59 protein-coding genes and 1 rRNA gene (1 of these 60 running past the window's edge) are annotated in these 55,844 nt (G+C 56.0%); 30 read left to right on the forward strand and 30 right to left on the reverse strand.

All coding sequences use genetic code 11. The features are described from left to right. A 16S ribosomal RNA gene (locus Q0O07_RS00005) occupies positions 1-403 on the reverse strand; the annotation flags it as partial. A gap of 634 nt (positions 404-1,037) precedes the next feature. Further along, positions 1,038-1,967: a 2OG-Fe(II) oxygenase family protein gene (locus Q0O07_RS00010; protein WP_295488985.1), complete on the reverse strand. Its 930-nt coding sequence runs from the start codon at positions 1,965-1,967 to the stop codon at positions 1,038-1,040. Positions 1,968-2,020: 53 nt separating this feature from the next. On the opposite strand from Q0O07_RS00010, the gene Q0O07_RS00015 reads away from it, so the two are divergent. The 3 genes from Q0O07_RS00015 (at position 2,021) to Q0O07_RS00025 (ending at position 3,573) form a co-directional block, all read left to right on the forward strand. After that, on the forward strand, positions 2,021-2,434 hold the full coding sequence (locus Q0O07_RS00015; protein WP_295488987.1) for an EVE domain-containing protein: 414 nt from the start codon (positions 2,021-2,023) through the stop codon (positions 2,432-2,434). Continuing rightward, positions 2,431-3,291 carry a hypothetical protein gene (locus tag Q0O07_RS00020; protein WP_295488988.1) on the forward strand — a complete coding sequence of 287 codons (861 nt, stop codon included), beginning with the start codon at positions 2,431-2,433 and terminating at the stop codon, positions 3,289-3,291. The genes Q0O07_RS00015 and Q0O07_RS00020 overlap by 4 nt, the downstream gene beginning before the upstream one ends. Positions 3,292-3,390: 99 nt before the next feature. Further along, complete coding sequence (locus tag Q0O07_RS00025; RefSeq protein WP_295488990.1) at positions 3,391-3,573, forward strand: CsbD family protein; 183 nt, start codon at positions 3,391-3,393, stop codon at positions 3,571-3,573. A 62-nt stretch (positions 3,574-3,635) separates the two neighbouring features. On the opposite strand, the gene Q0O07_RS00030 is transcribed toward Q0O07_RS00025, so the two are convergent. Genes Q0O07_RS00030 through Q0O07_RS00065 form a run of 8 tightly spaced genes read right to left on the reverse strand, consistent with a single transcriptional unit; the run spans position 3,636 to position 9,915 of the window. Then, on the reverse strand, positions 3,636-4,322 hold the full coding sequence (locus Q0O07_RS00030; RefSeq protein ID WP_295488992.1) for a glutathione S-transferase family protein: 687 nt from the start codon (positions 4,320-4,322) through the stop codon (positions 3,636-3,638). A 41-nt stretch (positions 4,323-4,363) separates the two neighbouring features. Continuing rightward, a complete protein-coding gene (locus Q0O07_RS00035; RefSeq protein ID WP_295488993.1) occupies positions 4,364-5,593 on the reverse strand; it encodes a serine hydrolase in 1,230 nt (409 codons plus the stop codon). Between the two features lie 8 nt (positions 5,594-5,601). Beyond that, positions 5,602-6,243: a CoA transferase subunit B gene (locus tag Q0O07_RS00040; RefSeq protein ID WP_295488994.1), complete on the reverse strand. Its 642-nt coding sequence runs from the start codon at positions 6,241-6,243 to the stop codon at positions 5,602-5,604. Further along, positions 6,240-6,953 carry a CoA transferase subunit A gene (locus tag Q0O07_RS00045; protein WP_295488995.1) on the reverse strand — a complete coding sequence of 238 codons (714 nt, stop codon included), beginning with the start codon at positions 6,951-6,953 and terminating at the stop codon, positions 6,240-6,242. Before Q0O07_RS00045 ends, Q0O07_RS00040 begins: the two co-directional genes overlap by 4 nt. 39 nt (positions 6,954-6,992) lie before the next feature. Beyond that, complete coding sequence (locus Q0O07_RS00050) at positions 6,993-7,652, reverse strand: HAD-IA family hydrolase (protein WP_295488996.1); 660 nt, start codon at positions 7,650-7,652, stop codon at positions 6,993-6,995. A gap of 21 nt (positions 7,653-7,673) precedes the next feature. Next, complete coding sequence (locus tag Q0O07_RS00055) at positions 7,674-8,369, reverse strand: VIT family protein (RefSeq protein WP_295488997.1); 696 nt, start codon at positions 8,367-8,369, stop codon at positions 7,674-7,676. A 16-nt stretch (positions 8,370-8,385) separates the two neighbouring features. Then, positions 8,386-9,306: an SMP-30/gluconolactonase/LRE family protein gene (locus tag Q0O07_RS00060; RefSeq protein ID WP_295488998.1), complete on the reverse strand. Its 921-nt coding sequence runs from the start codon at positions 9,304-9,306 to the stop codon at positions 8,386-8,388. 51 nt (positions 9,307-9,357) lie between these two features. Then, positions 9,358-9,915 (reverse strand): GNAT family N-acetyltransferase, encoded by a 558-nt coding sequence (locus Q0O07_RS00065; RefSeq protein ID WP_295488999.1) that lies wholly within the window; start codon positions 9,913-9,915, stop codon positions 9,358-9,360. Positions 9,916-10,057: 142 nt separating this feature from the next. Between Q0O07_RS00065 and Q0O07_RS00070 the strand changes: the two genes are divergently transcribed. From Q0O07_RS00070 to Q0O07_RS00085, 4 genes are all read left to right on the forward strand, one after another. After that, positions 10,058-10,861 (forward strand): universal stress protein, encoded by an 804-nt coding sequence (locus tag Q0O07_RS00070; RefSeq protein WP_295489001.1) that lies wholly within the window; start codon positions 10,058-10,060, stop codon positions 10,859-10,861. 153 nt (positions 10,862-11,014) lie between these two features. Next, complete coding sequence (locus Q0O07_RS00075) at positions 11,015-12,337, forward strand: amino acid permease (protein WP_295489003.1); 1,323 nt, start codon at positions 11,015-11,017, stop codon at positions 12,335-12,337. Between the two features lie 39 nt (positions 12,338-12,376). Beyond that, a complete protein-coding gene (locus tag Q0O07_RS00080; RefSeq protein ID WP_295489004.1) occupies positions 12,377-13,804 on the forward strand; it encodes an NAD-dependent succinate-semialdehyde dehydrogenase in 1,428 nt (475 codons plus the stop codon). Beyond that, positions 13,804-14,157 (forward strand): YbaN family protein, encoded by a 354-nt coding sequence (locus Q0O07_RS00085; RefSeq protein ID WP_295489294.1) that lies wholly within the window; start codon positions 13,804-13,806, stop codon positions 14,155-14,157. The genes Q0O07_RS00080 and Q0O07_RS00085 overlap by 1 nt, the downstream gene beginning before the upstream one ends. 10 nt (positions 14,158-14,167) lie before the next feature. Here the strand turns inward: Q0O07_RS00085 and Q0O07_RS00090 are convergent, their stop codons facing one another. Continuing rightward, positions 14,168-14,683 (reverse strand): sterol desaturase family protein, encoded by a 516-nt coding sequence (locus Q0O07_RS00090; RefSeq protein WP_295489005.1) that lies wholly within the window; start codon positions 14,681-14,683, stop codon positions 14,168-14,170. Positions 14,684-14,777: 94 nt separating this feature from the next. Here Q0O07_RS00090 and leuC point away from each other — a divergent pair, with 94 nt between their 5' ends. The 7 genes from leuC (at position 14,778) to grxD (ending at position 19,104) form a co-directional block, all read left to right on the forward strand. Next, positions 14,778-16,208: a 3-isopropylmalate dehydratase large subunit gene (gene leuC / locus Q0O07_RS00095; protein WP_295489006.1), complete on the forward strand. Its 1,431-nt coding sequence runs from the start codon at positions 14,778-14,780 to the stop codon at positions 16,206-16,208. 112 nt (positions 16,209-16,320) lie between these two features. Next, positions 16,321-16,527, forward strand: coding sequence for an isopropylmalate isomerase (locus tag Q0O07_RS00100; RefSeq protein ID WP_295489007.1), 207 nt, complete (start codon positions 16,321-16,323; stop codon positions 16,525-16,527). A 4-nt stretch (positions 16,528-16,531) separates the two neighbouring features. Further along, positions 16,532-17,125: a 3-isopropylmalate dehydratase small subunit gene (leuD, locus tag Q0O07_RS00105; protein WP_295489009.1), complete on the forward strand. Its 594-nt coding sequence runs from the start codon at positions 16,532-16,534 to the stop codon at positions 17,123-17,125. A gap of 9 nt (positions 17,126-17,134) precedes the next feature. Next, complete coding sequence (locus Q0O07_RS00110; RefSeq protein ID WP_295489011.1) at positions 17,135-18,130, forward strand: NADPH:quinone oxidoreductase family protein; 996 nt, start codon at positions 17,135-17,137, stop codon at positions 18,128-18,130. 68 nt (positions 18,131-18,198) lie between these two features. After that, the gene (locus Q0O07_RS00115) at positions 18,199-18,522 is read left to right on the forward strand and encodes a DUF1476 domain-containing protein (RefSeq protein WP_295489013.1); all 324 of its coding nucleotides are present in this window, start codon (positions 18,199-18,201) and stop codon (positions 18,520-18,522) included. Next, a complete protein-coding gene (locus Q0O07_RS00120; RefSeq protein WP_295489015.1) occupies positions 18,522-18,758 on the forward strand; it encodes a BolA family transcriptional regulator in 237 nt (78 codons plus the stop codon). Before Q0O07_RS00115 ends, Q0O07_RS00120 begins: the two co-directional genes overlap by 1 nt. Before the next feature lie 19 nt (positions 18,759-18,777). Beyond that, complete coding sequence (gene grxD / locus Q0O07_RS00125; RefSeq protein WP_295489016.1) at positions 18,778-19,104, forward strand: Grx4 family monothiol glutaredoxin; 327 nt, start codon at positions 18,778-18,780, stop codon at positions 19,102-19,104. A gap of 67 nt (positions 19,105-19,171) precedes the next feature. On the opposite strand, the gene Q0O07_RS00130 is transcribed toward grxD, so the two are convergent. Beyond that, a complete protein-coding gene (locus Q0O07_RS00130; protein WP_295489018.1) occupies positions 19,172-20,419 on the reverse strand; it encodes an MFS transporter in 1,248 nt (415 codons plus the stop codon). A 95-nt stretch (positions 20,420-20,514) separates the two neighbouring features. Here Q0O07_RS00130 and Q0O07_RS00135 point away from each other — a divergent pair, with 95 nt between their 5' ends. The 10 genes from Q0O07_RS00135 (at position 20,515) to Q0O07_RS00180 (ending at position 28,912) form a co-directional block, all read left to right on the forward strand. Further along, positions 20,515-21,588: a putative sulfate exporter family transporter gene (locus tag Q0O07_RS00135; RefSeq protein WP_295489020.1), complete on the forward strand. Its 1,074-nt coding sequence runs from the start codon at positions 20,515-20,517 to the stop codon at positions 21,586-21,588. Beyond that, positions 21,585-23,087, forward strand: a complete 1,503-nt coding sequence (gene glpD, locus Q0O07_RS00140; protein ID WP_295489022.1) for a glycerol-3-phosphate dehydrogenase — start codon at positions 21,585-21,587, stop codon at positions 23,085-23,087. Before Q0O07_RS00135 ends, glpD begins: the two co-directional genes overlap by 4 nt. A 128-nt stretch (positions 23,088-23,215) precedes the next feature. Further along, on the forward strand, positions 23,216-23,629 hold the full coding sequence (locus Q0O07_RS00145; protein WP_295489023.1) for an SUF system Fe-S cluster assembly regulator: 414 nt from the start codon (positions 23,216-23,218) through the stop codon (positions 23,627-23,629). Continuing rightward, the gene (sufB, locus tag Q0O07_RS00150) at positions 23,626-25,107 is read left to right on the forward strand and encodes a Fe-S cluster assembly protein SufB (protein ID WP_295489025.1); all 1,482 of its coding nucleotides are present in this window, start codon (positions 23,626-23,628) and stop codon (positions 25,105-25,107) included. The genes Q0O07_RS00145 and sufB overlap by 4 nt, the downstream gene beginning before the upstream one ends. A 52-nt stretch (positions 25,108-25,159) precedes the next feature. Continuing rightward, positions 25,160-25,903: a Fe-S cluster assembly ATPase SufC gene (gene sufC / locus Q0O07_RS00155; protein ID WP_295489026.1), complete on the forward strand. Its 744-nt coding sequence runs from the start codon at positions 25,160-25,162 to the stop codon at positions 25,901-25,903. Further along, a complete protein-coding gene (locus Q0O07_RS00160; protein ID WP_295489028.1) occupies positions 25,900-26,034 on the forward strand; it encodes a hypothetical protein in 135 nt (44 codons plus the stop codon). Before sufC ends, Q0O07_RS00160 begins: the two co-directional genes overlap by 4 nt. After that, positions 26,031-26,759: a SufD family Fe-S cluster assembly protein gene (locus Q0O07_RS00165; RefSeq protein ID WP_295489029.1), complete on the forward strand. Its 729-nt coding sequence runs from the start codon at positions 26,031-26,033 to the stop codon at positions 26,757-26,759. Before Q0O07_RS00160 ends, Q0O07_RS00165 begins: the two co-directional genes overlap by 4 nt. Positions 26,760-26,904: 145 nt before the next feature. Next, on the forward strand, positions 26,905-28,107 hold the full coding sequence (locus Q0O07_RS00170; protein ID WP_295489030.1) for an aminotransferase class V-fold PLP-dependent enzyme: 1,203 nt from the start codon (positions 26,905-26,907) through the stop codon (positions 28,105-28,107). Further along, positions 28,104-28,559: an SUF system Fe-S cluster assembly protein gene (locus Q0O07_RS00175; RefSeq protein WP_295489032.1), complete on the forward strand. Its 456-nt coding sequence runs from the start codon at positions 28,104-28,106 to the stop codon at positions 28,557-28,559. The genes Q0O07_RS00170 and Q0O07_RS00175 overlap by 4 nt, the downstream gene beginning before the upstream one ends. After that, entirely contained in the window at positions 28,556-28,912 is a 357-nt protein-coding gene (locus Q0O07_RS00180; RefSeq protein WP_295489035.1) for an iron-sulfur cluster assembly accessory protein, read from the forward strand. The genes Q0O07_RS00175 and Q0O07_RS00180 overlap by 4 nt, the downstream gene beginning before the upstream one ends. Here Q0O07_RS00180 and Q0O07_RS00185 read toward each other — a convergent pair. Beyond that, positions 28,909-31,311 carry a S8 family peptidase gene (locus Q0O07_RS00185; RefSeq protein ID WP_295489037.1) on the reverse strand — a complete coding sequence of 801 codons (2,403 nt, stop codon included), beginning with the start codon at positions 31,309-31,311 and terminating at the stop codon, positions 28,909-28,911. The genes Q0O07_RS00180 and Q0O07_RS00185 overlap by 4 nt on opposite strands. Before the next feature lie 104 nt (positions 31,312-31,415). On the opposite strand from Q0O07_RS00185, the gene Q0O07_RS00190 reads away from it, so the two are divergent. The 4 genes from Q0O07_RS00190 to Q0O07_RS00205 all read left to right on the forward strand — a co-directional run bounded on the left by Q0O07_RS00190 (position 31,416) and on the right by Q0O07_RS00205 (position 34,419). Beyond that, positions 31,416-32,090, forward strand: coding sequence for a pyrimidine 5'-nucleotidase (locus Q0O07_RS00190; RefSeq protein ID WP_295489038.1), 675 nt, complete (start codon positions 31,416-31,418; stop codon positions 32,088-32,090). After that, positions 32,087-32,926, forward strand: coding sequence for a 2,3,4,5-tetrahydropyridine-2,6-dicarboxylate N-succinyltransferase (gene dapD / locus Q0O07_RS00195; protein ID WP_295489039.1), 840 nt, complete (start codon positions 32,087-32,089; stop codon positions 32,924-32,926). Before Q0O07_RS00190 ends, dapD begins: the two co-directional genes overlap by 4 nt. A 235-nt stretch (positions 32,927-33,161) precedes the next feature. Beyond that, a complete protein-coding gene (locus Q0O07_RS00200) occupies positions 33,162-33,356 on the forward strand; it encodes a YdcH family protein (protein ID WP_295489040.1) in 195 nt (64 codons plus the stop codon). A gap of 73 nt (positions 33,357-33,429) precedes the next feature. Continuing rightward, positions 33,430-34,419: a TerC family protein gene (locus Q0O07_RS00205; protein ID WP_295489041.1), complete on the forward strand. Its 990-nt coding sequence runs from the start codon at positions 33,430-33,432 to the stop codon at positions 34,417-34,419. Here the strand turns inward: Q0O07_RS00205 and Q0O07_RS00210 are convergent, their stop codons facing one another. The 4 genes from Q0O07_RS00210 to Q0O07_RS00225 are packed head-to-tail and all read right to left on the reverse strand — an operon-like array spanning position 34,420 to position 37,869. Then, positions 34,420-34,740 carry an HNH endonuclease gene (locus Q0O07_RS00210; RefSeq protein WP_295489043.1) on the reverse strand — a complete coding sequence of 107 codons (321 nt, stop codon included), beginning with the start codon at positions 34,738-34,740 and terminating at the stop codon, positions 34,420-34,422. It abuts the gene before it with no gap. 32 nt (positions 34,741-34,772) lie between these two features. Continuing rightward, positions 34,773-36,107, reverse strand: coding sequence for an amidohydrolase (locus Q0O07_RS00215; RefSeq protein WP_295489044.1), 1,335 nt, complete (start codon positions 36,105-36,107; stop codon positions 34,773-34,775). 50 nt (positions 36,108-36,157) lie between these two features. Beyond that, a complete protein-coding gene (locus Q0O07_RS00220) occupies positions 36,158-37,315 on the reverse strand; it encodes a serine hydrolase (RefSeq protein ID WP_295489045.1) in 1,158 nt (385 codons plus the stop codon). Further along, positions 37,312-37,869, reverse strand: coding sequence for a DUF3617 domain-containing protein (locus tag Q0O07_RS00225; RefSeq protein ID WP_295489046.1), 558 nt, complete (start codon positions 37,867-37,869; stop codon positions 37,312-37,314). Before Q0O07_RS00225 ends, Q0O07_RS00220 begins: the two co-directional genes overlap by 4 nt. 312 nt (positions 37,870-38,181) lie before the next feature. Here Q0O07_RS00225 and uvrB point away from each other — a divergent pair, with 312 nt between their 5' ends. Continuing rightward, complete coding sequence (gene uvrB, locus Q0O07_RS00230) at positions 38,182-40,368, forward strand: excinuclease ABC subunit UvrB (RefSeq protein WP_295489048.1); 2,187 nt, start codon at positions 38,182-38,184, stop codon at positions 40,366-40,368. A gap of 18 nt (positions 40,369-40,386) precedes the next feature. Here uvrB and Q0O07_RS00235 read toward each other — a convergent pair whose 3' ends face one another. From Q0O07_RS00235 to Q0O07_RS00255, 5 genes are all read right to left on the reverse strand, one after another. Continuing rightward, positions 40,387-41,103, reverse strand: coding sequence for a sulfite exporter TauE/SafE family protein (locus tag Q0O07_RS00235; RefSeq protein ID WP_295489050.1), 717 nt, complete (start codon positions 41,101-41,103; stop codon positions 40,387-40,389). Positions 41,104-41,138: 35 nt separating this feature from the next. After that, positions 41,139-41,555 (reverse strand): DUF305 domain-containing protein, encoded by a 417-nt coding sequence (locus tag Q0O07_RS00240; protein WP_295489051.1) that lies wholly within the window; start codon positions 41,553-41,555, stop codon positions 41,139-41,141. 22 nt (positions 41,556-41,577) lie between these two features. Then, on the reverse strand, positions 41,578-43,575 hold the full coding sequence (gene thrS / locus Q0O07_RS00245; protein ID WP_295489053.1) for a threonine--tRNA ligase: 1,998 nt from the start codon (positions 43,573-43,575) through the stop codon (positions 41,578-41,580). Positions 43,576-43,689: 114 nt separating this feature from the next. Then, entirely contained in the window at positions 43,690-44,115 is a 426-nt protein-coding gene (locus Q0O07_RS00250; protein ID WP_295489055.1) for a hypothetical protein, read from the reverse strand. 61 nt (positions 44,116-44,176) lie between these two features. Continuing rightward, positions 44,177-45,667, reverse strand: coding sequence for a hypothetical protein (locus Q0O07_RS00255; RefSeq protein ID WP_295489056.1), 1,491 nt, complete (start codon positions 45,665-45,667; stop codon positions 44,177-44,179). A gap of 76 nt (positions 45,668-45,743) precedes the next feature. On the opposite strand from Q0O07_RS00255, the gene Q0O07_RS00260 reads away from it, so the two are divergent. Next, positions 45,744-46,937 carry a CaiB/BaiF CoA-transferase family protein gene (locus Q0O07_RS00260; protein ID WP_295489057.1) on the forward strand — a complete coding sequence of 398 codons (1,194 nt, stop codon included), beginning with the start codon at positions 45,744-45,746 and terminating at the stop codon, positions 46,935-46,937. 28 nt (positions 46,938-46,965) lie between these two features. Here the strand turns inward: Q0O07_RS00260 and Q0O07_RS00265 are convergent, their stop codons facing one another. The 8 genes from Q0O07_RS00265 to Q0O07_RS00300 form a co-directional block, all read right to left on the reverse strand. Beyond that, entirely contained in the window at positions 46,966-47,604 is a 639-nt protein-coding gene (locus tag Q0O07_RS00265; RefSeq protein ID WP_295489059.1) for a TetR family transcriptional regulator, read from the reverse strand. 26 nt (positions 47,605-47,630) lie between these two features. After that, positions 47,631-48,503, reverse strand: coding sequence for a crotonase/enoyl-CoA hydratase family protein (locus Q0O07_RS00270; protein ID WP_295489061.1), 873 nt, complete (start codon positions 48,501-48,503; stop codon positions 47,631-47,633). A gap of 4 nt (positions 48,504-48,507) precedes the next feature. Next, the gene (locus Q0O07_RS00275; RefSeq protein ID WP_295489063.1) at positions 48,508-49,290 is read right to left on the reverse strand and encodes an SDR family NAD(P)-dependent oxidoreductase; all 783 of its coding nucleotides are present in this window, start codon (positions 49,288-49,290) and stop codon (positions 48,508-48,510) included. Positions 49,291-49,398: 108 nt separating this feature from the next. After that, positions 49,399-50,568, reverse strand: a complete 1,170-nt coding sequence (locus Q0O07_RS00280; RefSeq protein WP_295489064.1) for an acetyl-CoA C-acetyltransferase — start codon at positions 50,566-50,568, stop codon at positions 49,399-49,401. 211 nt (positions 50,569-50,779) lie between these two features. Then, the gene (locus Q0O07_RS00285) at positions 50,780-52,201 is read right to left on the reverse strand and encodes an aldehyde dehydrogenase family protein (RefSeq protein ID WP_295489066.1); all 1,422 of its coding nucleotides are present in this window, start codon (positions 52,199-52,201) and stop codon (positions 50,780-50,782) included. A gap of 35 nt (positions 52,202-52,236) precedes the next feature. Then, positions 52,237-53,772, reverse strand: a complete 1,536-nt coding sequence (locus Q0O07_RS00290) for an acyl-CoA synthetase (RefSeq protein WP_295489067.1) — start codon at positions 53,770-53,772, stop codon at positions 52,237-52,239. A gap of 1 nt (position 53,773) precedes the next feature. Then, entirely contained in the window at positions 53,774-54,532 is a 759-nt protein-coding gene (locus Q0O07_RS00295; protein ID WP_295489068.1) for a crotonase/enoyl-CoA hydratase family protein, read from the reverse strand. A gap of 156 nt (positions 54,533-54,688) precedes the next feature. Continuing rightward, positions 54,689-55,844, reverse strand: partial view of an acyl-CoA dehydrogenase family protein gene (locus tag Q0O07_RS00300; protein ID WP_295489069.1) — the 3' portion only. Its footprint extends 56 nt past the window's final position; the window shows 1,156 of its 1,212 coding nt (coding positions 57-1,212); its start codon lies beyond the right edge, outside the window; the stop codon is at positions 54,689-54,691.

Here is a 55,844-nt window from a genome sequence, read left to right on the forward strand (position 1 = left end):
AGCTTTACAACCCTAAGGCCTTCATCACTCACGCGGCATTGCTGGATCAGGCTTTCGCCCATTGTCCAATATTCCCCACTGCTGCCTCCCGTAGGAGTCTGGGCCGTGTCTCAGTCCCAGTGTGGCTGATCATCCTCTCAGACCAGCTAAAGATCGTCGCCTTGGTGAGCTTTTACCTCACCAACAAGCTAATCTTACGCGGGCTCATCCTTAGGCGATAAATCTTTGGTCTTTCGACATCATACGGTATTAGCACAAATTTCTCTGAGTTATTCCGTACCTAAGGGCAGATTCCCACGCGTTACGCACCCGTGCGCCACTAGACCCGAAGGTCTCGTTCGACTTGCATGTGTTAAGCATGCCGCCAGCGTTCGTTCTGAGCCAGGATCAAACTCTCAAGTTTGATTCAAAAACCAGACTGGCACGGATAAATCCGCAAACCAACCAGGCTCGAACTTTCAGGCGTTGTTCCTGCACAAATTACTATACATGGTGTATAGGACATATGTGCTGAACGACTAATTTATAACCAAGCACCCGGGGCCTAAAAACCCCCGGACCTGGCGCCGTCGCCCACATGTCCCTTCATCTAAATATCACAATGTCAAAGAGCCGAACCAGTTTTACCCGGTTACCACCGACAAAAAAGCGGACACCTATGGTTCCCTGATATTACTACCAGAGGAGTAGGTGACCTAATTGTTAGCGACCGAACCGCGGAAACGCTTGCTTCCCGTCCGGTGAGAGGGCCTCTAAAGCGACATCGAGATTCGGTCAACCGCCATTTGCAATTTTATTACAAAAAAAATGCACTTCTGTCGTAAATGCACGGTTTTCTGCGGTTTCAAGTCAATCTGGCACTCCTGTTTGGACGCTTTTAGCTAATGGCATAGACGGGAAAGAGTTCCACAGTCGGAGGAAATTGGCTGTTTTCGGCTGTTTCGGGACTTTGTTTCTGACTACGCGCGGCATTTGGGATGCGATTCTCGCTCCTGTCCCGAACTCTTGGACTGGGCAAACCCCGCTTGGTTTGAACATTACGCCTTTAACAGACCAATCTCGATCAGCCGTTCGCGTAGATAGTCATCGGCGAGAATCGGCTCGGGGTAGCGATTTGGGTTTTCCGCGCTCGCGCATTGCGGCAAAGTCGCAATGGGAAAGTCCGACCGTAAATGGAGGAAGAAGGGCATCGAGTAGCGACTGAACCGCGACCGCTCCCCGGTCGGGTTCACCACACGGTGCGTGGTCGATGGCAGCTTATGGTTCGTCAACCGCTGCAACATATCACCCACATTGACCGCCAAGCCCCCCGATGGTGGGGAGACGTCCATCCAGCTACCATCGGGGCGCAGTATCTGCAGACCTGCCTCCTCTGCCCCCAGCAACAGGGTGATAAGGTTGATATCCTCATGCGCACCTGCCCGGATGCAGCCTTCGGCATCGCCAGCTATGGGGGGATAATGCAAAAGCCGCAAAATGGAGTTCCCATCCTCAATCGCCGGGTCAAACCAATGCGCGGGCAAATCAAGATAGCGGGCAATCGACGACAATATACGCGCGCCGACCTTATCCATCTCGGCAAAGAGCAACTGGAACGTCTCTTTAAATTCAGGAATGTCGGGCCAGATGTTGGGCAGCATGGACCCCGCATGCGGGCTGTCCAATGCGACGTCACGACCGACATGCCAAAATTCCTTCAGGTCATGAAAGTCCGCGCCCTTGGCAATTTCGGTTTTAAACGGCGTGTAACCGCGCTGACCAGCGATGGCAGCGTCAAAGCCCATCCGCTTTTGTGGTTCAGATTGTTCGAACAGCGTCTTTGTCAGCGCCCAAGCCTGCGCAACCAAGGCGGGATCAAGGCCATGATTCACAACAGTTGCAAAACCATAAGTTTGAAACGAGCTACCAAGCTGTTGTCCAAGGGCATCGGCATCACCGATGAGTGAAATTACGGGCATAACTGTCATGGACAGCGCAATACTGCCTGCCGTAAAGGCTTGCCAGCGAAAAGGAGTGACAGGTGGCAAAACAATTTTGGCTCATGAAGTCGGAACCGGACGTTTACAGCTATGACGATCTGGTGGCGGAGGGCGAAGGCACATGGGACGGCGTGCGTAACTACAGCGCGGCGAATAACCTACGTACGATGAAGGTCGGCGATGAAGCCTTTTTCTACCACAGCAATATCGGACTTGAGATTGTGGCCATCATCACAATCAGCCAGGAGCATTTCATTGACCCCAGCGATGAGAAGGCCCGCTTTGTTGCCGTGAAGGTCAAACCGTCGCGCAAATTGAAGCAGCCGGTGACGTTGAAAGCCATTAAAGCCAACCCCGGCTTGGCCGAGATGGAAATGCTGCGGCAGTCCCGCCTGTCCGTCGCCCCCGTCCGCCCAGCCGAGTGGAAAGAAATATTGCAGATGGCTGGCGAATGATCCCCCTTCGGATCGCAATATTATGCCCAACGCCAGACTATGAAGAAGATTGGTCGCATATCAGGGCCGATTATGCGCGTTTGTTAGGCGACAGCGTTTCATTCATCGATTGGACGAAGGCGAACGACTTTAGCGCCTTTGACCTTGTCACGCCCTTGCTGGCCTGGGGCTATCCGCGCGATTGCCCGCGCTGGTTTGGCCTGCTTGACCAGTTGGAGGCCGAAAATGTGCAGGTGCGCAACCCCGTCAGCATTTTAAGGTGGAACAGCGACAAGGCCTATCTGGCTGAATTAGACGCCGCCGGCATTCCTTCGGTGCCGACAATATTCAGCCCCCTACTCGACAGGGTCGCACTTGAAAACGCGCGGAAAACCTTCAATGTCGAATCGCTAGTCGTCAAGCCACCGATATCGGGCGGAGCAGACGGAACTTTCCGATTGGAACGCGACGATGCGGTGCCGGATTCGGTCGCTGGCCAGCGCATGATGATCCAACCTTATCTTCCCAACATTGCCGAAGAGGGCGAATATTCGCTTTTCTATTTCGCAGGAGTCCTCAGCCATTCCATCCTCAAACGCCCCGCCAAATGCGACTTTCGCGTTCAAGAACAATATGGCGGTCGGGAAGAGGCCGTCACCGCACCCCAAGGCGCACTGATGCTCGCGCAGCGGGCATTGGCAGCCACAGCCGAGATTACCAAGACCGGAACATTAGCGTATGCGCGGGTCGACATATTGCGCGATGGTGATGGCATTTTCCGCCTGATGGAATTGGAGCTTATTGAACCATCGCTCTTTCTGCGCTTTGCGCCCGATGCAGGCGCGGCTTTTGCCCAAGCGTTGGTTACAGGCGTTTAACCGCTGGTCACACTGGAACCAACGGCCAACCGCTGGGTTCACTTTTGGTACCGACCCGCAGTTCACGCGCGGTCGGCTGACACAGAAAGGACGTGCTTTATGGGCGAACTAAACGACAAGGCAAAATGCCTCGGCAACGAAATCGTAGGAAACATCAAGCAAGCTGTGGGCAAGGTATCTGGCAATGAACACCTACAAGCCGAAGGCATAGCGCAAGAGCGCCATGGCGAAGGCCAGAATCTTAAGGGCAAAATAAAAGGTGTGATGGGCGACAAAGTCTAGGCCCCGATCATTCCTAAGAAAAGGCCGCTCATAAGGCGGCCTTTTTCATGTCCGACCCGCCTTCAGCCCTGACGATAATCCGCGATGACAAGGCCACAGTCCCGCAGCTCCGCCTCATGGCCAGGTTCACGCCAGCTCTCCGTCAAAGCATCTTCCTCCCACGCCAGCATCGGTGCGAGCCTAAGCATATGCTGCACCCATTCTTGACCCGCATGGCCCACATCCAATCCATAGGTGCGCACCCGAAACGCCACCGGCGCGAAAAAGGCATCCACCACGGTAAATTCGGACCCGGCTAGAAATGGTCCGCCGAAGCTGTCGAGACCTTGCGCCCATAATTCGGTCAAACGCGCAACGTCGCGTTTCAACGCGACAGACATGGGCTTGGGCTGGACACGAACCCCGACATTCATCGTACAGTCGTTTCGCAAAGCCCAAAAACCGCCATGCATTTCCGTAACGGCGCATTGCGCCCACGCCCGCGCAGCCGGATCAGATGGCCAGACGCCTTCATGCCGGTCGGCCAGATATAATGCGATACCCAAGGAATCCCATATCGTCCGCGCGCCGTCCAGAAGCACCGGCACTTGGCCCGTCGGGGAAAATGCCCGGAATGCATCATAATTGCTGGCCGCAGCAAAGGGCTCCAAGCGGTCCTCAAACGGGATACTAAGCATCGTCATCAGCACCCAAGGCCGCAAGCTCCAGCTCGAATAATTACGGTTAGCCGTAATCAGGGTGTAGCCCATGTCAGTTTTCCTTTCGGATTCCAAAGTAAAACAAATACTTATCAGTTCCGCGGGTCGAGTTCCAACCAGCGCGAGTCCGTCCGTTGATGGTAGCTGTCAAACACGGCGAACGGAATGCGGAAGGGTGTGCCCCAATTGCTGTTCCACATAGCGACAACCCCAACACGTGTGGCCGGATCAAAAATCATGGTTGCACGGTAGCCGTCAATGGCGCCGGAATGCCCCAATACTATATGGCCGTCATATTTGAAGCTGCGCCAGCCAAGGCCATAATGTGCCTCCGAATTCGCCTGCCGCAATGCGCCACCATAAATCTGCGCCGTATTCACCCGCGGCGATTGCGCAATCCGCAGCGTCGATTCGGGCAGCACATCGGGGCGATCGCCCATCGTCGCCTGCATCCAACGGGCAAAATCGACGATATTGCTCTCAACACCGGCGGCCGCGGGAACCCGCCAATAGGTCTCTTTCACGGTGCGGACCATGCGGCCATTATGCGGCCGCGCCCAATCTTTCGCATTGGTGAGGCCAGCCATGCCGAAATTGGCGCTGTTCATACCCAAGGGCAGGAAGAAGCGCTCGCTCACCGCTTCGGGATATGACCGCTGCGCTGCCTGCTCCAAAATCTCGGTGGCGGCGTCAAAGGCGACATTCTGATAGGTGTGACACGACCCCGGCTGACACTGCAACGGCGCACCGGCCAGACTGGCACGCAGCACACGTGGATCCTGGCCATCCTCCAACCGTTCGTCATAAGCGTTTTTGGTGAGGCCGGTTTGCTGGGAAAGTAATTGCTGGAAACTCAACCGCGCTTCGGCACCTTCGGGCAAGCGCAGCGTTGTTTGATAACGCGCGACAGGGCGATCCAAATCAACCAGCCCCTCATTGGCCAAAGTCGCTGCCAATGTCCCCGCAACGGTCTTGGACACCGAAGCCCATCGAAAAACCGTTCCCAGCGTCACTGGCACATTCGTATCCCGGTCGATCACGCCATAGGTGCGGACAAAACGCAGTTCGCCATCTTCGACAATAGCAATGGCAAGCCCCGCCATTTCCGATCTTTGCGCCATGGCCGCAAATTGTTGATCCAGTCGGGGGTAATCAATCCTGCCGCGCCATTCGTCCGGCTGGTCCGGCAAATTTGTCTGGGGCTTGGTAAATTTACCTAAGATTGCGGCGACCTGATTATTATCAGGCGCGGAACGCATCGCATAAAGACCCGTCAGTCCCAACACAGAAACCGCAATCAAGGCTGATAAAGTCCGCCGCATGTTACGAGTTAGATCGCAACCTCAAAATGGGCTGTTGTCTTTACCCGCACCTCGTCAACGCTGACGCCGGGTGCGACCTCAATCAGCTTAAACGCCGATATTTTGTCAGTCCGCTGAAACACCGCGAGATCGGTTATGATCATGTCGACGACGTTTTTGCCCGTCAGCGGTAAGGTGCAAGCCGGAATGAATTTGGGGGAGCCATCCTTGGCATTATGCTCCATCACCACGATGATCTTCTTGACGCCGGCAACAAGGTCCATCGCCCCGCCCATGCCTTTAATCATCTTGCCGGGGATCATCCAATTGGCAATGTCGCCATTTTCCGCAACTTCCATCGCGCCCAAGACGGTCAGATCAATATGCCCGCCACGGATCATGGCAAAGCTGGCGGCGCTATCGAAATAAGCGGTTTGCGCAAGCTCGCTAATTGTCTGCTTACCCGCGTTGATCAGGTCGGCGTCTTCTTCGCCAGCAAAGGGAAACGGCCCGATACCCAACATGCCATTTTCCGATTGTAGCGTCACTTCGACGCCAAGCGGAATGTGGTTCGCGACCAATGTCGGAATGCCGATACCAAGGTTCACATAATATCCGTCGCGCAGTTCCTGCGCCGCGCGCGCGGCCATATCATCACGGGTCCAGCTCATAGTGAAGGCTCCCTTTCGCGCACAGTGCGGAACTCAATTTTTTTGTCATAAGGCGCCCCGACGATCATGCGCTGGACATAGACGCCGGACAAATGGATGCAGTCGGGGTCAAGGCTGCCGACTGGCACCAACTCTTCGACCTCAACCACACACATCTTGCCACACGTCGCCGCAGGCAAATTGAAATTGCGGGCGGTTTTGCGGAAAACCAAGTTGCCGCTTTCATCGGCCTTCCAAGCTTTGATAATCGACAGGTCAGCGAATATCCCATGTTCAAGAATATATTCCTCACCCCCAAAATCTTTCACTTCCTTACCTTCTGCGACCAAAGTGCCAACGCCCGTTTTGGTGTAAAAGCCGGGAATGCCAGCACCGCCAGCGCGCATACGTTCGGCCAAAGTGCCTTGTGGGCAGAATTCAACTTCCAACTCACCTGCCAGATATTGCCGCTCAAATTCTTTATTCTCGCCAACATAAGACGAAATCATTTTTTTGACTTGCCTCGTCCGCAGCAGCTTACCGATGCCTTCATTATCGATACCGGCATTGTTCGACACAAAGGTCAAGCCAGTGACCCCGCTGTCGCGCACAGCGTCCAACAAGCGTTCAGGAAGCCCGCAAAGACCAAAGCCGCCGCTTGCAATCAACATGTCGTTTTTCAACACGCCTTCAAGCGCCGATTGTGCATCGGGGAAAAGTTTCTTCGCCATGAAATGCTCCAAATAATGGGAGAGGGAACAGCCCTTCGCCTAGACCCCAAGTGGCGTGAAGGTCAACGCCAATAGCGCGCCTAAATCCTGCAAAGCTTGATCACCGCTTGTAACTTTTATGGCGGCCATCCCCATTGCCGCAGCCGGTTTGCAGTTGATGCCAAGATCATCCAGATAGATGCATTGCGGAGGTGCAACCGTCAGAGCCGCACACATCATGGCATAAATGCGCGGATCGGGTTTGCGCACCCCTGCCTTGCTCGATTCAATGATATGGTCGAACCGTTCCATGACCGCAGAGATCGCCGCCGCTTTCTCATCACTCCCCGCCATGCCAGCGCCTTTGCCAGACGGCACATTGTTGGTAATGCACCCAAGCGCAAAGCCCTTGGACTTCAACACATCCAATGCGGCCACCATATTCGGGCGAATGTCACCCGATAGGCAGGCAATCACCGACGCGCCGTCAAGTTCATGTCCCAAGGCCAACGCTTCGGCGGCGAACAACGCGTCAAATTCTGCTGCATTGCACTCTGCCCGTTCAAACTTTGCCCATGCATTATCGTCAGCGTTGCATGCATTCACGCTGCGGACGAAATCCTTGGGTAGACCGCGCTTTGCTTCCATGCGGTTGAATGCATCAAAGGGCGATGTCGTAATGACGCCGCCAAAATCGAAGATAACAGTATTGAATGTCATGTTTTTCCTTAGGGTCTGGAACTAGGCGACCGTGGTGCCGAACAACGCGCCAATAGCAGCGGTTGCCGCCGTCGCAATCGCACCCCAAAAGGTAACGCGGAACACCGCCCGAATAATTGGCGCTCCGCCCGCCTTTGCGCCCACTGCGCCAAGGACGGCCAAGAACAACAAAGCGGCAATGGACACAGTCCAAGTGAGATATGGCGCTGGAGACAGCGGTACCATCGCCAAGGGCAAGGAGGCGCCAATGGCAAAGGCAGCAGCCGACGCCAAAGCCGCCTGCACAGGCCGCGCGGCGGTGTGTGTGGCCATGCCCAATTCGTCGCGCAAATGGGTCGCCAGAGCGTCGTGCGCCGTGAGCTTGTCCGCAACCTGCTCTGCAAGCGCGCGGTCAAGACCCCGCGTTTCATAAATGCCCACCAGCTCCTCGCGTTCCTTATCAGGAATCGTCGCCAGCTCATGCTCTTCCCGCATGCGGTCCGCACTTTCGGTATCCGCTTGCGAACTGACCGACACATATTCGCCGGCCGCCATCGACATGGCGCCCGCGACCAGCCCCGCAATCCCCGTCAGCATTATGGTTGCGGGCGTTGCTTGTGCTGCGGCCACGCCGACAATCAGGCTTGCTGTCGACACAATGCCGTCATTCGCGCCAAGGACCGACGCCCGCAACCAGCCGATGCGGTCAATCAGATGCGCTTCCTTGTGCCGTGGCATATACCGGTTTCCAGTGCTAATATTGCAGCTTAAGCCCCGGCCGCGCCCATCGGGTTTTGACGAGACGCCCGCTGCCCGACAGACAGATATAGGCGTCCAACATATCATCGCCGCCAAAGGCAATGTTGGTTGTAAAAATATCATCGGTCCCAACAAATTCGACCAGATCGCCGGTCGGTGAAATAACGCTGATCCCGCATTCGCCGATGGTCGCGACGCAGATATTGCCATTGGCCTCCATGCCAAGGCTGTCAAAGAATTTATATCCCGCCGGGCGGTAAACCGGAATGCCCGGGCCGCCGGGACCAGCATCGCCAGCGACCTTGCCGGGCGCGGTGATGTTGAACTTCATCAAGCGGCAGGTATAGGTTTCGGCAGCGTATAGCGTGCTGCCATCGGGGGACAAGCCAACGCCATTAGGGTTGTTTGACGGGAAGATGACTTCCTCCAAATGGCTGCCATCGGCCTTCGCATAGAAAATGCCGACGACATCATGACTGCGTTTTGCATAATCGATCTTGCCGTGATCGGTGAACCAGAACCCGCCATGTGCGTCGAACACGATGTCGTTCGGCCCACGCAGGCTGCACCCGAAGTCGCCCGATTTAAAGAGTATCTCAACATCGCCAGTTTCAATATCGATGCGTTCAATCCGGCCGCCCGAATAATCCTTTGCGATGCCGTGCGGGGCGAGAAAGCCATTGGCCTCCATATATTCGAACCCGCCATTGTTGCAGCAATAGAGCTTGCCATCTGGCCCCATCGCCAGGCCGTTCGGTCCACCGCCTGGCTTGGCAATAACGGATTTGCTGCCATCGGGGTGCACGCGCGTGATTTGTCCTTTCGCAATCTCCACCAATATGACGCTGCCGTCAGGCATGATCACGGGTCCTTCGGGAAAACGAAGTCCATCGGCGACCAATTCAAATTCAACCATATTTTCTCTCTCCTTTTTGGTGCGACTCACGCGCACGCATCCTCTAATCGATTAGGCGGGCTCTCGCGCTGGCGCTGATCGGTCTCCCTCACCAAGTTCGGCTTGCATATAGACTGTGTCAAGCCAGCGACCGAATTTACGCCCGACGTTGCGCATACGTCCGGCATGGGTGAACCCCATCTTATGATGCAAAGCAACCGAGGCGGGTTCGCCGCCACCAATAACGGCAATCATCTGCCGAAAGCCGCAATCGCTTGCTTGTTCCATTAAAACGCGCATCAATTGCACGCCCACGCCCTGCCCTAGAAAAGCGGGATCGACATAGATCGAATCTTCGCAGGTAAAACTATAAGCAAGCCGGTCGCGAAACGCGGTCACATAGGCATAGCCCATGATCGTTTCGGCGCGCTCCGCCACGATGAACGGCCATCCCTTGGACAATATGTCGCGGATTTTCTCTCCGATTTGAACCGGTGTGCGGGGAATCGCGTCAAAGCTGGCGGTGCCATGCTGCACATGGTGCGCATAAATTCGGGCAACGGCTTCCGCATCTAAAGCGCGCGCAGGCCGCACCGCCAAATCCGTCAAAGCCAGTCTTCCATCATTCATGAGGCATGGCTGACATAATATCCCATGCTTTGAAAGTTTTTTGCGGTGTTTGATGTCCATCAATGACTTTGCAGCGTTTAGGTCCAGAATGACGTGTGTGGGACCGGCACATCGCTACCGTCCATTAGCTAAGGAAATGACGATGAAATCTATCATGGTACATGCAGGCACAGATGCCGCATTTGAAAGCCGGTTGCAGGCGGGACTTGACCTTGCACGTCGCTTCGACGGGCATATGTCGCTCGTTTTGCCAAGGCCAACGCAGGATTATGTCGCGTTTGACATGTTCGGCGGCGCGCATTTCGTCGCTGAGGCGTTTGAAGCTGCGGAACAGGAACGCGAAAAGCTGTGCACGCGGATCGATGCGCGGTTGAAGGCAGAAGATGTGCCTTGGGACTGGCAAATATTTGATGGCACGACGTCAGACGCGCTGATCAACGCTGGCCGATTGGCGGATGTCCTCGTCATGTCATTGGATGCGCCGGGCGCGGCGGGCACTGCCCGCGCTTGGATTAGCGATGTGGTGACGGCATCGCGCACCCCGGTTCTGGCAGTCCCTGCGAAAGCCGCGCCTCTTTCCTTCGACCGTATCATGGTCGCTTATGATGGCGGTTTTGAAGCCGCCAACGCATTGCGTGCTGCATTGCCATTGCTTCAAGCTGCATCGGTTGTGCGCATATCAGAAATCGAAATGGTGCCGGAGCAACTCCCAATCACCGAGGCGGCGACATATTTGTCGCGCCACGGCATCAAGGCCGAAATAGCTGTTGCCGCCAAAAGCAATCAGAGCGTCGAGGAAAGGCTTTTGGCAGAGGCAAATGCATGGGCACCCGACTTGCTCGTTATGGGAGCCTATAGTCACGGACGGTGGCGTGAAACCGTGTTTGGCGGCGTAACGCGATTCATGCTTGGCGCGCTCGGCATCCCGGTACTGCTCGCCCATTAGGCGGCGGCCAAGGGTCGGGACCATTTAAATTCACCTTCGCGGCGTCAAAATAGCTTCAAACCGCGAGGGTGGATTTAAGTGATCCTGACCCCAAACAAAGCTTGGCTTTTGCCTCCGTTCCGTGCCAGCGTGCACGAAATAAGGGGAACTTAAGTGAGGCAAGACACAGCCGCAACAACACGGCCCATGGGGTTCTGGATGGCGCTCGCATTGGTCATGGGCAGCATGATCGGTTCGGGCGTATTCTTGCTTCCGGCAAGCCTTGCACCCTTGGGATGGAATTCAGTCATTGGCTGGGCGATTACCGTTTCGGGCGCATTATGCGTCGCATCCGTCTTTGGCGCGCTGAGCAAAGCATTGCCCAAGGCTGGCGGGCCTTATGCTTATACAAAAGCCGCTTTCGGCGATGGTGCCGGCTTTGCGATTGCATGGGCTTATTGGATTTCGATGTGGGTCGGTAATGCCGCCATAGCAACAGCGGCGGTCAGCTATCTTAGCCAGTTGTTTCCCGTCGTCGGCACCCACGGCGTGTCCGCCGCCGTTACCATATCCATCGTATGGGCTTTCACGCTGATCAACATTCGCGGGACCAAATTGGCGGGACAAGTTCAGGTCATCTGGACAATTGCCAAGTTGCTCCCGCTCATCGCGGTTATTGGGCTTGCGGCTTATGTGTTAGCGATTCAAGGCACCGGTGTTGTCCGCAGCTTCGACATGACAGACATTTCGACGGCAAGCATTTCGACGGCCACCATTTTGACCCTTTGGGCAATGCTTGGCCTTGAATTGGCCACCGTACCCGCAGACAAGGTGCAAGACCCTGAACGCACCATCAACCGTGCGACCTTATTTGGAACCGCTGGTGCCGGCGGCATATATATTTTGGTCTGCTCAGCCGTCGTCCTGATGTTGCCTGTGGCAATCACCAGCGCCTCTGCGGCGCCATTTGCCGATTTTGTGCGCGTCTATGCGGGCACCAACGCTGGCACCGCTATCGCTGCCATTGGCGCAATCAGCGCGCTGGGTGCATTGAACGGATGGATCATGTGTCAGGCAGAATTACCCGCCGCTTTAGCGCGCGACGGCTTGTTTCCAGCGTTCATGGGCAAGGCGACCGCCAATGGCACGCCGCGCAACGCGCATCTATTCTCCACCAGCCTAGTGACGCTCGTCATCCTGATGAACAGCAGCCGGACGATGGCATCAATGTTTGAATTTCTCATATTACTAACCACGGCGATCTCGCTGGTCATATATTTCGGTTGCGCAGCGGCCGCGTTCCGACTCATCCAAACGGGCATATTGAAGGTAGGCGCAGGGTTTAAAGTCATCCTATTGCTGGCCGCCATATATTCCTGCTGGACGATATATGGTGCAGGCACAGAAGCATTGCTCTGGGGCATTGCCTTATTGCTCGCGGGTTTTCCGGTTTTCTGGCTATTGCGGCTTGCAAGGGGTTCCAAAGCCGCCACCTGACGCCTACATCCAAAGCACAATGATTTTGCAGGAAAACCGATGAGCTATTCCAATAATTTGGGCCTATATGTTGACGGCAGCTGGCGCACGGGCGAAGGCCGCGACACGCATTTGGTCATCAATCCAGCCACGGGCGAGACGTTAGCCGAATTACCGTTGGCGACGGCTGCTGACCTTGATGAGGCACTGGCCGCAACAGCAAAGGGCTTTGCCCATTGGCGCAGCGTCGACGTTAATGCCCGTTCCGCCATATTGCATAAGGTCGCTGACCATATTCGCGAACGTGCAGAGCCAATCGCGGTCATGCTTACCACTGAACAGGGCAAGCCGCTAGCCGAAGCGCGCGCGGAGGTGCTGTCCTGTGCCGCGCAATTCGACTATTTCGCAGAAGAAGCCAAACGCAGCTATGGGCGCGTGCTGGTGCGGCCAACGGGGCAGCGGGCGTTGGTCTTGAAACAACCCGTCGGGCCAGTGGCAGCCTTTTCGCCGTGGAACTTCCCAGTCAACCTGATGTGCAAGAAAATGGCGGCTGCGTTAGCAGCAGGATGCTCCATCATCGCCAAACCGCCGGAAGAAACACCCGCCAGCACCAGCGCAATCATGCAATGCGTCATTGACGGGGGCGTGCCGGGTAATGTCGCGCAATTGGTCTATGGCGTACCCGACATGGTCAGCCGCCATTTGATAGCGTCGCCCATCATCCGCAAGGTCAGCTTCACTGGCTCGGTCCCCGTTGGTAAACATCTGCTCAAGCTTGCCGCTGATGGCGTGAAACGGACCACCATGGAACTGGGCGGTCATGCACCCGTGCTGATTTTCGACGATTGCGACCTTGAAAAAGCCATCACCTTATCCGCCGCCACCAAGTTCCGCAACGCGGGCCAAGTGTGCATTTCGCCAACACGTTTCTATGTGCAAGAGGGCGTTTATGAACGCTTCGTGGCTGGCTTTGCCGCGCATACGATGAAGGTTCAGGTCGGCAATGGCCTCGACGCAGGCACCGACATGGGCCCTTTGGCCAACGGACGGCGACCGTCGGCAATCGCGGCCTTAGTCGAGGATGCTACATCAAAGGGTGCAAAGCTACTGACCGGCGGATCGCGCGGCGATCATGGCTTTTTCTTTACGCCAACGGTGCTGTCCGATGTGCCGATGTCGGCCAAAGTGATGGATGATGAACCCTTTGGTCCCGTTGCATTGATGCGGCCATTCAAGACCTTTGACGAAGCTATTGAACAGGCCAATCGCCTGCCCTTCGGCCTTGCCGCTTATGCTTTCACCGAAAATGCACGTCAGGCTAACCTCGTCGCCGACGCGCTGGATACAGGGATGGTTGGCCTCAACAGCTTTGTGATCTCGATGCCTGATGCGCCCTTTGGCGGCGTGAAAGAATCCGGCTTTGGCAGTGAGGGCGGTCCCGAGGGGCTTGATAGCTATTATGTGACCAAGGCAGTCCACCAATATTGATAAAGCGACCGCTGTATCTATGCGCCGGCTTGCTGGCCGTGGCCCTTGGCGCGGTCGGCATTGCCCTGCCTTTGCTGCCGACGGTGCCGTTCATGATCTTGGCCGCATTCTGCTTTGCGCGGAGTAGCCCGGCACTTGAGGCGCGGCTGTTGAACCACCCGAGATTTGGACCTCATCTTATGGCGTGGCGGGAAAAGGGCGCCATTAGTAGGCGCGGAAAATGGTCGGCGACCATCGCATTTGGTGTCAGTATCGCCATCGGCTTTGCCGCTTTGGCGTTGCCATGGTCGCTTGTGCCCGTTGGAGCAGCCGTGCTTTGCCTTGGTTGGATTTGGCCTAAGCCGGAGGCTTAGGGTCCTGACCCTAAATGGCGGCGTCGCGGACAATCGCCGTCCCGGCCGCGCGCTGTTTTTTCAGATCAGCCTTCAACTTGGCTGGGTCGCGCGCCAAGACGAAGCCAAAGCTCACCCCGCCTTCCTTGCCAATAGTGGCATGGTGCAGCTTGTGCGCCTGTACCAAACGTTTCGCATAGCCACTGCGCGGGACATATTTGAAATAGCGTTGATGCACGAGGCCATCGTGGATGACCGTGTAAATGATGCCGTAAAACAGGACTCCAAGGCCGATCCATGTCGCGGGTTCCCACGCGTCGTTGCCAAGCACTAAAGGGCTGCCAATCGCGAATAGCGAAATGCTGGTCGCTGCGCCCACGATGCCATAAAGATCGTTCTTTTCCAGTGCATTATCATGCGGTTCATGATGGTCGCGGTGCCAGCCCCAACCCCAACCATGCATGATATATTTATGGCTAGACCAGGCCACCCATTCCATGACAAAGACCGTTGCAAGCACGATAAAAATGATGCTGAAAATGCTCATAATAACCCTAATAGACGCAATGTTTTCAATTTTGAAGTGCAACCAGCGTTGCCTCACTTGATTTAGCTGCAATCGCTTCTATGGCATTTTTATTATGTCAGCACCGCAAACATTGTACGAAAAAATCTGGAACGCTCATGTCGTGGAGCAACGCGACGATGGAACGTGCCTGATCTTTATCGACCGTCATCTTGTCCACGAAGTTACCAGCCCGCAAGCCTTTGAAGGCCTTCGCGTCGCCGGACGCCAGGTGCGGCGGCCAGACCTGACTTTGGCCGTGCCGGATCATAATCTTCCAACTACGGCGCGTTTAGACGCCAACGGCAACAATATCCCGATTGCTGACCCCGAAAGCGCGCAGCAATTGGAAGCACTGGAACGTAACGCGCCGGAGTTCGGTATCTCGTATATTGACGCCACCGACGTGAAGCAGGGCATAGTCCACGTCGTCGGTCCGGAACAAGGTTTTTCCTTGCCCGGAACGACAATTGTCTGCGGGGATAGCCATACCGCCTGTCATGGCGGACTGGGCGCATTGGCCTTTGGCATTGGCACGTCAGAGGTCGAACATGTTTTGGCGACACAAACACTTCAACTTAGCCGGTCCAAGTCGATGGAAGTCCGCGTTGAGGGCGAACTTGGCCCTGGCGTTTCGGCCAAAGACGTTGTGCTGCATATCACCGGCGTGCTGGGCGCGTCTGGTGGGACGGGCCATGTCATCGAATATACAGGCGCCGTCATTCGCGCACTCAGCATTGAGGGCCGCTTGACCATTTCCAACATGGCAATCGAACATGGCGCGCGCGCTGGCTTGGTCGCGCCTGACGATGTGACTTATGCCTATCTGAAGGGTCGCCCGATGGCCCCCAAGGGCGGCGATTGGGACGCAGCTGTCGCTTATTGGCGTTCACTCGCAACCGATATAGACGCAGTCTATGACAAGGTCGTCACCATCAGCGCCGCCGACATCGCGCCAAGCGTCACTTGGGGCACGAGCCCAGAGGATGTGTTGCCGATTACAGGCGTCGTTCCCGATCCGTCGACCTTTGCCGATCCATCGAAGCAAGCCGCGGCCCAAAAATCACTGGACTATATGGGACTTACCCCCGGCATGCCGATGACCGACATATCGGTGGAAAATATCTTCATCGGTAGTTGCACCAATAGCCGGATTGAAGATCTGCGCGCTGCTGCAGCCGTGCTGAAAGGCCGCAAAAAGGCGGATAATGTCAAATGGGCAATTGTCGTTCCCGGCAGCGGCCTAGTGAAGCAGCAGGCTGAGGCGGAAGGTCTTGACCGCATATTCATCGATGCCGGTCTTGAATGGCGCGAACCGGGTTGTTCAGCCTGCTTGGGGATGAATCCCGACAAGGTACCTGCCGGAGAGCGTTGCGCATCCACCAGCAACCGCAATTTTGTGGGACGGCAAGGCCCCGGCGCCCGCACGCATTTGGTCAGCCCGGCTATGGCCGCAGCTGCAGCCATCACTGGAAGGCTTACCGATGTGCGCGCATTTATGGACTAACATATAATAGCACGATTTGCCGTTGCGCGTTCAACCTTGCGCAAAGATAAGCTATTCTCTTTACTAGTCACAGAAGCCAAAGCTAAGGTTTAGTCCATCAAGGAAGAGACATATGACCGATAAAAAATCCGATGGCGACGCCAAATGGTCGACCACAGCAAAAGTTGGTGCAGCCGTAGGGTCAGCTGCGTTGGTGGCTGCATTATTATATGCCGGACGGCGCAGCCTGACCCAGAAAAAGGGCAAGCTTGAACCTATATCCCCGGAGCCCGAAGTCGAGCCAATCCGTCAAAATCAACCCAAAACGGGAACGGACTAAACCTATGCAGCCTATCAGCAGCGTTAAGGGCAAGGCCTATCCGCTTGGGCTGAAAAATGTCGACACCGACATTATCATTCCGGCCGCGTGGCTCAAAACCATAAGCCGGTCCGGGCTTGGCAAAGGCGCGTTTCAAACACTGCGCGGCGTGGCGGGCAATGTATTTGATGATCCGGCATATGCAGGCGCGCCAATATTAATCGCTGGCGACAATTTTGGGTGCGGGTCAAGCCGCGAACATGCCGCTTGGGCTATGGCCGATTTGGGTATTTCGGCTGTTATAGCGCCAAGTTTCTCCGACATATTTTCCGGCAACGCCTTCAAAAATGGTCTATTAGCTATCGTCCTGCCGCAAGAAGCCATAGACCGCCTGATGGACGTGGCGAAGACCGATGAGATCCATATCGATCTGGAAACGCAGACAGTCACCACGCCGTTTCAGGACCGCTTTGCATTTGAAATCGACCCCTTTCGCAAACATTGCCTGATCAACGGCGTCGATGAAATCGGCCTCACGCTCAAAAGCAGCGACGCCATTTCGGCCTATGAAAACAAGATTTCGGCAAGCCAGTCCTGGCTGTCGCCCAACCAAGCCTAGGAGAGAGACATGCGCGCCTTATTATCAACCGCCAGCGGCGGCCCCGAAACGCTCGTTACGGGCGAACTGCCTGAACCAGTCGCTGGTCCTGGCCAAGTCGTTGTTGCGGTAAAAGCATGCTCGATCAACTTTCCTGACACGTTGATGATTGTCGACCTGTATCAGTTTAAACCCGAGCGCCCCTTTGCCCCCGGCGGCGAAATCGCTGGTATCGTCGAAGCCATTGGCGAAGGCGTTAGCGGATTTGCCATTGGCGACCGCGTGATAGGGCTGTGCGGCAATGGCGGGCTGACTGAAAAGGTCGCGGTTGCGGCGTTCAACTGCTTCAAAATGCCCGACGCCATGTCTTTTGACGATGGTGCGTCGTTGCTGATGACATATGGCACATCGATTCATGCGCTGAAAGATCGCGGTCATATGAAGGCTGGCGACAATGTCTTGGTCCTCGGTGGGGCTGGCGGCATTGGCATTTCGGCGATTGAGCTGGCCAAAGCTTATGGTGGCCGCGTGGTCGCTGGTGTTTCGAGCGAAGCCAAAGCCAAAATAGCAAGAGAGGCCGGCGCCGATGAAGTTGTGGTTTACCCCCATCAGCCCTTCGATAAGGATCAATCCAAGGCCGTGGCCGAAATGTTCAAGGCCGCCGCTGGCCGCGATGGCTTCAACATCATTTATGACACAGTCGGCGGAGATTATAGCGAGCCTGCGGTGCGCGCCATTGCATGGGAAGGCAAGTTTCTGGTCGTTGGCTTCCCCGCGGGCATCGCCAAGCTGCCGTTAAACTTGACATTGCTGAAAAGCTGCGACGTTTGCGGCGTCTTCTGGGGCGCCTTTGCCGCGCGTACGCCACATAAGAACCACGCCAACGTCTCGGAATTGTTCGATCTTTATGCCGCGGGCAAAATCAAGCCACGTATTTCGGAGACGTTCGCACTGGCCGATGCTGGGACCGCGATTGCCCGGCTTGGTGACCGCGCGGCTGTCGGGAAGCTGGTGGTGCACATTTGACGTGCATCAGCCTTGTTGATTGTACGCAAAGCCATTATCTTGGGCAGACAACAGATAGGAACTGCAACATGACAAGTTTCGACAACCGCGAGACCGCTTTTGAAAACAAGTTTGCGCATGACGCAGAAACGCAGTTCAAGATAACCGCCCGCCGGAACAAGCTGCTTGGGCACTGGGCCGCCGAAAAAATGGGTCTTACGCCAGAAGAGACCGCAGCTTACGCCACTTCCGTCGTGCAAGCGGACTTTGAAGAAGCTGGCGACGAAGATGTTGTGCGCAAGCTGCTAGGTGATTTGACGTCGGCAGGTGTTGAAATTGACGATGCCATGATTCGTGGCGCGCTTGAGGACAAAATGGTCGAAGCGCGTCGCCAGTTTATCGAGCCAGCCTAATGGCAATGCAGGCAGACGAAATTGAAGGCATGATCAAGGCCGCTTTGCCCGATGCCTTGGTGGAGATTACCGACCTTGCCGGTGACGGCAACCATTATGCCGCGCGTGTAGTGAGCGAAAGCTTTCGCGGGCTACCCCGCGTAAAACAGCATAAGGCGGTTTACGACGCGCTGGGCGGACGGATGGGCGGCGTTTTGCATGCCTTGCAGCTCACGACAGCCATTCCTCATAATTAGAATTTTTGGAGTATTATACATGAGCGTTCACGAACGGATCGAAGAGATCGTCAAAGGTAATAATGTTGTTCTGTTTATGAAGGGCAGCCCCCTGTTTCCGCAATGCGGTTTTTCGAGCAAGGCGATAGCCATTCTTGACCATCTCAACGTCGCTTATGAAAGCGTCGATGTGCTGCAAGACATGGAAATCCGTGCTGCTATTAAAGATTATAGCGATTGGCCAACAATCCCGCAGCTTTATGTTAAGGGCGAATTTCTGGGCGGTTCCGATATCATGATGGAAATGTACGACGCGGGCGAACTACAGGAGCTCGTGCAAACCGAGGGCCTTGCAAAGCCAGCATAAGCGGTAGGATGCATTAGAACTTCATGTGACGCGCTGACGCGTCGCATGAAGGTTTCTTGTCTGGCCATCATGCGGCGATTGTTCCGGCTTTCTCGACGCGCTGGATATGCGGCAACAGCCAATGCAGCCAGCCCAAAGCCAGTAAATAAGACGCTGCAGCAAAGATAAACAGGGGCGTGAAACCCAACCCCGCCGCCAAAGCGGTACCTGTCACCAGCTGGATCAAGGCGCCGCCCATGTTGCCCATGAATGCGCCAAAAGCGGTAACGCGCCCAACCTTGCCGCGCGGTACGACGTCGGTGATGATCGAGAATATCGACAACGAAAAGCCCTGATGCCCCGCCATCACCACGCCCATCATAATCGCCACGGGCCAGAATGAATCCAACGTGAGAACGAAGGGCAATGGCACCACAATGGCAGCCGACCCAAACATGATCGTCTTGCGCACGCGGTTGACGCTCCATCCCGCTTCCAAAAGCCGTGTTGATAACCAGCCTGCGAACAGTGCGCCTGCCCCCGACCCGAAAAAGGCTATCGCCAGCGGAATCGCCAGCTCGCCTGTGGTCAGGCCAAATTCCTTGCGATAAAAATCCGGCAGCCAGAAATTGATGAGCCACCAAGTCGCGTCGGACAACATTTTGGCAATCACGATTGCCCACGTACGCCGTTCCATCAATATGGGACCATAAGGCGCACCATCATCGGCAAAATCCCGATGGACGTCTTCGGCCTTATCATCAAACTTCACCCCACGCGCTAACCACAGCCACAGCGCCAGCGTTATAAAACCGCCAACCCCGCCAAAGATAAGCGCGCCGCGCCATCCCCAAATAGCGGCGATCACGGGGATGAAAAACGGCATGGTGATTGTGCCAATCCCGGCAATCGCTGTGCCCACACCAAAAGCGAACGAGCGCTTGTCCGGAGGAAAAAGCGTGGCGACGGTCTTAATGGTCAGCGGCGTCTGCACAGCCTCCGTCGCGCCAAGGCCGATGCGGGCAGCCACAACTTGCCAGCCAGCTATGGCCCAGCCATGCGCCATCGCCGCAAGGCTCCACGTGGTAACGCCAGCTATCATTGAACGCAGCACGCCAATTCTATCAACGAGCCACCCGGTGAACAAGAAAGACAGCGCTGCTGCAACCTGCGTTACAAAGGCGAGATTGGCAAAATCGGTATCGCTCCAACCGAGGTCAGCCGAAATGTCAGGCTTCAGAATCGCGATGACTGGCCGGTCTATGGCATTGAAAATGCCGGCAACACACAACAGCCCAAACAATGTCCAGCGCAGCGTCGGCGTGATTCGCTTCATGTCGCTTCACCACACTGCATCATTGTCTCCGCTCGGTCGATTGCGCATCGCGCTTTATGCTGGAACTACTCGCGGACTTGCCTATAGAAGGGCATATGACACCGCAAGACATAAACGCGAATTACATCGCTGACCTCTACGGCGAAACCTACCTCGCAGAGGATAATCCTGCGCGCGCCAAAAGGTTGTTGATCAGCGCTCTGTTTCCGGGACTTGCGGTCGTCGGCATTGCCTCAATCGCCGCAACTTGGTTTTCCGAACATTATGGCATGCCTGTCATGCTGGCGGGTTTATTGCTTGGCCTTGCACTCAATTTTGTGTCGGCAGAACAAAAGGTGCATCCTGGGCTTGATTTCTGCGGCACGTCCTGCTTGCGCTGGGGCATCGTACTGTTGGGCACACAAGTTACCGCGCTGCAAATTGGCGGACTTGGTGCGCTCGCATTTTTGGGGCTGATTGGCATTATGTCTTTGGTCATGGGGGCTGGACTTTTAGGCGCGCGGTTGGGCGGGCAAAGCCGCTATGCAGGCTGGCTAGCCGGCGGCGCGACCGCCATTTGCGGTGCGTCCGCAGCTTTGGCGATTTACGCGGTCATTGGGCGTGAGCGCCTTAACCAGTCGCAGTTTACGCTCATTCTCGTTGGCGTGACCTTGGCAAGCGCGGTCGCCATGTCATTCTATCCGCTGATTGCCGCGCAGCTCAATTTCACCGACAGGCAAGCTGGCTTCTTGATGGGTGCTGCGGTGCATGATGTCGCGCAATCTCTGGGTGGCGGCTATAGCTTCTCCCAATCGGCGGGCGAGACTGCGACAATTGTAAAACTGTCTCGCGTCGCGCTCCTCGCACCTGCCGTGGCGCTTGTCGGGCTTGCTATTGGGTCAAGCGATGGACGCCCCAGAAGCTTGGTTTCCAAACTCAAATTGCCTTGGTTCATCATCGCCTTCTTTGTTGCTGTTGCCGTAAATTCCATTATGGACGCGCCCGACTGGGTGGCGGAATATGGCTTGATGGCTTCCAAGGCGATGTTATTGTTTGCAGTCACAGCTACGGCGATGCGGTCACGGCTTGATCTGCTGCTTACGCAAGGGTGGCGGGCGCTGCTTCCGGTGATGCTGGCGACCGCTACCGCCTTTGTGACCGCGGCGGCATTTGCATGGGCGTTTTTATGAACCAGATGATCTATGATTTGGCCGTTATTGGCGGTGGTATTAACGGCGCGGGTATCGCACGTGACGCCGCTGGCAGGGGCGCGAAAGTCATCTTGCTTGAACGTGGGGATTTGGCCCGGGGCACGTCTTCTGCCTCGACGAAGCTCATTCATGGCGGGCTGCGCTATCTTGAACATTATGAATTTGCGTTGGTCCGCGAATCGTTGATTGAGCGTGAACGTTTGTGGGCGATTGCGCCGCATATCATCTGGCCACTGCGCTTCATTTTGCCGCATCAAAAGGGGATTCGTCCAGCGTGGCTCGTGCGGCTTGGCTTGTTTTTGTACGACCATATTGGTGGCCGGAAACTGCTGCCCGCCACGCGCACGGTCGATCTGAAAACAGCGGCAGCAGGAAAGCCGCTTCGGCCCGAATTTGTGAAGGCGTTTGAATATTCGGACTGCTGGGTCGATGACGCCCGCTTGGTCGTGTTGAACGCGATGGACGCCGCTGAACATGCAGCAGATATTCGCACCCGCTGCGAAGTTACGCATCTCGAGCGTCGCGATGGATTATGGCATATAGAAGTTGCAGGACAAGAACCCGTGCTGGCGCGCGCGGTTGCCAATGCGGCGGGGCCAGCGGTGCTGGACTTGCTGGCACGGACGACAGGGCATGACCGGCCATCCGGTGGCACAATCCGCTTGGTAAGAGGATCGCATATCGTGGTCCAAAAAATGTTCGACACGCCGCAAGCCTATTTCTGTCAAAACCCCGACGGCCGCATATTCTTCGCCATTCCTTATGAGGACGACTTCACCCTCATAGGGACGACTGATGCCGATCATACAGGTTCGCTCGATGACATTCACGCGACTGCAGAAGAGATTGCGTATATCTGCGCGTCAGCTGCGGCTTATTTTAAGCAATCCATCACGCCTGCCGATGCGCTGTACAGCTTTGCAGGCGTCCGGCCATTAGTCGACGACGGCTCAGGCAAACCGGAAACAGCGTCGCGCGGATATCATTTCGAACTGGATGTTGATGCGGACGGAACGGCACCGATCCTCTCGGTCTTTGGCGGCAAGATAACCACCTATCGGCATCTGGCCGAGAGCGCAGTCGAGCGGCTTTCGAAGCATTTGGCCGCACTCAAAGGCGAAAGCTGGACATTGCGTCAGTCCTTGCCGGGCGGGGATTTTCCAATTGATGGTGCCAATCGCCTCGCTTCGGATATTCAGCAGGCGCATGCCTATTTGCCCGCCGCACTCGTTCACCGTTGGGTGCGAAGCTACGGAACAAAGACCCGTGCTTTTTTATCAAACGCCAGCGGACTTGCCGATTTAGGCACGGATTTTGGACATGGCCTATATGCGGTTGAGGCGGATTATCTCGTCGATCACGAATGGGCGCAATCCGCCGAGGATATATTATGGCGGCGCAGTAAGCTGGGTTTGCGTTTCAACACGGCAGAGGCCCAGACGTTAGAGGATTATGTTGTTAGCCGTCGACGCCACTAGGGACCAATCCCTACTCAAAGCGACTTAGGCCATTTCCCCGCTACAGAGTCCTTTCTGGCTTGATTTCCGTGCATAAAGGGACCATCTGCCCCTAATCGGAGTAAATTTATCTGATTAGGGGACGCAAGATGCGTTTGTCGAATATGGCCGATTATGCAGTGGTGATCATGAGCGCAGCTTCGCGCCATTGCGGTTTTGCGCGCGTATCGGCGACTGATCTTGCCGCCGAAACTGGGTTGGCCCTGCCGACAGCGCAAAAGCTGGTGAGTATATTGACAAAGGCGGGCCTGTTGCGCTCGGCCCGTGGCACAGGCGGCGGCATCACGCTTGCCCGTCCCGCCGCCGCAATCACCATTGCCGATATCATTGAAGCTGTCGAAGGTCCGATTGCGCTGACCACATGTTGCGATTCGCACAAGCACGCAATGGGACAGCATTGCGTGAAGGAAGGCAGCTGCAACGTCCAAGCGCACTGGCCAATGGTCAATAATGCGGTGCGCGGTGCGTTGGCACAAATCAATTTGGCGGGATTAACGCGATGAACGAAGACATGGACATCAAGGATAAGGCAGCTTGGGATGCCGCAGATCGTGTCGCGGATTATGAGCATGGTTGGTCATCGGACATCGAAACCGACTTCGCACCAAAGGGCCTGACCGAGGATACCGTCCGCTTTATCTCCGCCAAAAAAAATGAGCCCGAATGGATGCTCGAATGGCGCCTAAAGGCGTTCGCAAGCTGGAAAACCATGACGCCGCCCGATTGGGCCAAGCTCAACGTGCAGCCCATCGATTATCAGGACGCCTATTATTATGCCGAGCCAAAGGCTAAGCCAAAGCTTGGGTCGCTGGATGAGGTCGATCCTGAAATCCTGCGCATTTATGAAAAGCTGGGTATTCCAATTGCCGAACAAGAAGTGCTGGCCGGCGTCGAAGGCGCGCGCCGCGTCGCGGTAGACGCCGTTTTTGACAGCGTCTCGGTCGCCACCACTTTTCGCGCCGAATTGGAGCGCGCAGGCGTCATCTTCCGCAGCATATCGGAGGCAATTAAGGAATATCCGGAGCTGGTGAAAAAATGGCTCGGTAAGATTGTGCCGATGCACGACAATTATTTCGCGACATTGAATTGCGCGGTCTTTTCCGACGGGACTTTCGTTTACATTCCCGAAGGCGTGCGGTGCCCGATGGAGCTTAGCACCTATTTCCGCATTAACGCGGAAAACACAGGGCAGTTCGAACGCACGTTGATTATCGCCGATAAGGATAGCTATGTTAGCTATCTTGAAGGCTGCACCGCGCCAATGCGTGACGAAAACCAGTTGCATGCCGCTGTTGTTGAACTCGTTGCGCTCGACGATGCCGAAATCAAATATTCGACCGTGCAAAACTGGTATCCCGGCGATGCAGAGGGCAAGGGCGGCATCTATAATTTCGTGACCAAGCGCGCTTTGTGTCAGGGCAAGAATAGCAAGGTGTCTTGGACTCAAGTCGAAACCGGCAGCGCAGTGACGTGGAAATATCCAAGCTGCGTTTTGAACGGTGAGAATAGCGTGGGCGAATTTTACTCGGTTGCGGTAACCAACAATTATCAGCAAGCCGACACTGGCACCAAGATGATCCACAATGGCAAAGGCAGCCGCTCGACCATTGTCAGTAAGGGCATCAGCGCCGGCCACAGCAATAACACCTATCGCGGCCTCGTCCGCGTCGCACCCAATGCCGAAGGCGTGCGCAACTTCACCCAGTGCGATTCGCTGCTGCTGGGGTCCTTAAGCGGCGCGCACACTGTGCCCTATATCGAAGTGCGCAACCCCAGCGCGCAGATTGAACATGAAGCAACGACGAGCAAGATTTCCGACGACCAGATGTTCTACGCAATGGCCCGCGGCCTGAATGCGGAGGAAGCGGTGACGTTGATCGTCAACGGCTTTGCCAAGGAAGTGTTGCAGCAACTGCCCATGGAATTTGCGGTTGAGGCGCAGAAGTTGTTGGGGATTAGTTTAGAGGGCTCGGTTGGATGAGCCAACCAGCAGGCAATGATCGAATAAAGCTTTGATGGAAAAAAGAAGTAACATGCTACAAATAACTAACCTCCACGCCAATGTTGGCGACAAGCCTATTCTTAAGGGCCTGACACTGTCACTGAACGCAGGTGAAATCCACGCGATCATGGGGCCGAATGGTGCGGGCAAATCAACGCTCGGTTATGTGCTCTCCGGCCGACCTGGCTATGAAGTGACTGAGGGTGAGATAACCTTTAACGGACAAGACCTACTCGGCCTTGAACCGCATGAACGCGCCGCCGCTGGCTTGTTTTTGGGCTTCCAATATCCCGTCGAAATTCCAGGCGTATCAAATGTCCAGTTTCTACGTGAAGCATTGAATGCGCAGCGCAAGAACCGTGGTGAGGCACCTTTATCCGGCGCAGAATTCCTGAAAGTAGCGCGCGAGCAAGCGGGCGCGCTTGGCATGGATATGGACATGCTCAAGCGCCCGGTAAATGTCGGCTTTTCCGGCGGTGAAAAGAAGCGCAACGAAATGGTGCAAATGGGCATCATCAACCCCGCGATCGCGATCTTGGATGAAACCGACAGCGGCCTCGACATCGACGCATTGCGCATCGTCGGCGACGGCATCAACCGCATCATGCGCAAGCCCGACAAGGCCGTGTTGCTGATCACGCATTATCAGCGGCTTCTTGATTATGTGAAGCCCGACTTCGTCCATGTGCTTGATGGCGGCCGCATCACGCGGAGCGGCGGACCTGAACTCGCGCTTGAGCTGGAGCGCGACGGGTATAAGGAATTGGCGGCATGATTCTTGCCGTTGCCTTTATCCAACACCGTCATGCTGAACTTGTTTCAGCATCTATCGTGCCGATCAAGCCGAAGAGTATAGAAGCGAAATGGACCCTGAAACAAGTTCAGGGTGACGGAGTGTGGGAGTGACTGCCTTGCTCCCTACCCGCCACGATGAAGCATGGCGCTACAGCGACATTGCCGCTGTCGAGGCAGCATGGCCCTTACCTGCGCCTGAAAGCATTATCGTGCCTGCAGGCGGGGCTTTTGCGCGGACGATTGTTCAGGACAGTGGCGCAATCCACCAGCTTGAAATCGCCATCGGCAAAGGCGCAAGAGCGGCAATCCACATCCTTAACATCGGCGGCGAATATGGTCGCGTGGAGTTGAACGTCACCTTGCATGAGCAGGCCGATTTCAAACTGGGCGCAGTCCAAATTGGCGGCGGCACCCAAAATCTCGAGATCGTCACGACTGTCACCCACGCCGAACCCAAAGCAACATCGTCGCAGATCGTGCGATCGGTCCTCGCGGGAACCGCAACTGGAACCTATTTAGGTAAGGTCGCCGTTGCGCGCGATGCGCAACTGACCGACAGCGTGCAGTCGGTGAAGGCCATGTTGCTAGACCGCAGCGCGACCGCCAATGCAAAGCCCGAACTCGAAATCTACGCCGACGATGTCAAATGTGCGCATGGTTGTGCCATTGGTGAGTTGGACCCGATGGGGCTGTTCTATTTGCAAGCCCGCGGCATTGCGCCAGCGGATGCAAAGAAGTTGATGTTGCAAGCCTTTGTCGCCGGCGTGTTTGAAGGTGCGGCGGATGAAGAAATGCTAACCGAGGCGGCGCTTAAGAAATTAGGGGAATTGGTGTGAGTGCACTATTCCCTCTAAATCGTCGTCACCCTGAACTGGTTTCACCTGTGGTGACTTACGTTCCAGGGTCTATTTTGCCTCTCATCCCCTCGGTCTCGGTTACACGATGGATGCTGAAACAAGTTCAGCATGACGGTGTTTTGGTATGCTGAAATCCACTTCACCCATCCGCGACCAATTCCCCGGCCTTGCTAACAACTGGCATTATCTGGACACCGCCGCGACAGCGCAAAAGCCGCAGGTCGTTCTGGACGCGATGATGCGTGCAGGCGGCGTGGATTATGCCACCGTCCATCGCGGCGTCTATGCACGGTCGGCGAATATGACCGTTGCGTTTGAGGCAGCGCGAGCCCGTGTGGCGCGCTTCATGGGCGCGGCTTCGTCCGATGAGATTGTGTTTGTACGCGGTGCGACCGAGGGCATCAACCTCGTCGCGCAAAGCTGGGGAACAGCCAACCTGACGGCGGGCGACCGTATCATGCTCAGCCAATTGGAGCATCACAGCAACATCGTGCCATGGCAGATGGTCGCCGAGAAGGTTGGGGCGCATATCGATGTCTGTCCCTTGACTGCGGACGGCCAAATCGACCTTGATTGGTTAGAGACGCATTTGACGCCAGCGCACAAGATGGTCGCGTTGGCGCATGTGTCGAACGTGCTTGGCTCGGTGCTTGACGCCCGCCGGGTCGCGAACGCCGCGCATGCGGTTGGTGCAAAATTCTTGCTCGACGGCTGCCAGGCCGCGCCGCGCATGCATCTGGACATGGCGGCGTTGGATTGCGATTTCTATGTCATGTCGGGGCACAAATTATACGGCCCGACCGGCCTTGGCGTATTGTGGGCAAAGGCCGAAACGCTGAATGCGATGCCCCCTTATCAGGGCGGCGGCGCGATGATTGATCGGGTGACGTTTGAAAAGACGACCTACGCCCCTGCCCCTTCACGGTTTGAGGCAGGGACGCCCATGATCATTGAGGTAATTGGCCTGCATGCCGCTATTGATTTCATCGATAGCTTTGGCCCCGACGCTATATTTGCACATGAAAGTGCATTGGCCGCACAGACGCGCGATGCCTTGCGTGCGATCAATTCGATCACTTTATACGGCCCTGAACAATCAGCAGGGATAGTCTCCTTCTCGATGGAGGGCGTGCATCCGCACGACATCGGGACAATATTGGACGAAGAAAATGTCGCCATTCGCGCTGGCCACCATTGTGCGCAGCCGTTGATGGACCATTTGGGCGTACCTGCCACCGCGCGGGCGAGCTTTGGAATTTATAATGATGAAGATGATGTCGCGGCTCTGGTGCGCGGCCTCGAACGGGTGAAGAGGATTTTTGGATGAACGAGAACATCCGCATACAAGAAGTTGAAAGCGTAGAGAAGCCGCCAAAGGCGCGGGTCGAAAGCGCAACTGACACGTCCGAACGCAAGAAGGATTATCTGGAAGGCTTCCTCGCGCAAAAGCCCGCCGCGCCCGCGCCAAGCGAACCCGATGGTGATTTGTATGAGGCGGTGATTGCTGCGCTCAAGGAAATATATGACCCCGAAATTCCGGTGAATATTTACGACCTTGGCCTGATTTACAATGTCGAGATCAACGATGGCCATGCTGTCGTTTCGATGACACTGACGACGCCGAATTGCCCGGTTGCAGAATCGATGCCCGGCGAAGTTGAACTGCGCGTGGGCGCGGTGCCCGGCATCGGCGACGCCGAAGTGAATTTGGTGTGGGAGCCCGCATGGAGCCCAGCCAATATGACTGATGAAGCCCGTTTGGAGCTTGGAATGTTATGACCGAACTGAAAACACGCGCTCGCCCTGCGGCAGTTATGCTCACAGCGGCATCCGAAACGCGCATTGCCGAACTGATGTCCAAGGCACCCGAAGGCGCCATCGGCGTGAAGCTGTCCACCCCGCGCCGTGGCTGTTCAGGCCTTGCTTACTCGGTCGATTATGTGACTGAGGCCGTCGCGTTCGACGAGAAAATCGAAACCCCCGGAGGCGTGTTGTATATTGATGGCGGCTCCGTGCTGTATCTCGTCGGTTCAATCATGGATTGGGTCGAGGATGAATTTGCCGCTGGCTTTGTGTTTACGAATCCCAATGCGACGGGAAGTTGCGGCTGCGGCGAAAGCTTCACCGTTTAAAAATCAAACTGCAGACGAAACGCAAAGCCAACATCATCGGGTGCGTTTTCGAAATGCCCCGGTTCCTGCCGCCAGAACAGATTTGACGAGAAATGGCCGCCATAAATCGGCACGCCCCATACAAGCTCGCTGGCAATCTCCTGCCCCTTTGGTGCCAGCGAAATCTGGCGGACCGCAAATGTCGTCCCAAGCGTTGCATAATCATACGCCACAGGCAGATTGAGCGCGAGCCCGCCACGCGTTACGCGCAAGGGTTGGGCTATACGCAACGCAATTCGGTCATGGCTGGTCAGGACATTGCCGCCCGACAGGTCCAGCGAAAAGGCATTGCTTTGCATCAGGCTCTGGCCGGTCAGTGACGCGCCGGCATTGGCGTTGGTCCATCCCTGCCGCCAGCTTGCGCCAAGCGACCATGCGCCAATCAATGTGACATCAGCCCGGCCGTCAACAAACAGGCTGCGCGCACCATTTTGGCCAATGAAGTTAGCGAAGCGAGCACCCAGAATGGTTTGGTCTTCGCGCATCCAATTTGCACCAACAGCGACTTTGGCAGGGCCAATCTGCCGATCTAGCGATACGCCGACGGAGGAATAAGGATAGCGATTATGACCCTCACGCATAAACGTCGCGCCGCCGCGTTCGAACACACGTGCCTGGCCTGCCTCAACGCTGCCTGTCACGCCGAAGCGCCCAAGTTGATGACGCAACGCGAAAGATTGATCCGGTGCGCGTTCAAAACCGCCGTCAATCTGCGCATCGGTCGCGGTGAGAAACGAAGCCCCCGAGTTGCCCTGCAATGCCGCAACTTGGCCTGCGGCCGCTTGGCGGATACCAAGGCTAAACCGGGTGTCGCGTGCAATAGCGGCACTGACGCGGCCCGCCAAAATACGCGCTTGGTTCTGCTGCCCATTGGAAAGAGGTAATGGCGAAAGGCCCAAGCTTCTGGCGTTGCTGGCGCTGATTGAAAAGGCGAGTTGGGTTGTTCCGCGCGACATGCTGACGGATCGTCCCTGATCCACCAAAACAGGCATTAGCCGAAGACGTGGCGCGCTCGCGCTTAGCCCTTCGGCAATGTTGATGTCATATGCACGGCCATAGCCGTCCAGCACCACCGCATTTACGGACATAGGGGACACCGCAGCGTCACCCATGGCCGCTGAGGTTGTCCCGCCATTTCCGTTCAGCATAACGGCCATATTTGTACCAGCCAGCGACGTTGTTCCCGCGGGCGCAAAGGCGCGACCAATGTCCAATATGCCGCGTCCGTAAATCGCATCGGTGTCAGGAATTCCCGCATCACGTGCGGACGTCAGCAGCAGGTTCACAATCTGTGCGCCGGTTAAGTTCGGAAAGGCTTGCGCCAGCAAAGCTGCGGCACCAGCGATCTGTGGCGCGGCATAGGACGTGCCATTGAACACGCGCACAGAGGTCCCATCATTCGTAACTAAGCGGTAAATAGTGTCGTTGCGATATTCGCAGCAGATGCTTTGGCCTAAAGCGGACAACACCGCGTTCTGTGCAACCCCCGCCTTGTTGCTGAATTTTGTTAGGATACCATTGTCATCAACAGCGGTGGCAATGATGACAAGCCCGTTGCCATTGGCCAATAATGATTGTGCAAAGGGGCTTGGGCTATTCGGGTCAAATGCGGGATCGAACTCATTCCCCTCATTTCCTGCTGACACGACTACTATAACGCCAGCAGATGTCGCGCGTTCTATCGCGGTGCGCAGCGTGCTACTCGCGCCGCTCGCCCCACCGAGCGAAATACTAATGACGCGGGCTTTATTGTCTACGGCGCGATCAACGCCAGCGGCAATGGCAGAATCGAAGAACACACACCCCGCTTCGTTCACGCCCTGAGCCGTTGGGGCGCAGCTTCCCGCTTGATCGGCGCGCAACGCCAATATTGTCGCGTTAAAAGCCATGCCGTGGACATCGCGATCATCCTTAGCGGCAGCCAAAACGCGCGAAACGCTTGTGCCGTGACCATCATCGTCGCCAAGCGGCCGACCCGCGCCTGTGACATCCCCCGACTGGGCATGGATTCGGCCCGCAAATTCGTGGCTATTTGGCTCAATCCCTGAATCAATGATGCCAACAGTAACCCCGCGCCCACTAGCGCCCGCTTGATAGGCCGTGATCGCCCGATGAAAATCTGGTCCATCCGAGCGGAGATATTCCGATGTTACAAAACTTGTCGTTGGCGCAGGCGGCCGCAGAGGCGGCGCTGGAGGCGGCGTACGTGGGGTTGCTGGCGGCGCAGGTGGCACGTCCGCTGTGGGGGAAGGCGGCAAGGGTGTCGAACCTACCCCACCTCCGCCGCAAGCAGACAGCGCGAGTGCAAAAAGGACGGAGCTACCGATCGCAATTTTACGACTAATGCGTGGTTCGGGCATAAAGATACGACTTTCAGCGATTAAATTGATACTTAAGCACCATTGGCGCTAACTTAACCTAAGGTTACCGTTGAGTATAGATGGGTTTCTGGCTAGGTGGCCGGATGCATTTATCTTTCAACAACATCGACAATTGGATTTTTGATCTAGACCTTACCCTTTACGGGCCAGAGGCGAATATTATGGCGCAAGTTAGGGACCGAATTGCGTTATATGTTGAAAGGTTTTTCAACATCGATTCTGATGCTGCACACCAAATTAGGCACGCTTATTGGAAAAAATATGGCACCACGCTGGGCGGATTGATGACCGAACATGCGGTCGACCCGCATGGGTATCTTGATTTCGTCCATGATGTGGACATGGCCCTGTTGCAGCCCGCCGCTGATTTACGGCGACAGATCGAAGCTTTACCAGGGCGCAAATTGATTTTCACAAACGCAGATGCGCCTTACGCCCAACGGGTTCTGACCGCGCGCGGCCTTGATGGCGTGTTTGAGGATATATTCGACATTCACCGGATGCAGCATCTGCCAAAGCCGGCATCTGCGAGTTATGACAGGCTATGCACTGAGCTGAATATCGATCCGACCCGTGCACTTTTTCTCGAGGACTCGGCCTATAATCTTGCTCCAGCAAAGGCCTTGGGCATGACAACTATTTGGGTGAATCACGACGTCGAAGCTGATAGCAGCGGTGCAGAACCATTTATTGATCATGAGATTGCCGACGTAAGCGCATGGCTTTCCTCGCTACACGCCATTGAAAGAACGATATGACTGACCAACTTGCCAAGATCATTGATGCCGCATGGGACGCACGCGACAGCATTTCCAGCGCGACCCAAGGCGAAGTGCGCGAAGCGGTGCAGACGGCCTTGGCTGGCCTAGATGATGGGTCGTTCCGCGTGGCTGAGAAGCTGTCGGGCAGTTGGCAGGTCCACCAGTATTTGAAAAAAGCTGTGCTTTTGTCGTTCCGCCTGAATGACAATGTTTTGGTCGATGGCGGGGCGTCCGGTGCGCCTGCTTATGACAAGGTTCCGTCTAAATTCGGCGGTTGGGATGCCGACCGTTTCCGCAATGCAGGTTTCCGCGTCGTGCCCGGGGCCGTGGCCCGACATGGCAGCTATATCGGCAAAAACGTCATCCTGATGCCCAGCTTTGTCAACATTGGCGCGCGCGTGGATGATGGGACGATGATCGACACATGGGCTACCGTCGGCAGTTGCGCCCAAATCGGCAAGAATGTGCATTTGTCCGGTGGCGTTGGCATTGGCGGCGTTTTGGAACCACTTCAGGCCGGGCCAGTGATCATCGAAGACAATTGCTTCATTGGTGCGCGGTCGGAGGTTGTCGAAGGCGTGATCGTCGAAGAAGGCGCCGTGCTATCCATGGGCGTGTTTATCAGTTCAACCAGCAAGATTATTGATCGCACAACAGGCGAGATATTTGTTGGCCGCGTCCCCGCTTACTCGGTCGTGGTGCCAGGCTCGATCCCCGGAAAAGCCTTGCCTGATGGCAGCCCCGGACCCAATTTGTCCTGTGCCGTCATTGTCAAACGCGTCGATGCGCAGACCCGCGCAAAGACAGCCATCAACGACCTGTTGAGGGATTAACTCGACGAGCCGAGTGTCTTGTGTCGCAATCATCTTGCAATTCGGACTGAATCGCTCCATAACAGCTAGGCGGACCGGGCCCCTCTGACGCTCGCTTCTTCGGAAGGAACGTGATGTCGGCCGCATCGGATGTTTCCGGTGCAGTGGTCAGGCGGTCTTCAAATACCCCCGAAATACGTTTGGCCATGCCCGGAACATCCGATTGAACTCAAACTATGTTCAAAGAGGATGAGCTATGACATTTTCGGCATTTCGATTGATGCAATATCACCAGAGGATTGACCGCGAATTGCGCGCCGAAATCACCCGGCGTTGGCCAGATATTTTTCGCGTTCAAAAACTAAAGCGGCTTAAGCTGGCAATCAAGGATCGTCTTGAAGGCCAAGCCAAAGCATCTTCGCGGCGGCCATTGCATCTTAACAAAATCTAATATTTGAAACTTAGCCACCGCGCGGATTGTCGTCCGCGTGGTGCATCGCATACTGTAAAACAGGGAATATTTCATGGAATTTTTGACAATGGACTGGTTGGGGACACCAGTCTGGTTTTGGCTCGCTTTTCTAAGCATTGTTGTGGCGTTGACAGCCTTTGACCTTGGCATCCTGCATAAGGAGGACAAGGAAATGGGCATCGCAGAAAGCCTGAAACTGTCCGCTTTCTATATCAGCATCGCCATGCTGTTCGGCATCTGGGTCTGGTTCCAAAAAGGCGCCGAGATGGGCATGCAATATTATACGGGCTTTTTCATCGAAAAGGCGCTGTCGATCGATAATGTCTTCGTCATCAGCCTGATTTTCACCTTCTTCGCGATTCCGCGCAAATATCAATATCGGGCGCTTTTGTGGGGCATTATCGCAGTCATTGTGTTGCGCGGCCTCATGATCGCGGCTGGCGCGGCCATTGTGCAGGAATATTATTGGACGCTCTACATCTTCGCAGCCTTCCTCATCGGAACGGGCATCAAGATGCTGTTCAGCGGTGACCAGGAAATGGACGTCGCCAAGAACCCGGTGGTCAAATATATCTCAACACATATGCGCGTGACCAAAGAGCTCCATGACGAGAAGTTCTTCGTCAAGGTGCCTGACGAGAAGACGGGCAAGATGGTGCGTGCGGCCACGCCCTTATTCTTGGCGCTGGTCGTCATCAACTTGGCCGACTTGGTGTTTGCCGTAGACTCGGTGCCAGCGATCTTTGCAATCACCACGGATACCTTCATTGTCTATACGTCGAACATCATGGCGATTTTGGGCCTGCGCGCTTTGTATTTCGCCTTAGCGGCGATGGTGCATCGTTTCCATTATCTGAAATACGCACTGGCGCTGGTTTTGGTCTTCATCGGGTCGAAGATCTTCGTGTCGGACTTCCTCATGGCCGGCGACAAGTTCCCGCCAGTGTTGAGCCTTGGCGTGACCTTCGCGCTTATCCTTGGCGGCATCCTGTTTTCCCTCTGGAAAACCAAAGGTGACAGCCAATCGCACGTGCCGCATTGATTAACGCCGGTCTTTTGTTGGTGCGTTAAAGTCGGACGGTTTGTTGGCTATCCAGTCGACAAACCGTCCGATTTCGTCATGCGCTAATAAAGCGTCCACAGTGGCGAAGCGTTTTTCGAGATCGCTGTTGGTGAAATTGGCGTGGATGGTCCGGTGGCAAATCGGGTGCACCGGTTGCCGCTCTTTCCCACCCCGGCTTTTCGGCACGGGATGATGCCATTCGGTCACATTGCCCATTGGGCGCGCGCAGAGCCAACAGCTCAATTCCGGCTCTGCTGACGCTTCGTCCGCTTCGTAATGATCGCGAATTTTGCGCGCCATATTGGCTTCCTTATACTCTGTTTAGCCAGCGATCAGTTTTTGCTTGGCCCAAGCAAATCGAGCACCGCAGCGGTCGTTGCCTCAATCCCCAGCCGTACGGATGATTCTGGATCAATTTTGAACAAAGGCGAATGGTGGCCAGCCACGGGCGGGCCGCCATTCTTTGCGGCAACGATCCATTCAGGCTTCGTCCCACCAACGGCGAAATAATAGCCCGGAATGCCATGTTTCTGATCCACGAAAAAGGCGAAGTCTTCCGCGCCCATTGCCGTCTGGCGGAACGGTGTCACCACATCCTTACCCAAGGCATTGGCGATAGCCCCGTTCAAGCGGCGGGCAAGCGCACCATCATTGACCGTGACTGGCGTGCTCTCCGTCACTGTAACAATAGGCAACTTGTCTTGCGGCAAGCCATGTGCCGCGCCAATGCCCTTGGCAACGCGCTCGATAGAGGCAATGAGTTGATCGCGCACGGCCTGACTGTTGGAACGCACCGTCACCTGTAAGTCGGCATATTCGGAAATAATGTTATGCTTTGTTCCCGCATGGAAAGCGCCAACGGTAATTACGCCGGGGTCCAATGGTCCCTTTTCACGGCTGATGATCGATTGAAGACCGACAACGATTTGCGAGGCAATATAGACTGGATCCCGGCCCAAATGCGGCGCTGCGCCGTGGGTAGCGATCCCGGGCACGCGAATGTCAACGCTGTCCGCCGACGAATATTGAATGCCTTCTGAGGCCGAGATTTTACCAGCCTCAAGCTCTGCGGCGACATGAAAGGCCAAGGCATAATCTGGCTTTGGAAAGCGGGTGTAGAGGCCGTCTTCTATCATCGCCTTTGCGCCGCCGACACGTTCTTCGGCAGGCTGGACAATGAATAAAACCGTACCCTTCCAGCGATCCTTCATCCGTGCCAACTGACGCGCTGTACCCACCAATGCGGTGATATGCACATCATGGCCGCACGCGTGCATCACAGGCATTTCAAGGCCATCGACCCCGACCTGTTTCACCGTCGACGCATTGGCCAGACCGGAGCGTTCTTGCACAGGCAGGCCATCCATATCCGCGCGCATAAGGACGACGGGCCCATCACCGTTTTTCAACATACCGACGACGCCGGTACCGCCGACTTTCTCGGTCACGACCATGCCGGGCACGGCGCGCAGTTCCTGCGCCATACGCGCGGCGGTCTTAAATTCACGGAACGATAATTCGGGATTGCGATGGAAATGGTCCCACAGGCTCGCCAGCGACTTGTCATAGTCAGCCTTAATCGAGTCTGCGTAATCTGGCTGTGCGGCTGCTGGCGTTACGACCAACGCGCTGGCCAAAAATGCGCCCAAAATAGATCTCTTAATCATCTTAATTCCCCCTGATATCCCAGATTTTCCGTTATCTGTCGTCCACGCTATCATGGGCACCGGTCAAAGCAATGCCCAACGGCGGAAAATTCATCGACCATAGTCACGAAGCGGTAAAAGCCCCTACGTTCGGCAGGGTTGATCCAAAAGCCCGCACGCAGCGAATACGCCTCCCCCACATGGCCGAACCAGCGATTGCCTTGCTTGTCGGTCAACCAATGCACGCCAAGGCCATAGCCTGTAAAATAACCTTTATCATCATCACCATTTTTACCGTCAAAGGTCCAGACGGGGCCAATCATCTGCGTAAAACTTTTGCGCGACAACAAAGGTGCGCCATCGCGTAACAGCAATTGACCAATTTTTGCCAGATCGCGCGCCGAAATACGCAGGCCGCCTTGCGGACTGAAGGCCGAGCCGTTGCGTCCAAGCACATAGAGCTTATCAACGGCACAGCTTCCGTCGCTGGCAGGGTAAACCGCGCATGGATCAGGCCCGTTCATGGGCGCATCGCGCGCAAGGTCTTTATTGGGTCGCAGCAAAGTGACCGCCTGCGCGCGCCGCCCGTCGCTGCACCCTGCGCCCCAATTATAGCAGGCATCCAACCCAAGCGGCGTCAACACCAGCCGCGCCATCAGTCGGTCAAAGCGTTCGCCGGTGGCTCCCTCCATCACCGCTGCAATCAACGGCGAATTGATATTGGCGTAAGCAAAATAAGTGCCAGGCGCATGGCCCGCATCCCATGCCTTTGGGTTAACCAAAACGGCCTCAAGACTGCCATCAAGCGGCACGATATAATCCACAGAGTCACGCAAACCGCTTTGATGCGATAACAAGGCGCGTAAGGTAATCGGTGCATCCGGAAATGCCGGATTGCGGACCTGCCAACCCAGATAGTCATTCACGTCGCGGTCGAGATCAAGCTTGCCTTGCTCCGACAGACGCATGACGCCGATGGCTATGACCAATTTCGAGATAGAGGCAACCCGCGCCGGATCATCTATGGTCACGGCCCGCCCAGCAACGCCAGCATCCCCCTCGACTATTACGGGGGTGGTGCTGTCCGATGTGAAATCGACTTTGACCACTGCCGGTCGGATGCTGGCATGACGAGGCAGTGTTTCAGCGGGCGCATCGGTTGCGCATCCGGAGACGATCACCGCCACAAGGGCAGCGCAGACCAATTTTAAGCGGCGCAAATGCATCATGACGCTGGACACCCACCCAAATATTTACCCATTGCCTTGCCCTGCAGGGCGACCTTGCCAACCATCGGCAGGCGGACATCTACCTTGCTGTCATAGTTGAATGCGGTTTCGCCCATGACACCGGTAAGTTCCATGTCCACGCTGCCCATGCTATCCATGCCGCAAGATAACTTCATGCGCACATTTTGTCCGGAAACATCGAACGCCTGATACACGCATTTTTCGGCGCCATTGCCCCTAAAGAAATCCGCCGCTGGCTTTTTTGCTTCGGCATCGGTCAAGCAGCTTTGGCTAGATGTATTTTTCCCCACTTCATTCATGATCTGCTGCTTTTCAGCTTTACCCAGCGTCGGAACATTGATGTCCGCAAAGACGAAATTGGTTTCCCAAAGCCCGGCCTTCATCGGAATGAATGCATCATAGTCCATCGCCGCTGCGCTTTCTTGGCTATCGATTACTCCGTCGCCATCCTTATCCGCGCTGCTGTCCGCACCCTCATTCGAACATGCGGATAATGCCAGCGCGGCTGCGCTCAACAGGAAAATTTTACGCATTGATACACCTCCCGTTTCTCTCCGCCATATTACTGTCGCCGCCCATCCTAAAAGGCAACAGCGATAAAAAATGCCGTTGAAAAGTCACACTAAGGTTTCACCTCAAACGCTGGCGTTTGCGACGCATAATCACATGATGGACCTCTATTGCCTAATTAACCCTGCGCACGGTCCACATGCGCACTTCAATTGCCTTCCACCGACGGGGGGCAAAATCCATTTCGGCTGTGGAAGAACGTAAATTTGGTGCATCGGTCCGCATTCCGACGCACGCCTCTTGCCCTTGCTGCGTGCAAAGCACATATAGCGAACATGGCAGAGCTCATCATCCGCCGTGGGCTGGAAGAACCGGACACGGTTGGCACCTTCACCCCGCACCGACCGGAACGCCCGTCCAAGTTGGAAGGTGGCAGGCCGTTTAAGATCGTGTCGGATTTTGCGCCGGCGGGTGACCAGCCAACCGCTATTCGCGAACTTGTCGACACGGCACTGACGGGGGAAAAGAACCAAGTTCTGTTGGGTGTCACAGGGTCCGGCAAGACCTTCACCGTTGCCAAGGTCATTGAAGCATTGCAGCGCCCAGCGCTTATTCTTGCGCCAAACAAGATTTTGGCCGCGCAGCTGTACGGCGAATTCAAAAGCTTTTTTCCCGACAATGCCGTCGAATATTTTGTGTCTTATTATGACTATTACCAGCCCGAGGCCTATGTCCCGCGCAGCGACACCTACATCGAAAAAGAATCGAGCGTAAACGAGGCGATCGACCGGATGCGCCACTCGGCGACTCGGTCTTTGCTGGAACGCGATGATGTCATCATCGTAGCATCCGTTTCGTGCATTTACGGTATCGGCTCCGTCGAAACATACTCAGCGATGATTTTCGACCTGAAAAAGGGAGAAAGCGTGGATCAGCGGGAGTTGATCCGCAAGCTCGTTGCACTTCAGTATAAGCGCAACGACATGGCCTTTGGCCGTGGCAACTTCCGCGTACGCGGCGACAATCTCGAAATATTCCCATCACATTATGAAGATACTGCATGGCGCGTCAGTTTCTTTGGCGACGAGATTGAGGAGATTGCCGAATTCGACCCGCTGACGGGTAATACCGGCGCAAAGCTGAACAGCGTGCGCGTTTACGCCAACAGCCATTATGTGACCCCTGGCCCAACGATGAAGCAGGCCAGCGAAGCGATCCGCTTTGAGCTGACTGAGCGGTTGAAAGAGCTGGTGACCGAAGGCAAATTGCTGGAGGCACAGCGGTTAGAGGAGCGGACAAATTTCGATCTTGAGATGATTGCCGCGACCGGGTCTTGCGCTGGCATCGAAAATTACTCGCGCTTTCTAACGGGCCGCCTGCCGGGTGAGCCACCGCCAACCTTGTTTGAATATCTGCCGGATAATGCCTTATTGTTCGTTGACGAAAGCCACCAGACGGTGCCGCAAATCGGCGCGATGGCCAAGGGCGACCATCGGCGTAAGCTGACATTGGCCGAATATGGGTTCCGCCTGCCTTCCTGCATCGATAACCGGCCACTGCGTTTCAACGAATGGGATATGATGCGCCCGCAAACGGTGTGCGTATCGGCAACGCCGGGCGGGTGGGAAATGGAGCAATCGGGCGGCGTCTTTGCCGAACAGGTCATTCGTCCAACCGGCCTCATCGACCCGCCAGTTGAGATTAAACCTGTCGAAGACCAAGTGCAGGATTGCATCAACGAATGCCGCAAAACGGCAGAGGCAGGGTTCCGCACGTTGGTCACCACCCTGACCAAGCGGATGGCCGAGGATCTGACGGAGTTCATGCATGAAGCGGGGCTGCGCGTGCGCTACATGCACAGCGACGTTGAGACTTTGGAGCGTATTGAGCTGATCCGCGATTTGCGACGCGGCGTGTATGACGTGCTAGTGGGAATAAACTTGCTGCGGGAAGGTCTCGATATTCCCGAATGCGGGTTGGTCGCGATATTGGATGCCGACAAGGAAGGTTTCCTGCGCAGCGAAACGTCCTTAATCCAGACCATCGGCCGCGCTGCGCGCAACGTCGAGGGCCGCGTGATCCTCTATGCCGACCGCATGACTGGCAGCATGGAACGCGCCATCCGCGAAACCGACCGCCGCCGTGAAAAGCAGCATGCTTACAATATAGAACATGGGATCACCCCAGCCACAATCAAGCGCGATATTCACAACATTGTCGCCGATAGCGCCAGCCGCGATTCTGTATTGGTCGAGATTGACGCCGAGGGTGCCAACAACCTCGTTGGGCACAATTTGCGCGCCTATATCGAAGACCTGGAAAAGAAGATGCGCGCCGCTGCAGCCGATTTAGAGTTTGAAGAAGCTGGCCGCCTGCGTGACGAAATCCGGTCTTTGGAGGCAACCGAGCTTGGCCTGCCGCATCCACAGCATGTCGCAGCACCCAAAGGCCGCGCGACCGAAGGGCAGCCCGGCACACGCAAAATGCGCTATGGCAAGACGCAGCGCAAATTCGGGAAATAAGGGTTAGGCCGTGAACGCCTAATTTAGCAGCCGCAGAACGGCCGAAAGTCCGGCAAGGCCAAGAACGCCCGCGACGAAGCTGCGCCACAAAGTCGGCGGCACCCTGCCAAAGGATTTCGCACCAAGCCAGTTGCCGACAAGCACCGACGGGAACAGCGCAAGCGACAGCCACAATAAATGCGCGTTCGCCAGTCCAAGGACAAATGCCGATATCGTGCCCGCAATCGCGGTGGCGAAAAACACCAGCATCATCGACGCGCGCGCTTCCTTGGGCGGGATAGGCTGGCGCAGATAAAAGGGTACGACGGGCGGGCCCGGCATCGCCGCAAAACCCGTCAATATGCCCGAGGCAATGCCGGTAAGTGCGGTTTCCTTCGGCCCGGGACGCAGTTCCCCGCGTTGCGGCAGCAGCACGAGCACAAACGCCCCAATGGCGATTCCGGCGATCATCAACCGTGCAACATCTGGGCTGGTATGCATCAGCAGCCATATCCCCAGGGGCGTTGCCAACATGGCAAACGCCGCAATCATCAATGCGCTCTGGCGGTGGGCGTCCGCGTAAATGACTTTAAAGCCAACAGGCCCAATCAGCACCTGAAGCAATATGCCAATAACCACCGCCTCACCCGGCTTCACGATCAACCCGAACAATGGCACAAGAATGATGGCCATACCAAAACCGGTCAGCCCGCGAATATAGGCCGCGCCAAAGGTCATGGCCGCCAACAGCGACAATTGCGCTGTGGTAATTCCAATCAGGTCTTGAATGTTCAGTGCCCCATAGCGGCATGGTCAGCGGCGGTCAGCGGCTTTTCCGCAGCTACGCCTTTTTTGTCGAGCCAGGCCTGCATGTCCTTGATCTCAGCTTCTTGTGCGGCGATGACCTTTTGCGCAAGCGCCCGCACTTCAGGGTCCTTGCCATGTTCCAGCGCAACCTTCGCCATTTCAACCGCACCCACATGGTGCGGGATCATGCCTTGCATGAACGCAACATCGGCGTCGGCGTTGATATTGCCCATTCCGGCATGCATCTTGTCATTGGCGGCGGCATAAGCCTTTTGTGCGGCATTGTAGCTGGCGGTCGCATCTGCTGTTGCCGCTGGGGTTTCGGCGTTTTCGTCCGCCGCAGGTTGCTGGCACGCGGCCAAGAAAAACACGGCAGCAAGCGTCAATGGAAGTGTTTTCATCGCTATCTCCTTAAAGATCGTCTTAACGTAAATCCGGCGGTGTGGCTTCATGCGACAGCATAGCAATCGCTTCATCCAGCGTCATGATACGCTGACCATCCGAACCAAGGCTGCGAATCGCAACCTTACCTTCTTCGGCCTCACGCATACCAACGACAAGCAAATGCGGCACCTTGGCGACGCTATGCTCGCGCACCTTGTAATTGATTTTTTCGTTGCGGGTATCGGCCTCAACCCGAATGCCCGCCGCCTTCAACTTTGCGGTCACATCATGCGCATAGCCGTCAGCCTCCGATGTGATCGTTGCGACCACGGCTTGCACCGGCGCGAGCCAGACGGGGAAACGGCCCGCATAATGTTCGATCAAGATGCCGATGAAGCGTTCATAACTGCCAAAGATCGCGCGGTGCAGCATGACGGGACGGTGGCGTGCGCCATCCTCTCCAACATAGCTTGCATCTAGCCGCTGGGGCAACACGCGGTCGGATTGGATCGTGCCGACCTGCCATGTCCGGCCAATCGCGTCGGTCAAATGCCATTCGAGCTTTGGCGCATAGAAAGCGCCTTCGCCGGGCAGTTCTTCCCAACCAAATTCAGCCGTCGCAAGGCCAGCACGGACCACGGCATCGCGCAGTTCGTTTTCGGCCTTATCCCAATCCGCATCCGAACCAAAACGCTGGTCGGGGCGCAACGCGAGCTTGATCGAATAGGTAAAACCAAATTCCTTGTACACTCTGTCGGCCAGCGCGCAGAAGGCCTGCACCTCCTCGACAATCTGGTCTTCGCGGCAGAATATATGCGCATCATCCTGCGTAAACTGACGCACGCGCATCAGGCCATGCAACGCACCATGCGGTTCATTGCGGTGACAGCAACCATTTTCGTAAATGCGCAATGGCAGGTCGCGATAGGACTTAATACCCTGGCGGAAAATCAGAACATGCGCAGGGCAGTTCATCGGCTTCAACGCCATCCAGTCGGCATCGCCCGAAATCACGGGGCCTTCATCGTCGACATTGGGCACTTCATCAGGGATCACGAACATATTGGCGCGATATTTGCCCCAATGCCCCGATTGCTCCCATTGCCGTGCATCCATGACTTGCGGCGTTTTGACTTCTTTATAACCAGCGCCGTCAATCGCGCGGCGCATATAGCCCTCAAGTTCGCGCCAGATCAGATAGCCATTGGGATGCCAGAACACCGAACCATGTGCCTCTTGCTGCAAATGGAACAAGTCCATGTCCTGGCCCAGACGGCGATGGTCGCGCTTGGCGGCCTCTTCCAACCGGAGCAGATGCGCGTCCAACTGTTTCTTATTCAGCCAGCCCGTGCCGTAAATGCGGCTTAATTGGGGATTATTCTGGTCGCCACGCCAATAGGCACCGGCAACGCGCGTCAGCTTGAACGCCGCAGCATCCAACTTACCGGTCGAGGCCAGATGCGGACCACGGCACATGTCCATCCAGTCATTGCCGGACCAATAGACGGACAATTCCTCGCCCTCCGGCAATTCCGCCGCCCACTCTGCCTTAAAACTTTCGCCCGCATTCTGCCATGTGGCAATCAAGGCGTCACGCGCCATGACTTCGCGGCGCAGCGGCTTGTCGGCGCGGATGATCGCGCGCATTTGTTCCTCAATCGCGGGCAGATCATCCATCGTGAACGGGCCGCGTTTGGCAGGTGCCATCACGTCATAATAAAAACCGTCATCGGTCGATGGACCAAAGGTGATTTGCGTACCGGGAAACAACGCCTGCACCGCCTCTGCCAATATATGCGCAAAATCATGGCGGGCGAGTTCAAGCGCATCCGTCTCGTCTCGGCTGGTCACCAACGCCAGTTCAGCATCGGCCTCCATCGGGCGCATGATATCGCGCAATTCGCCATCCACGCGCGCCGCAATCGCCGCCTTGGCAAGGCCGGGACCAATCGCGGCAGCAATGTCCGCAGGGGTAGTGCCACGCGCAACTTCACGGGCAGAGCCATCGGGAAGGGTGACACGGATCATCTCAGACATGGAGTATCTTGCTTTCAACTGCGGTTAGAAGCGCCCCTTTGCCAGCCCAGAGGCTAAGTCGCAAGTGCGCAGCCATTGTCCGCGAACAAGAACTGGCCATCGCACGAAGTTCAACTAATCCGTCGTCTTCTCGCTACGATAAGGCACAAACTCGCCAAGGCTGCAAACACCGCCGGTCATGCCGCTGGTCCGGTCCACAAGGCGGATGATGTCGCCTTTGCATTTCTGGCCACCAAATTGTTCGGACACAATGATGTCATCGTCACGCGCCAATCCGCTGCACGCGGAGCGCAGGTTGTTTTGGTACAGCAGACGGCCCGACACGCGGTAGAGCAGGATATTGTCGCTGACGCGGATGGTGTTGGTGGCGTTAAAGTCGCTGATGCAGTTTACCGGCGTGCCCGCGACCTTACCGTTCAGTTCCTTCATAAGCACCGCGCTCTGTTTCTCGGTCAGCGGCTTTGGCGTGCTGTCCACTTGTCCGCACGCAGCGACCAACATGAGCGGAAGAGCAAGAGCGGTAAATTTAAGCATATGCATCGAATTTCTCCGTTTCACGCAATGCCCATATCATAAGAGCAGCGCGATGAACCTTAGATTATCAGACGAGCGTCGCAATATGGCGTTTTTCGCCCGAGGTGACGTCTACGACCGCGTTGCCAAGGTCGGCATCCACCGGACAATCAATCACCGCCATCGCGCGCGCGCCACCTTCGGTTTCGAGTAACATTGTTGCCGGACCAAAACCGTCCTTGCCCGCTGACCGCACAAAGCTGCGCACCCGCGCCTTGCCCTGCGGCATATCATCGAGCGCGCGCGGTGTAGGTGCATAGCCCTTTGCAACGTCGCCCGACCATGCGATGGCTGGCTGTGCTGCGGTGTAAATCCCGACCGCTTGCTTTGACATCACGCCGCCATTGGCCGCAACCAAAGCGGGCTTTGACCCATCATGGCGCAGCGCGTCGACCATCGCGGCGATATTATACACGCCATAGCCATTGCCCGGCCCGCCAAAGAAGCTGAGCCCGCCGGTGAGGGTATAGTCACCAAGCGATCGGCCTGCATCTTGCATGCTGTCCACCGCTGCAAATACGGCGCAGGGAAAACAGCTATAAATATCCACGGGGCCAAGGTCCGCCGCAGCGATGCCCGCTTGATCCAGCGCCGCGGGGATAGCAAAATCGAGCGCGGCGGAACGATGAATGACCGCGCGTTCGGACAAGGGCGGCTCTGCCGCTTCAGCAGCGCCCGCCAACCACACCCATTTGTCTTGCGGCACACCCAATTCCCGGGCCTTGCCTGCGCTTGTCAGAATAATCGCGCCACCTAGATCAACCGCGTCCTGCGCCACATGCCAGCGGCGGTAGATGTCCGTCAGCGGGTAATTGGCATTGTCGTTGCTGAGCAACGATTCGGGCGACCGAAAACCCGGGAATTGAGCATGCGCGCGTGTTTCGGCCTTTGAAGAGAATGCTGACCACAAGGCAGCCATTTCCCGCGCATAAGCATCGGCGTTTAATCCCAACGCCATCCGCCGCGCATTTTCAATCAGGCTATACGCCAGCGGCATGGAAATGATGCCATGGCGGATTTCGGTGCGGCTTAGGATCGGGAAGCTGGACAGCCGGTTGTCGAACGGGGTGTCCGAAGGCAAGCTCCAGTCCAGAGTAACGCCCGCCTTGCGTGCGCGCTTGGCAGTACCCGTTGCTTCAGCCGCGACCAACACCGCCATCTCGCAAGTACCGCGCCTTATATCTCCCGCGAGCTCGTTCAACATCGCCTGCGGGCTTTGGCCGCCGACATCAGCATAGATCAGGCGTTTAGCCGTGACCTCGCCTACCGCGCCAAAGGCCTCCGGCGCGTTGTCGGGCGACCCTGTGCCTAGACTCACCCCGCTATCCTCGAACGTGCGGATAGCGGCGATGGTGTCAATCGCGGCGGAAACGGCTTGAGCTTGCCCGGTGTCGGCAAGCGCAATCTTGATTGCAGCCCCCGCCAGATCACGCGGGGCGGGCCATTCGCCGGCAACGGTCTTACGGCTTGCCTCGCCTGCGCCAATGATCACCGGCGCGCTCGCGTCAAAAATGCCCATGTTACACTCCCGATTATCTCTTAACTGCACGCTTAAATATGCTAGCTGTCGATGCAAGGCTTTTGGGAGAGCGGAAATGGCAAAATGGCCGAAATTGACATGGGACACAGAACCAACCGGACCGCTGAAAGGCATTAAGGTCATTGATATGTCTACGGTGGTGCTTGGGCCTTATGCCACTTTGCAATTTGCAGACTTGGGCGCGGAAGTTATCAAGATTGAAAATAGCGAAGGTAACACGCCCGGTGATCTGATGCGTCACGGTGGCGATTCACCCACCAAGCAGCATGGGCCGATTTTCATCGCGCTTAACCGCAACAAAAAAGCGATCAACCTGAACATCAAAAAACCTGAAGATAAAGCGGTGCTCGAGGCATTGTTGGAAGATGCCGATGTGTTCATCCACAATGTCCGCATGGCCGGCGTCGAGCGGCTTGGTTTTGGCTATGAGGCGGTGAAGGCGATCAATCCCAATATCGTCTATGTCCACTGCGCCGGCTTTGGCGCGGGCGGCGCTTATGGTGAACGACAGGCCTATGATGACATCATTCAAGCCGCTTCTGGCTTTGCCGCGTTAAGTGAACAACGTGACGGCAAGCGGCCCAATTATGCGCCAAGTCTGGTTGCTGACAAGGTAAGTGGCTTGTTTGCGGCCAACGCGACTATGGCGGCGCTGCTTGCGCGCGCGGGCGGACAAGGCGGGCAGTTTGTCCAAGTGCCGATGTTCGAATGCTTCACTTGGTTCAACATGGTCGAAAATCTGTGGGGCGAAACATTCATCCCTGGCAATGGCCGCATGGGCTATACGCGGTCCGTTAATCCGCGCCGGCGGCCATATCCCACAAAGGATAGTTTCATCGCCATTGTCCCCTATAACGACCGGCAATGGGCAAAGTTTTTCGAACTGGGTGGGCGGCCCAATGTGTTTGATGATCCCCGCTTTGCAACATATCAGGATCGCACTAAGCACACAGGTGCGCTTTACGCGTTGATTGAGGAAGTTAGCGGGCTGTACACAACTGCTGAATGGCTTGACCTGTTGGCACAGCATGACATTCCGGCAATGAAATATAACCGCATGGCCGACGTGCTAGCCGATCCGCATTTGGCCGATGTCGGGTTTTTTGAAGAGTTGGAGTCGCCAGATATCGGCAAATATCGATCGATGAAGCATCCCGTGCATTATGCCGGAACGCCCGTGACAAACTATGCGCACCCACCGATGCTGGATGCTGATGGGGATGAGATTAAGGCCGCATTGGGGATGTAATTCCCTCTCCCATCGGGAGAGCATAAACCTAAACCAACAACCCGCGCATGATCAGGTCAATGCTATGCTCCCGATAGGCATCGCGCATATTCTCGTCGAAATCGTCCTGGTTGTAACAATGGCGCAGCACTAACCGCGATGAATAGAAACGGTCGGCTGCGCCTGTTACCGTGAAGTAGAAAAATTGCGGGTCGATTTCGCGGAACTTGCCTGCCTTTATGCCCTGCGCAATCAGCACTTCGTAGACATTGGAAATCGGCTTCAAGTAAAGTTCCGCAATGCGCGCCGCTTCGGCAGGGGCGCTGTCGCGGACCATGCGCATCAACAAACTATTGAGATAAGGAAAGGCGTGATAGGTGTCGATTGCAGCGCCAATATGGATACGCAATTTTTCGGCAGGCTCCATGTCTTTGGCCATTAAAGCGCCAAGACTTTGCACGATATTGCCCATGTCGCGATCAAGCAACGCCAGCATCAGGCCGTTCTTATTGCCGAAATAATATTTGACCAAAGCGCTGTTCAGGTCGGCACGCAGCGACAATTCTGACAATGACAGGTCAATCGTGTCGCCTTCGCGCATGATCTGGCTCGCAGACTCAATCAATTGATCGCGCGCATTGCTCCCATCGCCTGTATCGCTTGCCACTTTTGGTCCTGTTGTTGCCATTGGTGCCCGCCCCGCTTTGCCTAAGGTTACTTATAAACAGGTTCGTCCCACCATGGGAAGAAGTCAGGCAAGTCTGTGGACACTTTGTCGGGGTAGACCGGACTGCGCTTCTCCAGAAAGCTGGCGATGCCCTCTTTCGCATCACCGGACCGCGAACGGCGGTAAATTGCTCGGCTGTCGATCGCGTGCGCGGCCATCGGGTGGTCCGCCGCAGAGACCCGCCACAACATAGCCCGCGTGAGGGCAATGGAAACCGGCGCCGTATTGTCCGCAATCTCCCGCGCCAGCGCCTGCGCTGCCTCCATCAATTCGGTCGGCGCGTGAACAGAACGGACGAGGCCGCCATTCAACGCCTCGACGGCATCGAACACCCGGCCCGTCATGCACCATTCCAACGCCTGTTGCATGCCCACCAAGCGCGGCAGGAACCAGCTAGAGGCCGCCTCTGGCACAATGCCGCGCCGCGCAAAGACAAAGCCAAAGCGCGCAGTGTCACTCGCCAAACGGAAATCCATCGCCAATTGCATCGTTGCACCAATGCCCACCGCCGCGCCGTTGATGGCGCCGATGACGGGTTTTTTGCATTGAAAAATCCGCAGCGTCAGCCGCCCGCCGGAATCGCGCACGCGTTCGTCCGAAAGCGATTCAACCTCCGATCGGCTCGCAAACACGTCGCCACCCGCATCCGGCGTAAGGTCCGCGCCCGCACAAAAGGAACGTTCCCCTGCCCCCGTTACAATGACCGCACGCACAGCATCATCGGCATCCACCAGATCAAATGCTGCGCACATCTCGCCCATCATCACATTGGTGAACGCATTCATCTTTTCGGGACGATGCATAGTTAGGGTCGCGATGCCGTCAGCGACAACATATTGGATTTGGGTAAACTCGGTCATGCGATCAACGCGGCGCCATGCGGATTGCGCCATCGACGCGCACGTCTTCGCCGTTGAAATAGCCACATTCGATCATCGTCATCGCAACTTGCGCAAATTCGTGCGGATAACCAAGGCGCTTCGGGAATGGCACGGATGCCGCAAGCGCATCTTTGACGGCTTGCGGTGCACCATTCATCAATGGCGTGTTGAAAATGCCCGGCAAGATCGTGTTGACGCGAATGCCTTCGCTCATCAAATCGCGCGCGATGGGTAAGGTCATGCCAACAACACCGCCCTTGGATGCGGAATATGCCGCTTGCCCCATCTGGCCGTCTTCTGCTGCGACCGACGCGGTGTTAACCATTGCGCCGCGTTCACCATCTTCCATTGGCTCCAGCGTCAACATGCCCGCTGCCGACTTTGCGATGCAGCGGAACGTGCCAACGAGGTTGATCTGAATGATGCGGTCAAAGGCATCGAGCGGAAAATGCTTGATCGAACCGTCTTCCTTCGAACGGCTAGCGGTCTTGGCGGCATTGCCCGTTCCAGCGCAGTTCACCAAGATACGTTCCTGACCATGCGCCGCGCGTGCCTTGGCAAAACCAGCATCAACGCTTTCGTCGCTCGTCACATTGACGTTGCAAAACACGCCGCCAATTTCAGCGGCCAACGCTTCGCCCTTATCGGCTTGCAAGTCGAAAATCGCGACCTTCACACCCTTTGCAGCGAGCGCCCGTACAGTTGCTTCGCCAAGGCCCGATGCGCCGCCTGTAACGACGGCTGCGACTGTTGAGTCCAGTTTCACGTAAGTTCCTTTTTTAAATACCGTAGTGCTGAGCTGCGTCGAAGCGCGTTTAACCGATAAGCGCCCTTCGACAGGCTCAGGGTTACGGTGAGTTTATCTGGTTGCGGACTAAACCCGCTCAATAATCGTGACATTGGCCTGACCGCCGCCTTCGCACATCGTTTGCAGGCCGTAGCGCCCACCACGTGCTTCGAGCGCATTGAGCAACGTTGCCATCAATTTTGTACCCGACGCACCCAATGGATGTCCGAGCGCAATCGCGCCGCCGTTGACGTTGATCTTTGAACGGTCACCGCCTGTGTGCTTCAGCCATGCCAAAGGCACTGGTGCGAATGCTTCATTTACTTCATATAAATCGATATCGGACATTTTCATGCCGGCACGCTGAAACGCACGGTCGGTTGCGAACAATGGTTCTTCCAACATGATCACTGGGTCACCCGCCGTGACCGTCAAGTTAACGATCCGTGCGCGCGGGGTCAGGCCATGTTCTTTTAACGCCTTTTCCGATACGATCAGAACCGCCGATGCGCCGTCGCAAATCTGGCTCGCGTTGGCGGCGGTAATGCTCCCGCCTTCCTGCAGCAATTTGACACCGGACAGACTTTCAAAGGTCGCGTCATAGCGGATGCCTTCGTCGCTATTGTGGACGATCTTGCCCTCTGGCGTATCGACTTCCATGCCAACGATTTCATTGGCAAATGCACCGCTTTGCGTAGCCGCAATTGCCTTATGGTGCGATTCCAGCGCAAACTGGTCAAGATCCTCGCGGGTAAAGCCATATTTTTGCACCAGCATTTCAGCGCCCATGAATTGGCTGAACATGATGCCCGGATAGGCTTCTTCCAAACGCGGGCTTTTATACGTGCCCATGCCTTCTTTTTTGAACAACATAGATGTCGCACCCATAGGCACCCGCGTCATGCTTTCGATGCCAGCGGCCAGCACAATGTCCTGTGTACCCGACATGACACCTTGCGCGGCAAACATCATTGACTGCTGTGACGATCCACACTGGCGGTCGATGCTGACGGAAGGGATCGAATTAGGCAAGCGCGAGGCAAGCACAATGTTACGGCCAACGTCGCCAGCTTGTTCGCCACCTTGCGACACGCAGCCCATGATGACATCCTCGATCGCGGCAGGATCGAAATCATTACGGTCAGCAATCGCGTCGAGCACAGCAGCACCCAAATCGACCGCATGTACGCCCGCAAGCTTGCCACCGCGACGGCCACCAGCGGTACGAACCGCATCCACAATATAGGCATGTGCCATATTCACTCTCCTGTTGTTCGAAATTTAATCAGACGACTAAACTTTGAAAGGGGAGAGTCAAGGGAGAAGCAGTGGCGAGATTATCACGAACCATTGTCATTCCCGCGAAAGCGGGAACCCATGGTCCGACCCGAAGGTTTAAATCGACATTGCGGACCATGGACCCCCGATCAAGTCGGGGGTGACGCAGCTTATCTTCGCGCGTTAATGCTTAAGCTGCCTCGCGCGCTATAGTAATTACCTGCGGATAAGTGAATTCAAGCAAGCCTTCCTCACCCAGTTCCGCCCCGAAGCCGGACTGCTTATGTCCTGCAAAAGGCGCGTTGGGAGCAAGATGCATGGACTCGTTAATCCAGACAGTTCCTGTTTCCAGCTGTTCGGCGACTTCGACCGCAGCCTCTGGGTTGCTGGTCCAGATGGATCCGGCCAGTCCATAATCCGAAGCGTTGGCGCGGCTGATGACTTCATTGATCGTCGAAAACTTCATCAACGGCATGACGGGGCCAAATTGCTCCTCGGCCACAATCCGTGCGTCTTCGGGGGGGTTATCAAGCACGGTGACGGGCACGAAATAGCCGGGAATGGACGGGTCATGGTCGCCGCCGGCGAGGAATTTATAACCCTTGTCCTTGGCGTCCTGAATAAGCTCCAACACGCGCTTATATTGTGGCTTGTTCTGAATAGGGCCAATTGCGGTGCCCTGCTCAGCGCCATCGCCGACTTTAACCGCCTTGGCATAAGCCGCAATCGCGGCGGACAGTTCGTCATAAATATCTTCATGAATATAGATGCGCTTGGCCGCGATGCAGACTTGACCTGCATTGTAAAAGCTTGCCCAAAAAAGCTTTTCCGCCACCTTGCCCACATCGGCATCGGGTAGAACGATAGCGGCATCATTACCGCCCAATTCAAGCGTAATGCGCTTTAGGTCCTTCGATGCCGATTCCATGACGCGCTTGCCAGTGGCGGTCGATCCGGTGAAGGTGATCTTGTCGATGTCGGGGTGCGACGTCAGCAATGGTCCAAGCGCGTCGCCGCCCGTGATGATGTTGAGTACGCCCGGCGGGAATACGCCCGCCACCAGTTCGGCCAAGCGCAAGGTCGCCAGCGGCGTGAACGGCGATGGCTTTAGCACCATCGTGCAGCCCGACAATAAGGCAGGCACAATCTTCTGAATCGCCATCAACACAGGGAAGTTCCACGGCACGATGCCGCCAACCACGCCAACAGGAACGCGGCGGGTACGGCTGAGACGCTTGTCGCTGTCCTCAGTGATTTTCTCTTCCAAATTCAGCATTGGCAAAGCGCGCGTCATGCCCACACAACCGGCGATTTCACTGCCCGCCTGCATATGCGGCTTGCCCTGTTCGGCGGTGAGCAGACGCATCAGTTCGTCACTGTTCGTCTTGATCACGTCTGCCATTTTCGCGAACAGAGCGCGGCGTTCTTCGACGCTCGTTTTTTTCCATGTTTGGAACGCAGCGCGCGCGGCGGCAACCGCCTTGTCTAGATCGGCCTGACCGCAATCGGGCACCTGGCCAATGACTTTTTCTGTCGCAGGGTTCACGACATCAATCCATTTGCCGTTATCCACCAGTTCGCCGTTGATCAGATTTTTATATTGGATGGTCATGGTCTATCTCCTCATCAGTCTGCGGCGTTATAGCCTCAAGTTGTCGGCTTGTCCTGCTTTGCCCAATATTCATCGCGCAGCAGGCGTTTGTATAATTTTCCGGTGTCATGGCGTGGAAGCTCTTCGCGGAAATCAATGCGGCGCGGGATTTTAACGCCTGACAATTTTTCACGTGCGTAGGCGGCGAGTTCAGCGCGCAAATCATCGCCTGCGTCGGCCATGTCGAGTGGCTGGACCACCGCAATCACTTCCTCGCCCATTTCGTCATGCGGGCCGCCGATCACCGCGACATCGCGGACGCGGGGGTGCGTCACCAGATGGTTTTCGATCTCTTGCGGATAGATATTAACCCCGCCCGAAATAATCATGAAGCTTTTACGGTCTGTCAGGTAGAGATAGCCCTCTTCATCCAAACTTCCGACATCACCAAGCGTGGTCCAGCCGTGTTTATTGGTCGCGCCTTTGGTTTTTTCGGGATCATTATGGTAACTGAATGACGCGGCGCTTTCGAAGAACACGGTGCCTTCTTGGCCAACCGGCACATCGTCGCCATTATCATCGCATATATGCATTGTGGCGTTCAGCGCGCGGCCTACTGATCCCTTGTGCGTTAGCCACTCCTCGCTGGAGATGAAGGTAATTCCCTGCCCCTCGGTCCCGGCATAATATTCGCGCAGGACCGGACCCCACCATTCAATCATCGCCTCCTTAATAGGGACGGGACATGGCGCGGCGGCGTGAACGGCGCTCTGCAAGCTGGACACGTCATATTTAGCGCGCACATCTTTAGGCAGCTTCAGCATGCGCGCGAAATGCGTTGGCACCCATTGGCTGGCGGTAATCTTGTATCTCTCGATAGCAGCGAGCGCGGTTTCAGGATCGAACTTCTCCATCACTACGACCGTGCCGCCCAGGCGGTGCACCGCCGCACACCAGCGTAAAGGTGCGGCATGATAGAGCGGCGCTGGCGATAAATAGATACTATCGCCTGAAAATTTGAACGCCATCATGGCAAGGCCAGCAAGCACATTGGGTGCCGCTATATCGGCGTCTTCGGGCAGCGGAAAGCGAATACCCTTTGGTTGCCCCGTCGTGCCGGAACTATACAACATGTCAGTGCCTGCGCGCTCATCTGCCACCGGCGTGATCGGCATAGCGGCAACCGCATCAGCGTAATTTTCCCATCCGACATATGCGCCGCCAAGGATAAAACGCGTCACGGGGCTTTCAATCTGGTCCAGCACGGCGCCAAGATAAGGCGAGGCAAAAAGCGCCTTCGACCCGCTGTCCTTCAGGATATAATCGATTTCGGACGCCGTAAGACGGCAACTGATTGCCACATAGATCAGGCCCGCCCGTTGCGCGCCCCAGACAAGATCGAAAAATTCGGCTCGGTTTTCGAGGCAAATTGCCACGGTGTCACCATGCTGAAGCCCAAGCGACCGAAACAAATGGGCGCACTGATTGGAACGTTCATCAAGTTGCTTATATGATATGGTCTCGCCTGATCCCGCCATGATGACAGCGGGCTTATCAGGGTTTGCGGCGGCGTGGACGGTCGGATGGCCCACGTTACTCCCCCTGCCAGTTTGGTTTACGTTTTTCGGCAAAGGCCAGCGCGCCTTCGCGTGAGTCCTTCGATGCAAAAACAGGCGCACAAATTTCGCTCTGCTTCTGCCACATCTCCGTCGAATTCCAGTCGGGTCGTTCGTTAATGACCCGCTTGGTTGCAATCAGTGCCAGCGGACCGTTGGCGGCTATCTTGGCCGCAAGCTCAAGCGCGGCATCAATGGCGGCGCCGTCCGTCACGCGGTTTACAAAGCCTATTTCATAGGCCCGCTGCGCCGAGATAAAATCACCCGTCAGCGCGAGTTCCATCGCCATACGTTTACCGATAATCGATGGTAAGGTCAGCAGACCACCCGCAGCCGCGACAAGGCTGCGCTTCACCTCAGGGATACCGAACTGCGCCTTGTCATTCGCCACGAGCAGGTCGCAAGCAACCGCAATTTCCATGCCACCGGCGAGCGCATAGCCCTCCACCGCACCAATGAGCGGCTTGGCCGGTGGCGATTCAATAAAGCCTGCAAAACCCTTGCCCTTGATGCTGGGCAGTTCACCGCGCAGAAAGGCCTTCAGGTCCATGCCAGAGCAGAAAGTACCGCCAGCGCCCGTGATGATGCCCGCGTTCAGGCTCTTGTCGCTGTCGAGCTGCTCCATGGCCGCAGCGACGCCTTGTGCCACCGCCTGATTGACCGCATTCTTGGCCTCGGGCCGGTTGATGGTGATGATCAGGACACCGTCCTGAGCTTGGGTTAGGACTTCGGACATTTACACCTCGTTTAATGTCATACCCGCGAAAGCAGGTATCCATGGTCTAATCTTCAACTCCACACGCCATCGCTTGGGGCAATACCGCCAAGCCATGGATTGACCTCGCGGTCACTTCGCTCCCCCGCTTCCACGGGAATGGCAAATAAAGCTTACCTACCGCCCCTTGGGCAGGCCAAGCACATGTTCGCCGATAATGTTCTTCTGAATCTGGCTGGTGCCGCCGCCAATCGTGGCGGAAAAGCTATTGAGGTAAGACCGGTGCCAATAGCCATCATCGACCGCATTTTCGTCACCAACATAATAGCCCGCGCGCGTGCCCTGAAACTGGAGCGAGAATTCGGTCAATTCGCGCACTAATTCGGTGCGCGCCAGCTTGTTCATCAACGCAAGCCCCATCGGGCGGTCACTGGTCAGCGGTGCCATGCGGCGGCGTTGGTTGTTGAGGTTCAGCGCCTGAATCTCGATCATATAATCGACCAACCTGTCGCGCATGACGGGATCATCCAGCACTGGCTTACCGCCCCGCTTGGCTGACCGTGCCATATCGACAACGCCCATCACGTCCATTTCCTTGACGAAATAGCCGCCGACCGGATTAACCTTCGCGCCGCGTTCATATTCCAACGTTTTCATCGCGACCAGCCAGCCTTGCCCTTCTTCGCCGACAAGGCCCGATGCCGGTATGCGCGCGTCGGTAAAAAAGCATTGGGTAAAACCATATTCGCCGGTGAGTTTCTTCAACCGCCGCGTTTCAACGCCGGGAATTTTCATGGGCGCAAGGAAAAACGAGAGCCCTGCATATTTGCTTGGTCCGTCATTCGATGTCCGCGCGAGCAGGATCATATAATCGGCGCGATCGCCCAAGGATGTCCAGATTTTGGAACCGTTGATGACATATTCGTCGCCATCCCTGACCGCCTTGGTCTGCGCGCTGCCAAGGTCGGAACCATGCTCGGGTTCCGAAAAGCCCTGGCACCAGATTTCTTCCGCCGAAAGCATAGGCTTGATGAAACGGCGTTTGTCCTCCTCACGGCCAATGTCCAGCAACAAGGGCCCCGTCCAGCCATTGGCAATCGCATTCAGCATGATGGGCGCATCATGGCTTTTCATGATCCGCGTGGCGATCCGCTGATATTCGGGATGCATACCATAGCCGCCATATTCGGTGGGCCAGGACATGCCGAAATAGCCCGCCTCATAAACCTTGCGTTGCCAATCGCGCAGAAAATCAAACTGCTGATCCGTCGACACTTCCATAAAGGTCAAAGGCAGCATGAAACCGGGGTCGCGTACCGTGTTTTCAGAGAAC

Origin of the sequence: Sphingorhabdus sp. EL138, from assembly GCF_945890115.1 — a bacterium.
In the GTDB taxonomy this organism is placed as follows: Bacteria; Pseudomonadota; Alphaproteobacteria; order Sphingomonadales; family Sphingomonadaceae; genus Sphingorhabdus_B.

What these genes read in the sequence shown, in the direction of transcription:
- Q0O07_RS00010 (WP_295488985.1), bottom strand. Translation starts at nt 1,967, where the DNA reads ATGACAGTTATGCCCGTAATTTCACTCATCGGTGATGCCGATGCCCTT.
- Q0O07_RS00020 (WP_295488988.1), top strand. Translation starts at nt 2,431, where the DNA reads ATGATCCCCCTTCGGATCGCAATATTATGCCCAACGCCAGACTATGAA.
- Q0O07_RS00025 (WP_295488990.1), top strand. Translation starts at nt 3,391, where the DNA reads ATGGGCGAACTAAACGACAAGGCAAAATGCCTCGGCAACGAAATCGTA.
- Q0O07_RS00030 (WP_295488992.1), bottom strand. Translation starts at nt 4,322, where the DNA reads ATGGGCTACACCCTGATTACGGCTAACCGTAATTATTCGAGCTGGAGC.
- Q0O07_RS00035 (WP_295488993.1), bottom strand. Translation starts at nt 5,593, where the DNA reads ATGCGGCGGACTTTATCAGCCTTGATTGCGGTTTCTGTGTTGGGACTG.
- Q0O07_RS00040 (WP_295488994.1), bottom strand. Translation starts at nt 6,243, where the DNA reads ATGAGCTGGACCCGTGATGATATGGCCGCGCGCGCGGCGCAGGAACTG.
- Q0O07_RS00045 (WP_295488995.1), bottom strand. Translation starts at nt 6,953, where the DNA reads ATGGCGAAGAAACTTTTCCCCGATGCACAATCGGCGCTTGAAGGCGTG.
- Q0O07_RS00050 (WP_295488996.1), bottom strand. Translation starts at nt 7,652, where the DNA reads ATGACATTCAATACTGTTATCTTCGATTTTGGCGGCGTCATTACGACA.
- Q0O07_RS00055 (WP_295488997.1), bottom strand. Translation starts at nt 8,369, where the DNA reads ATGCCACGGCACAAGGAAGCGCATCTGATTGACCGCATCGGCTGGTTG.
- Q0O07_RS00060 (WP_295488998.1), bottom strand. Translation starts at nt 9,306, where the DNA reads ATGGTTGAATTTGAATTGGTCGCCGATGGACTTCGTTTTCCCGAAGGA.
- Q0O07_RS00065 (WP_295488999.1), bottom strand. Translation starts at nt 9,915, where the DNA reads ATGAATGATGGAAGACTGGCTTTGACGGATTTGGCGGTGCGGCCTGCG.
- Q0O07_RS00070 (WP_295489001.1), top strand. Translation starts at nt 10,058, where the DNA reads ATGAAATCTATCATGGTACATGCAGGCACAGATGCCGCATTTGAAAGC.
- Q0O07_RS00080 (WP_295489004.1), top strand. Translation starts at nt 12,377, where the DNA reads ATGAGCTATTCCAATAATTTGGGCCTATATGTTGACGGCAGCTGGCGC.
- Q0O07_RS00090 (WP_295489005.1), bottom strand. Translation starts at nt 14,683, where the DNA reads ATGAGCATTTTCAGCATCATTTTTATCGTGCTTGCAACGGTCTTTGTC.
- leuC (WP_295489006.1), top strand. Translation starts at nt 14,778, where the DNA reads ATGTCAGCACCGCAAACATTGTACGAAAAAATCTGGAACGCTCATGTC.
- Q0O07_RS00100 (WP_295489007.1), top strand. Translation starts at nt 16,321, where the DNA reads ATGACCGATAAAAAATCCGATGGCGACGCCAAATGGTCGACCACAGCA.
- leuD (WP_295489009.1), top strand. Translation starts at nt 16,532, where the DNA reads ATGCAGCCTATCAGCAGCGTTAAGGGCAAGGCCTATCCGCTTGGGCTG.
- Q0O07_RS00110 (WP_295489011.1), top strand. Translation starts at nt 17,135, where the DNA reads ATGCGCGCCTTATTATCAACCGCCAGCGGCGGCCCCGAAACGCTCGTT.
- Q0O07_RS00115 (WP_295489013.1), top strand. Translation starts at nt 18,199, where the DNA reads ATGACAAGTTTCGACAACCGCGAGACCGCTTTTGAAAACAAGTTTGCG.
- Q0O07_RS00120 (WP_295489015.1), top strand. Translation starts at nt 18,522, where the DNA reads ATGGCAATGCAGGCAGACGAAATTGAAGGCATGATCAAGGCCGCTTTG.
- grxD (WP_295489016.1), top strand. Translation starts at nt 18,778, where the DNA reads ATGAGCGTTCACGAACGGATCGAAGAGATCGTCAAAGGTAATAATGTT.
- Q0O07_RS00130 (WP_295489018.1), bottom strand. Translation starts at nt 20,419, where the DNA reads ATGAAGCGAATCACGCCGACGCTGCGCTGGACATTGTTTGGGCTGTTG.
- Q0O07_RS00135 (WP_295489020.1), top strand. Translation starts at nt 20,515, where the DNA reads ATGACACCGCAAGACATAAACGCGAATTACATCGCTGACCTCTACGGC.
- glpD (WP_295489022.1), top strand. Translation starts at nt 21,585, where the DNA reads ATGAACCAGATGATCTATGATTTGGCCGTTATTGGCGGTGGTATTAAC.
- Q0O07_RS00145 (WP_295489023.1), top strand. Translation starts at nt 23,216, where the DNA reads ATGCGTTTGTCGAATATGGCCGATTATGCAGTGGTGATCATGAGCGCA.
- sufB (WP_295489025.1), top strand. Translation starts at nt 23,626, where the DNA reads ATGAACGAAGACATGGACATCAAGGATAAGGCAGCTTGGGATGCCGCA.
- sufC (WP_295489026.1), top strand. Translation starts at nt 25,160, where the DNA reads ATGCTACAAATAACTAACCTCCACGCCAATGTTGGCGACAAGCCTATT.
- Q0O07_RS00160 (WP_295489028.1), top strand. Translation starts at nt 25,900, where the DNA reads ATGATTCTTGCCGTTGCCTTTATCCAACACCGTCATGCTGAACTTGTT.
- Q0O07_RS00170 (WP_295489030.1), top strand. Translation starts at nt 26,905, where the DNA reads ATGCTGAAATCCACTTCACCCATCCGCGACCAATTCCCCGGCCTTGCT.
- Q0O07_RS00175 (WP_295489032.1), top strand. Translation starts at nt 28,104, where the DNA reads ATGAACGAGAACATCCGCATACAAGAAGTTGAAAGCGTAGAGAAGCCG.
- Q0O07_RS00180 (WP_295489035.1), top strand. Translation starts at nt 28,556, where the DNA reads ATGACCGAACTGAAAACACGCGCTCGCCCTGCGGCAGTTATGCTCACA.
- Q0O07_RS00185 (WP_295489037.1), bottom strand. Translation starts at nt 31,311, where the DNA reads ATGCCCGAACCACGCATTAGTCGTAAAATTGCGATCGGTAGCTCCGTC.
- Q0O07_RS00190 (WP_295489038.1), top strand. Translation starts at nt 31,416, where the DNA reads ATGCATTTATCTTTCAACAACATCGACAATTGGATTTTTGATCTAGAC.
- dapD (WP_295489039.1), top strand. Translation starts at nt 32,087, where the DNA reads ATGACTGACCAACTTGCCAAGATCATTGATGCCGCATGGGACGCACGC.
- Q0O07_RS00200 (WP_295489040.1), top strand. Translation starts at nt 33,162, where the DNA reads ATGACATTTTCGGCATTTCGATTGATGCAATATCACCAGAGGATTGAC.
- Q0O07_RS00205 (WP_295489041.1), top strand. Translation starts at nt 33,430, where the DNA reads ATGGAATTTTTGACAATGGACTGGTTGGGGACACCAGTCTGGTTTTGG.
- Q0O07_RS00210 (WP_295489043.1), bottom strand. Translation starts at nt 34,740, where the DNA reads ATGGCGCGCAAAATTCGCGATCATTACGAAGCGGACGAAGCGTCAGCA.
- Q0O07_RS00215 (WP_295489044.1), bottom strand. Translation starts at nt 36,107, where the DNA reads ATGATTAAGAGATCTATTTTGGGCGCATTTTTGGCCAGCGCGTTGGTC.
- Q0O07_RS00220 (WP_295489045.1), bottom strand. Translation starts at nt 37,315, where the DNA reads ATGATGCATTTGCGCCGCTTAAAATTGGTCTGCGCTGCCCTTGTGGCG.
- Q0O07_RS00225 (WP_295489046.1), bottom strand. Translation starts at nt 37,869, where the DNA reads ATGCGTAAAATTTTCCTGTTGAGCGCAGCCGCGCTGGCATTATCCGCA.
- uvrB (WP_295489048.1), top strand. Translation starts at nt 38,182, where the DNA reads ATGGCAGAGCTCATCATCCGCCGTGGGCTGGAAGAACCGGACACGGTT.
- Q0O07_RS00240 (WP_295489051.1), bottom strand. Translation starts at nt 41,555, where the DNA reads ATGAAAACACTTCCATTGACGCTTGCTGCCGTGTTTTTCTTGGCCGCG.
- thrS (WP_295489053.1), bottom strand. Translation starts at nt 43,575, where the DNA reads ATGTCTGAGATGATCCGTGTCACCCTTCCCGATGGCTCTGCCCGTGAA.
- Q0O07_RS00250 (WP_295489055.1), bottom strand. Translation starts at nt 44,115, where the DNA reads ATGCATATGCTTAAATTTACCGCTCTTGCTCTTCCGCTCATGTTGGTC.
- Q0O07_RS00255 (WP_295489056.1), bottom strand. Translation starts at nt 45,667, where the DNA reads ATGGGCATTTTTGACGCGAGCGCGCCGGTGATCATTGGCGCAGGCGAG.
- Q0O07_RS00260 (WP_295489057.1), top strand. Translation starts at nt 45,744, where the DNA reads ATGGCAAAATGGCCGAAATTGACATGGGACACAGAACCAACCGGACCG.
- Q0O07_RS00265 (WP_295489059.1), bottom strand. Translation starts at nt 47,604, where the DNA reads ATGGCAACAACAGGACCAAAAGTGGCAAGCGATACAGGCGATGGGAGC.
- Q0O07_RS00270 (WP_295489061.1), bottom strand. Translation starts at nt 48,503, where the DNA reads ATGACCGAGTTTACCCAAATCCAATATGTTGTCGCTGACGGCATCGCG.
- Q0O07_RS00280 (WP_295489064.1), bottom strand. Translation starts at nt 50,568, where the DNA reads ATGGCACATGCCTATATTGTGGATGCGGTTCGTACCGCTGGTGGCCGT.
- Q0O07_RS00285 (WP_295489066.1), bottom strand. Translation starts at nt 52,201, where the DNA reads ATGACCATCCAATATAAAAATCTGATCAACGGCGAACTGGTGGATAAC.
- Q0O07_RS00295 (WP_295489068.1), bottom strand. Translation starts at nt 54,532, where the DNA reads ATGTCCGAAGTCCTAACCCAAGCTCAGGACGGTGTCCTGATCATCACC.